Here is a 47,934-nt window from a genome sequence, read left to right as displayed (position 1 = left end):
TAATTGAATTGCCGAGGATTCCCGCTTATTGTCCTAAAAATATTGATACCTCCTTCTCTTCGCCACCAAAAAGATAACTGACACCGTCACGGACATACATTCCGCCACGATAATTGCACCCCAGATTCCGTTCAAGCCCAGGAGCAGCGGCAGAATGATAACCGATGCACTTTCAAACACAAGAGTACGCAAAAATGCTATCAGCGCCGAGGTCAGTCCATCTCCCAGCGCCGTAAAAAAGGCGGAACTGAAAATGGAGAAACCGCAGAATAAGAACGAAACCGCATAAATGGAATACGCATGTACCGTCATGTCCAGAAGCCCGGCATCATATCCTACGAAAATAGCTGCCAACGGTGCCGCCATCACCTCGGACAGCAGCAGCATGCTCAGAGACGCCGCCGCGATCAGAAGCACACTGCGCTTTAGCAGGTTATTTAACTCCTTTTTATTTCCTGCGCCGTAGTGATAGCTGATAACCGGAGCTACGCCGGTCGCATAACCGATGAAAATCGCAAGGAAAATAAAATCCACATACATGATGGTTCCGTAAGCTGCGACTCCGTTTTCTCCCGCGTAGCGCATCAGCTGCGCGTTATACAGCATGCCGACAATGGACATGGAAATACTGCTCATCAATTCCGATACACCGTTGGTGCAGGCACGTCTGAGCGCTCCTCCATCCCACTTTGGTCTGCGAAGGCGCAGGCTGCTGCTGTTCTTCCGCAGGAAATAAACCAGCGGTATCGTTCCGCCTATGATCTGTCCCATCGCAGTCGCCATCGCCGCTCCGGCAATTCCCCAATGGAACACTCCCATGAACAGAACATCTCCCGTCATATTGAGCACACCCGAAATGATCGTTACAATCAGCCCCAGCTTCGGCTTCTCCGCCGTCACGGAAAGGCTGCCAAACGCATACTGCAACATTAAAAACGGAAGCGCCACCAGAATGATCCGTCCATACCGGATGCAGTCCGCCAGCATCTCTCCCTCCGCGCCAAGAAAGGCAGCGATCTGCGGTAAAAACAGAATACTGATAACCGCAATTACCAGACCAGAAACAAAGGTCGCAGCGATCAGAAGGGAAAAAATCTCCTGCGCCTTCTCACGCCTGCCCTCGCCCATAATCCGGGCGATCAGGGCACTTCCACCCGTGCCGAACATAAATCCCATGGCACCTACGACCATCAGAAACGGCATAATGAAATTGACCGCCGCAAACGGCGTTTTTCCTACAAAATTCGATACAAAATATCCATCTACCACTCCGTAAATGGAGGTAAAAATCATCATTAAAATAGATGGAATTGTAAACCGGATCAATCTCCCAAAACCGAAATGATCCGATAACTGAATCCTCTGTTCCATAACATTCTCCTGTCAAATTTTTAAGTAATTCTGCCATTATATCACGATTCGCATCTTCGATGCTTACCGCTGCTGACGCAGCTATCGTGATCGCCATTCGCCGTTCGCCATAAATCTGCAAGCAGCTTTCTGGCTCACTTGCGCTCATTATATCATAATTCTTCACATCACGGAACATCACCTGCACCTCTTCTCCCTTGAGCCAAATAAATATTATTCCTACGGTTGATTTTTTCGGAATTATTCTGTATAATGAAAATAAATTTACAATTTAACGCGTTAAACCTCAACGCATTAAATTCAAAAAAGCACGATTTTCACATTAGGGAGGAACTATGTTATGAGCGAAGACAAAAAATTAAACATGCCTCAATCGCTTCTGCTTCTGCTCCTGATCATCGGAGCGGTTGCAGTCTGCATCCGGCTGAAAACGGGCGGACCGATGATTGGACTATTTATGAGCTGGATCATCATCTATCTGTTTTGTAAGGTATTACGCATAAATTATGAGCATGTTGTAAACGGCGCTTACGACGCGATCCGGGTTGTCGTTCCTACCTTGTGCCTGCTCATGGCAATCGGCGTCATGATCGGTACCTGGCTGCAAAGCGGCACGATTGCAACCATCATTGTCGGCGGTTTAAAACTGATCAACCCGACCTGGCTGCTGCCTCTGACCCTGATTTTCTGTGCCGTATTAAGCCTTGTGACCGGAACCTCCTACGGTTCCGTCGGCAGTGCCGGTGTTGCCATGATGGCAATCGGCAACGCGATGGGCATCCATCCTGGCATGGTGGCAGGTGCTGTCATCTGCGGCGCGATGTTCGGTGACAAATTAAGCCCGCTTTCCGACACAACCAACCTGGCTCCAGCGGTTGCTGGCTCTAAATTAAACGACCACGTGCGTTCCATGCTCTGGACCACGCTTCCGACCTTTGTCATCAGCCTGGTTCTCTTTGTAATTCTTGGCATCAGCCAGACTTCAGGGAACTATGAAACTGGAAATCTTCTGACATACATCGATGCCCTGCAAGATGAGTTTAAACTTGGCTTCATCACTCTGCTGCCAGCCATCGCAATCATTATTCTGCTTTTATGCAAAGTAAACGCGGTTGTCTCCCTTGGTCTTTCCGCCATCTGCGCCGGAGCTGTCTCTTTCTTCTATCAGGGCGCAACTCTGCAGAGTATCATCCGTGTTGCTTACAACGGATACAGTACCAGCATTGAGGAAGGTATTTTACAGACCATCTTAAACCGCGGCGGTATGAGCAGCATGCTTCAGTATGTGGCAATCATCTGCTTTGCAGTTGGTATGGGCGGTATGCTGGATCGCCTCGGCGTTCTCGGCAATCTCTTAAACGCCATCGTAAATCACATCAACAGCGATGGCAGCCTGATTGCAGCAAGCCTTTTAGTCGGCTATGTAACCAGCTTAATCAGCTGTTCCCAGCCGATGTCCCACGTCCTGACTGGAAATATGATGAAACCGCTGTTCAAATCCAGAAAAATCACACCAGAAATCCTTTCTCGTACCCTTGAGGACGCAGGTACTTTATCCGGTCCGATGATTCCGTGGCACGGTTACTGTGTATACATGTCTGGAACCCTCGGCGTTGCCTGGTCCGTATTCTTCCCGTACCTGTTCTTACTGTACTTAACACCTTTGTTCAGTATTTTCTATGGATTTACGGGAATCTCCATCCGGCATACAGACGACGCTCAAAATTAAACCTTTCACTTGATGAAAACAAAAGGATCGAAACATATATTCAGCCTTTGACACGGTGTTTACCTGTGCAAAGGCTGAACACATCTAATTTGCCCGAACTTTTTTCATGATTTCGAGCAAAATATATTACATATGAAATCAGGAGATGAATATTTATGATGGAAACAAAGCTTGTACTTCTCGGAACCGGCACCCCGAACGCCTGCCCGAATGCCAGCGGTCCTTCTTCCGCAGTTGTCGTAGGCGACCGCGCTTATCTTGTAGATTTTGGTCCTGGCGTTGTTCGTCAGGCGGCGAAAGCATACCAACAGGGAATTGATGCCCTGCGCCCGGACCGGCTGATGATCGCATTCTGCACACATCTGCACACCGATCACACGGCTGGCTATCCGGATCTCATTTTTACCCCCTGGGTGCTGGAACGCCCGGAACCTCTGAAAGTATTCGGTCCAAAAGGCATCCAGAACATGACCGAACATATTTTAAAAGCATATGAGACGGACATCAACTTCCGTATCCACGGCTTTGAAAAAGCCAACGAAAATGGCTACAAAGTCGAAACTACTGATATCCAGCCTGGTATCATTTATCAGGATGACCGTGTGACGGTTGAAGCATTTCCAGTCAGCCACGGTACGCTTGAAAGCTACGGATTTAAGTTTACAACACCGGATAAAGTGATCGTGATCAGCGGTGACACGGCTCCGCTTGAGATTGTGGCGCAGAAAGCGGAAGGCTGCGATATCCTCCTCCATGAGGTCGAGTACACCGCCGGTCTTTCCGCCAGAGAGCCAAAATGGCAGAAATACCACCAGGAAGTTCACACTCTCAGCGTTGATCTGGCAAAGATTGCCGCCAAAGCACACCCGCAGCTTCTGGTTACCTACCACCGTATCTATCACATGGAAATCCAGGACAACACCCGCGATGTCGAGGTTGAGATGGCGCGCAGAAACACCGCCATTTTGCAGGAAATCCGTGATGCTGGATATGAAGGCGCCGTTGTAAATGGACAGGATTTGGATGTATTCTAAGAAAAATTTAAGGGGATGCGAATTAAGTCAGTCGCTGCCACCCCTGTTCTCAGACCTTCAAGCCTTATATATAAAAAGCAGATATTCTCACACAATGGAGAATATCTGCCATCCAGTCTGACTCATTCTACGGTACGGAAAACATAGACCTGAAGTTTCAAACGTGCCACTTTGGGAGAATATATTAGAACAATACTTCTCCGATAATCTCCACCGCATCGCTGATGCAGTCCGGACAGGCACGCAGCACATTTCCCGTCTCCACACCCTTCAAATCCCTACAGACCACGCTCTGGTTCTTCTCAAGGAAACGCGCGATGCACTCTTTGGCATCCTTATAAGAAACCGCCTTCGAATTCGCCAGCTCCAGATCCCCGGTACTATCCTTCAGCCCTGCCAGCACAGCCGCCGCCGAAATGGCCCCGCAGGTACCATTCATGCCGCCCATGCCAAGACCAAGCCCCTCCGTCACCTTAAACAGCGCCACCTTGTCCAAATCCACCTTATCCGCAAACGCACACGCCACCGACTGGGCACAATTATACCCCATTGCATGAAACTGAGCCGCCTGCTGCTGACGCGCTGAAATCTCTTCTTTCGTCATACTGATACCTCCTAAAATTTTCTTAATCTGCTAATTTTTTTATATTGTACTATTTATGCCAATTATAACATACATTCCCACTTTTTAAACACCCCAAAAAGCATACAACATACAGCGCCAGAAGCCAAATGCCCTCCGTTGCATTTGCAGGAGTCTTGGTAACTCTTGGCTCGCAGAGATTTGTGTTAGAGTTCAAAATACACCTGTCTGAGCGAAGCGAGTTTGTATTTTGGACTCTGCTTTTAACAAATCTATGCAAGCCTAGTGTTACCGGCTCCGAAACCGCAACGGAGGGCATTTGGCTTCTGGCGCGTCACCTTGCCATTTTTATGCATTTCTATATATTTCTATTTCATCAGCGTAACCATAACCGCCTTCTGGGCATGCAACCGGTTTTCCGCCTCTTCAAAGATCTCTGACGCATGTTCTTCAAAGATCTTCTCGGTAATTTCCTGTCCACGGTAAGCCGGCAGACAGTGCATTACCATCGCCCCCGGTTTTGCCGCAGCCATCAGTTCATCATTGATCTGATATCCCTGGAATGCCTGCTGGCGGATCTTCTTCTCTTCTTCCTGACCCATGGAAGTCCATGTATCTGTGATGACAACGTCTGCATTTTCCACTGCCTTGATCGGATCATTTACCAGTGTAAATGCGTCATTGCCAGCTGCGAAATCCAGCACTTCTTTCGCCGGACGGTAATTATCCGGAGTTGCGATAGATACCTGCATATCCGATTTCAGACCGCCTACGATCAGGGAGTTCGCCATGTTGTTGCCGTCGCCGATGTAACACATCTTGAGCCCTTTCAGTACGCCGTATTTCTCACGGATCGTCATCAGGTCAGCCAGTACCTGGCACGGATGGCAGAAATCAGTCAGACCGTTGATGATCGGGATAGAACCGTATTTTGCCAGATCCTCCACTTCTTTCTGCTCGTAGGTACGGATCATGATGCCGTCCAGATAACGGGAGAGTACGCGTGCGGTATCCTGTACCGGCTCACCGCGTCCGATCTGTAAGTCGCGGGAGGAAAGGAACAGTGCCTGTCCGCCGAGCTGGAACATACCTGTCTCAAAGGAAACTCTGGTACGGGTGGATGACTTCTGGAAAATCAGACCGATAGATTTGCCCTCCAGAAGACGATGTGAAATGTGATGTTTTCGTTCATATTTTAACTGATCTGCCAGATCCAGGATCGAGGTAATCTCCTCCGGTGTGCAGTCTAACAGCTTTAATAAATGCTTCATGTCTAAAATACCTCCCTCATAGCAGCGATTGCCTCGTCCATCTCCTCTTTCGTGATGACAAGGGGCGGAAGCAGACGGATCGCCTCTGTACCGGCTGTCAGGACCAGGACGCCTTTTTCCATCAACTGACTGACCATCGCAGCTCTCTCATCTTTGTCCACTACGATGCCTAACATCAATCCCATGCCGCGAACAGTCTTTACCTTTGGAGAACCGATCGCTAAAATCTCCTTTTTCAGGTACTCGCCCTTTTCCTGAACCGATTTCAGGAATTCCGGCTTATTTACGATATCTAATACGGTATTGGCAGCCGCACAGCAGAGCGGATTGCCGCCGAAGGTTGTACCGTGCGTACCGGCGCCCAGTACATCCTGGCATTTCTTATCCGCCATGACAGCACCGATCGGAACACCGCCGCCGAGTCCTTTGGCCATACTGATGATGTTCGGCTGAACGCCGTACTGCTCATAGCAGAACAGGCTTCCGGTACGTCCGATGCCCGTCTGAACCTCGTCAATCAGAAGCAGGATGTCCTTCTCCTTGCAGAACTCGGCAGTTGCCTGTACAAATTCCTTATCAAGCGGAAGGACGCCGCCCTCGCCCTGAATCATCTCCATCATGACAGCGCAGGTCGTACCATCGATCTTGCGCTTCATGTCTTCGATATCATTGGCTGCTGCATAATCAAATCCTTCCGTAAATGGGAAGAAATACTGATGAAACTTGTCCTGTCCGGTTGCCTTTAATGTCGTCACGGTACGTCCGTGGAAGGACTGTTTCAGCGTGATAATCTTATTTCTTCCCTCGCCGTATTTGTCAAAGGAATACTTTCTTGCCAGCTTGATCATACCCTCGTTGGCTTCCGCACCGGAGTTTGCAAAAAAGATTTTTCCCATTCCGGCTGCATCGACCAACTTCTTTGCTGCCTGCACCATAGGCTCGGTGTAATACAGGTTGCAGGCGTGCATCAGCTTATGTGCCTGCTCCGATATCGCAGTCGTCAGCGCATCGTTGTCATGACCAAGACTGTTGACACCGATGCCGGAGGTCAGATCAATGTATTTCTTTCCCTCCGTATCCCACAGCGTCGCGCCTTTTCCGTGATCCAGCGCAATCGGAAAGCGGCCGTATGTATGCATGATATATGTTTCTTCGCCCTGCTTGATTTCTTCAAATGTCATAAAAATCCTCCATGCATCTTTCAAACTTTGTTTACGAGAACATGGTTCCTACACCGTCATTGCTCAAAAGCTCGACCAGAATCGAGTGCGGCACACGACCATCCTGGATATTGGCACGTTCTACGCCCTGGCGCACTGCCTCAACGCAGCAATCTACCTTCGGAATCATGCCGCCGGAGATCACGCCCTCTTTGATGAGTGCCGGAACCTCGGAAACTTTCAGTCTCGGAATCAATGTCGAATCGTCTTTCGGATCGCGCATCAGACCGCATACATCCGTCAGAAGAATCAGTTTTTTCGCTTTCAGTGCCACCGCCAGCTTCTCCGCTGCCGTATCTGCATTGATGTTATAGTTTGTCTCCTCGTCCATGCCTGCTGCCACGGAGGAAACAACCGGGATAAAGCCCTCATTTAAAACATCGAGAACGACTTTCTCATTGACTTCTTTAATATCTCCCACATAGCCGTATTCCGTTCCATCCGGATCGACTAACTGGATCGCCTTAAAGAGTCCGCCGTCCATGCCGCCCAGACCAACGGCATGTCCGCCTGCTTTCTCAAACAGGGAAACAAGGTTTTTGTTAACCTTGCCGCAGAGAATCATCTGGACAATATCCATCGTCTCGCGGTCTGTGTAGCGCAGACCTTTGACAAATTTAGACTCTTTTCCGATTTTTTTGAGCATCTCCGAAATTTCCGGACCACCGCCGTGTACCAGCACGACCTTGATGCCTACCAGATTTAAAAGGACGATATCCTCGATCACCGCCTGCTTTAAATCTTCATTAATCATGGCGTTTCCGCCGTATTTTACAACGATAATTTTACCAGCATATTCCTGAATATATGGCAGCGCCTCTACCAGGACTTCTGCGCTCATTTTTGATCCTGTTTTCATCACGTCCGATAATCTCCATTAATCTTCACATAATCATAGGTCAAATCGCATCCCCAGCAGGTAGCGCTTCCGCTGCCTTCCTGAAGTGTTACATTGATCTCCACTTCATCCTGGCTTAAGATTTTCTTTGCCAGATCTTCATCAAAATCGAGTCCCCTGCCGTCCTCACAGACTGCAATGCTGCCCTCTTTGGAGGCAAACTCGACTAACACTTTCTCCGTGTTAAACGCAGCTCCGGAATAGCCCATCGCGCAGAGAACGCGTCCCCAGTTCGCATCGGAACCGAACATTGCTGCTTTGGTCAGGGAAGAACCGGCGATGGATTTTGCCAGTACCTCGGCTGTCTCCTCATCCTTCGCTCCCTTCACGGTACAGGTCATCAGCTTGCTTGCGCCCTCGCCGTCTGCCGCAATCTTACGAGCCAGATCCTGCATGACTGCCTGCAATGCCTCGCAGAATGCCTCGTATGCCGGACCTTCTGCAGTAATCTCCGCATTGCCAGCCATACCATTTGCCAGAACGGTACACATATCGTTGGTGGAGGTATCGCCGTCAACGGTCACACGGTTGAAGGTACGTTTTACATTGAATAACAGCGCCTTGCGGATCATCTCGCTGCTGACTGCACAATCGGTTGTGATGAAGCACAGCATCGTTCCCATATTCGGGTGAATCATGCCGGAACCCTTACAGATACCGCCGATGTGGCAGGTTGTTCCATCTACATCAAATTCAACAGCGATCGTCTTCACTTTTGTATCGGTCGTCATGATCGCTTCTGCAGCTACCAGGGAGTTGTCATATTTCATCTCCATCTCGCCTGCATGAGCCTCGATCGCCTCAACCGGAAGCGTCTGACCGATGACGCCGGTCGATGCTACGATTACATTTTCCTCCGAAACGCCCAGCGCTCGCGCGCCTGCCTTTGCCTGTCTTCTTGCATTCTCCATGCCAAACGGAGCGCACGCGTTCGCATTTCCGGAATTGACAATAACCGCCTGTGCCTTTCCGTCGGCCAGATGTTCCTTTGTCAGTAAAATCGGTGATGCCTTGACGCGGTTGGTCGTATAAACCGCCGATGCGTTGCAGACACAGTCCGAAAGGATCATCGCCAGATCCTTTTTTGTATGAGATTTGCGGATTCCACAGCGCATCGCGCCCGCTTTAAATCCTTTTGCAGCACAAACACCGCCTTCGATTATCTTCATATGACATTCCTCCTGTCATTTTTAATGTACTCTCGGAATCTTTCTGTGCTTGATTTTGTGAGATGTTTTTTTGTCAGTTGTGCCCAAATTTCTGAGGCGTACGCGGTGCGTACGTTGATGAAATTCGGGTGCGGCTGGCGGAAAATCAGCCACAAAAGCAAGTGCAGAAAGACTCCGAGAGTACATTTTTATATAACTTCGTCTCTATAGTCCCCCGCAGCTATTTTATGGTTTTATCTCTCAACCCCAAAATATCTAAAAAAACCATCTGCCGTTCTTTTATTATAGCACTTTTCTATAGTGCCAGTCCAGTTGTCTCCTCAAATCCGAGCATCAGGTTCATGTTCTGAACGGCTGCGCCTGAAGCACCCTTTCCAAGATTATCAAAGAGCGCCGTCACCATGGTCTGTTCCCCGTGACCATTGACAATCAGCTCCAGACTGTCTCGGCCTGCCATATCTGCCGCCGCGATCATACCGTCATATCCAAACGGATGTACCTTAATGAGCTTCTGTCCGTCATACCAGCCAGCCAGCTTCTCATAGATATCTTCCGCGGTCGGCCCGCCGTTTAAGAGGCGGTTCTGAAGCTGGATCGTGACCGCCATTCCTTTATAGTAGTCATCCACGATCGGACTAAAGACCGGCGGATAATCAAGTCCGCAGACCTTCTGCATCTCCGGTAGATGCTTATGTTTCAGCGTCAGACCATAAATACGGGGTGCGAAATAGCTCTGCGGCTTCTCCGGCGATTCATACTCGGCAATCATCTTTTTACCGCCGCCGGAATAGCCGGTCAGGGAAAAGACTGTCATCGGATAATCCTTCGGGATGATCCCCTGCGCCACCAGCGGATAAACGGAAGTGATAAATCCAGTTGCATGGCAGCCTGGATTCGCCACCCGGCTGGACGTTTTGAGCGCCTCGCGGTGCTCCTTTGAAAGTTCCGCCATGCCGTACGCCCATCCTTTGGCTGTCCGGTGCGCGGTAGATGCATCAATGATGCGCGCCCCAGAACCTTCCGCCAGTGCAACTGCCTCAATCGCTGCCGCATCCGGCAGGCACAGGAATACGATATCCGCCGCATGAATCAGCTTTCTTCGCTCTTCCGTGTCCTTGCGCTTTGCCTCATCGATCAGAAGCAGCTCGATGTCCTCTCTTTTTGCCAGACGATCGTAAATCTGCAGCCCGGTTGTTCCTTCTTTTCCGTCTATATAAATCTTCGGTTTCGCCATTGTTCGTCCCCCGTTTCCTGTCCTACTCCTGAACCTTGTGTTCTCTTACAAATTTCTCAATCACAGAAATCTGGCGGGTTACTTCTTCCGGAGCCGGTCCGCCGATTACCTTACGTCCACGTACACAGGTTTTCAAATCAATCGCTTCATATACGTCATTTTCAAAGACATCGGAATGTGTCTTGTACTCTTCCAGTGTCAGATCGGCTAAGGACTTGTCCTCACGTACACACTGGGCTACCAGCTGTCCGACGGTCTTGTATGCATCACGGAACGGCATTCCCTTCTTGGTCAGGTAATCTGCACAGTCCGTTGCATTGATGAAGCCCTTCAGAGCGGCTTTCTTCATATTGTCTTTCAGAATCTGCATCGTGGAGAACATCGGTGTCAGCACACGCAGACACTGTTTTACGGTGTCAATCGCATCAAAGACAGCCTCTTTATCTTCCTGCATATCTTTGTTGTATGCCAGCGGAATGCCCTTTAACATTGTAAGAAGAGTAAATAAATCGCCGTAGACACGTCCTGTCTTGCCGCGGACCAGCTCGCATACATCCGGGTTTTTCTTCTGCGGCATAATGGAAGAACCGGTGGAGAATGCATCATCCAGCTCTACAAACTTGAACTCCCAGGAGCACCAGGAAATAATTTCCTCAGAGAAACGGGACAAATGCATCATCAGGATGGATAAAGCGGCTGTCAGCTCTACGCAGTAATCACGGTCGGAAACACCGTCTAAGGAGTTGTTGGTCACTCTGGCAAATCCAAGCTGCTGGCGTACAAAATCACGGTCGATCGGATAAGTCGTGGAAGCCAGCGCGCCGGATCCGAGCGGCATATCATCCATGCCCTCTAAGCAGTTTTCCAGACGGATTACATCACGGCGCATCATATTGGCATATGCCATCATATAATGTCCAAATGTAACCGGCTGTGCACGCTGCAGATGTGTATACCCCGGCATAACAGTTTCCAGATTGTTCTTTGCGCTCTCGCAGAGTGCTTCCATGAAATCGAGAATTTCCTTTTTGATCGCCACGATCTCTTTCTTCACGTAAAGACGCATATCCAGTGCAACCTGATCATTTCTGGATCTCGCCGTGTGAAGACGTTTTCCGGCATCGCCGATGCGCTCGGTCAGAATCTGCTCTACATTCATATGAATATCCTCATAATCCTGTGAGAAATGAATCTTACCTGCCTCAATATCCGCTAAGATACCTTTCAGTCCTTCGATAATCTTGTCTGATTCTTCCTTCGCAATGATGCCCTGCTTGCCCAGCATAGCCGCATGGGCCATGGAGCCTGTGATATCTTCCTTATAAAGACGACAGTCAAAGGAAATCGATGAGTTAAAATCATTTACCTCCAGATCTGTCTCTTTTCCGAATCGTCCTGCCCATAACTTTGCCATAAGTGTAAACTCCTTTTTATTCTCTGATTTAGAACCAATGCGACCATTGGAACCGGCAGATACCGGAAAACCAATGGTCACCATCGGCTGCGGGCTTGTCGCCTGCAGATTATTTACTATTTTCCTAAATTATTCTACGCTCGGAAAATGCTCGCCGGTCTTTGCTGCCAGAACTTCGTCGTTCAGGGCGCGAACCTTGATCGGAAGTCCAAACAGGTTGATGAATCCAGCGGAATCTGCCTGATCGTAGCAGTCATCCTCATCGAAGGTAGCCATACCTGCGGAATACAGGCTGTACGGGGATGTAACAGATGCCGGAATGATGTTGCCCTTGTAGAGTTTCAGTTTTACATCACCGGTTACGGTCTCCTGTGTGGAATCGACAAATGCGCTCATCGCCTTGCGAAGCGGTGTGTACCACTGACCGTTGTATACTAACTCAGCGAACTTGAGAGCCAGCTGCTGTTTGTAGTGCTGTGTCTCTTTGTCCAGAGTGATTTCTTCCAGTTTCTCATGAGCCTTGTAAAGGATAGCTCCACCAGGAGTCTCATATACGCCACGGCTCTTCATGCCAACCAGACGGTTCTCTACAATATCCAGAAGTCCGCAGCCGTTCTCACCGCCTACCTTGTTCAGAACCTCGATTACCTTCTCTGCATCCATCTCCTCGCCGTTTACACTGGTCGGAACACCTTTCTCGAAGTGGATGGTTACATAAGTAGCTTTATCCGGTGCATTCTCCGGAGATACGCCTAACTCAAGGAATCCAGGTTTGTTGATCGGAGCCTCGTTTGCCGGATCCTCCAGATCCAGACCCTCATGGGACAGATGCCACAGGTTCTTATCCTTGGAGTAGTTGGTCTCTTTCGTAATCTTTAACGGAATGTTGTGAGCCTCTGCGTACTCGATCTCTTTTTCACGGGAATTCAGTTCCCAGAAACGCCACGGAGCGATAACATCCATCTGCGGAGCAAATGCCTTGATAGCCAGTTCGAAACGAACCTGATCGTTTCCTTTACCGGTACAGCCGTGGCAGATAGCGTCTGCGCCCTCTTTCTTCGCAATTTCAACGATTCTCTTAGCGATAATCGGACGAGCGAAGGAAGTACCTAACAGGTAATGCTCATAAGTAGCGCCAGCCTTCATGGTCGGGATGATGTACTCATCTACGAACTCTTTCTTCAGATCCTCGATGTACAGCTTGGAAGCACCTGTCTTTAATGCCTTCTCTTCCAGACCATCCAGCTCCGCACCCTGACCTACGTCAGCGGAAACTGCGATAACCTCACAGCCATAGTTTTCTTTCAGCCACGGGATTAAAACCGATGTGTCCAGACCGCCTGAATATGCAAGAACAATTTTATTATATTTCTTAGCCATTTTTCATTTCCTCCAATCATTTGCCTGCGTGACGCTTTTTTCTTTGTCTGCCCGGTCAAACAAGACCGGCAGATTTATATGCCTCACGTGAAATTACCCAGATTATACCTCCTTGATCCTAATTATGCAATACTTTTTTTGCATTTTTATGAATAATTTTTGTATAAAAACGTGTTTTATGCATTTTTCGTGTGTTTTATGCATAAAAATGACATTTACGCACTTCATTTATATGCTATGCTATATGATAGGTATAAGTATTATAAATAAGTGCTACTGTGTGTGTACAGTAACATGGTACTGCCCTTCCTGCATTCTAAAATATGCATCTTGATTTAAAATGTCAAAATTGCTATTATAATGTAAGAATAAAATGAAAGCATTCGAAAGGATAAAAACCATGACGATCAATGAAAAAGCACTCGAACTTCATGAAAAATGGAACGGCAAGCTCGATACCGTCTCCAAAGTACAGGTAAAAACCAGAGAGGATCTGGCTCTGGCATACACACCGGGCGTTGCAGAACCATGTAAGGTAATTGCAGAAGATCCGGAAGCTGCATACCGCTACACCATCAAGTCCAACACTGTAGCCGTTGTCTCCGACGGAAGCGCCGTTCTGGGACTTGGCAATATCGGACCGTTAGCAGCTATGCCGGTTATGGAAGGAAAAGCCGTTCTGTTTAAAGAGTTCGGCGGCATCAATGCATTCCCGATCTGCCTCGACACACAGGACACCGAGGAGATCATCGAGACAGTTGTCCGCATTGCCCCGGCATTCGGCGGTATCAACCTGGAGGACATCTCCGCACCGCGCTGCTTTGAGATCGAGGAACGTTTAAAGAAACTGTTAAACATTCCGGTTTTCCACGATGATCAGCACGGAACCGCCATCGTCGTACTGGCAGGCATCATCAACGCCCTGAAAGTAACCGGCAAGAAGAAGGAAGACTGCCGCGTCGTTGTCAACGGCGCCGGAAGCGCAGGCGTTGCCATCACCAAACTGCTCTTAAACTACGGATTCCCGCATATCACCATGTGTGATAAGACCGGTATGCTCTGCAAGGGCATGGAAGGGCTTAACTGGATGCAGGAAAAGATGGTCGAAGTTACCAACTTAGAGCACAAGACGGGCACACTTGCCGATGCATTAAAAGGCGCTGACATCTTCGTAGGGGTGTCTGCTCCGGGCATCGTTTCCCAGGAGATGGTTGCTTCCATGAATAAAGATTCCATTCTCTTCGCAATGGCAAACCCGGTTCCGGAAATCATGCCGGATCTGGCAAAAGCTGCTGGTGCAAAAGTCGTAGGAACCGGACGTTCCGATTTCCCGAACCAGGTCAACAACGTTCTCATCTTCCCAGGCATCTTCCGCGGTGCTCTGGAAGGACGCGCAACCGCTATCACCGAAGAAATGAAACTGGCTGCTGCCAACGCAATTGCTGCTCTGGTTGATGACAGCGAATTGAGCGACGAGAACATTCTTCCGGCAGCATTTGATCCGCGTGTAGCTGACGCTGTTTCCAAGGCTGTGAAGGAACACATTAAGAAATAAACGTAACAATTCAAGCGATTCTCGCATTTACCGTAAGAACCGCACAAAATTTACACAGTTACGAAATAATAATAAAGGAGTTTTTCCATGCTGGCTGAACCGATGACACTTTACAAACTGATGAATCTCTATATGCTGCACCAGGTCAATTTTCCGCTGACCAACGCGCAGCTCTCCAATTTTTTCCTGGATCGTGAGTACACCACGTATTTCACACTCCAGCAGGCCTTGAACGAGCTTCTGGATGCAGGTCTGGTAAAAAAGGAGACGATGCGGAACAGCTCCCGCTATGAGATCACTAAGGAGGGCGAGGAAACGCTGGAATTTTTCGGCAAAAACATCTCTCCTGCCATCGTCAGCGACATGGATGAATACCTGAAACAGAACCGCTTCCGCATGCGAAACGAGGTAGGGCTGATCTCCGATTTCTATAAATCGACCAATCAGGACTACATCGTTCACTGCGAGGTGCGGGAAGGAAAAGCCGTTCTTGTCAACCTTGACATCTCCGTGCCGGATAAAGAGCAGGCGGAAATCATGTGCAATCACTGGAAGGATCGAAGCCAAGAGATTTATGCTTATGTGATGAAATCTTTGATGAGTGAGCATGGGGTGGAAAAGAAATAGCAATATTAGCGATAGAGACGAAAAAAGAAGCCCCATCAAGATGCGTACAACTGATTCAGGGAAAACCTGTTCTGCATCTTGATGGGGGCTTCTTTTTTCTGTATTAATTCCAGTTTTTTTCTTGCTATGCTATAAATAATTAAAAAACCATCTTACTCTACCGTAACACTCTTCGCCAGGTTTCTAGGCTTATCTACATCCAGTCCCTTCGAAACACTTACATAATATCCCAGCAGCTGCAGCGGCACAACCGCTAAGCTCGGTGTAAAGTGCTCGTCAGTCTTCGGTACATAGACTGCGAAATCGACGGTGTCTTCAATATTGTAGTTGCCTGCAGTTGTGAGTCCCATGAGGTAAGCGCCGCGGCATTTTACTTCTACCATGTTGCTGATCATCTTCTCATACAGGGCTTCCTGGGTCAGGATGCTGACTACGAGGATACCATCCTCAATCAGGCTGATGGTTCCGTGTTTTAATTCTCCAGCTGCATATGCTTCGGAATGGATGTAGCTGATCTCTTTTAATTTCAGGCTGCCTTCCATGCTGACTGCGTAGTCGATGCCGCGGCCGATGAAGAACACGTCTTTTGCATTGGCATATTTCGCTGCGAACCACTGGATGCGTTCTTTGTCATCTTCGAGCAGCTTCGCGATCTGATCCGGCAGTTCCTGCAGGGCTGCAAGGAGTTCTTCATATTTTTCTTCTGTGATCGTACCGCGCACATGGGCGAACTGTACGCCCAGAAGATATCCGGCAACCAGCTGTGTGCTATATGCCTTGGTGGTCGCCACCGCGATCTCCGGTCCTGCCAGTGTGTAGAAAATATGATCTGCCTCACGTGCAATCGTGGAACCTACCACATTGACAATCGCCATCGTAGGAACGCCCTGGCTCTTTGCCAGACGCAGGGCTGCCAGGCTGTCGGCTGTCTCGCCCGACTGGCTGATGATGATAACCAGACTGTTCTCTTCCAGAATCGGGTTCCGGTAACGGAACTCGGAAGCCAGCTCGACGCGGACCGGAATACGCGCCAGATCTTCGATCACATACTGCGCTGCCACGCCTGCATGGTAAGCAGAACCACACGCTACGATATAAATACGCTTTAACGAACGAATGACGTCATCGGAAAGTCCCGCCTCGGTCAGGTCAATATGACCATCGCGGATGACTGAATTTAATGTATCCCGAACCGCACGCGGCTGTTCATGGATCTCCTTAATCATGAAATGCTCATAACCTCCCTTTTCAGCAGCTTCTGCATCCCACTCAATCGTCACAAGCTCTTTCTGAATCTCTTCCTGATCAATATTATAGAAAGTAACCTCTCCCTTATGTAAGCGTCCCAATTCCTGGTTGCCGATATAGTATACCTTGCGGGTATATGGAAGCAGGGGCGGAACATCCGACGCGATAAAGGATTCACCCTCGCCTACTCCGATGATCATCGGGTTATCCTGACGGGCTACAAAGATCTCCTCCGGATAATCCTTAAACATAACCGCCAGTGCATACGTGCCACGGATACGCATCATCGCACGCGCCATCGCATCGAGCGGTCCCTCGTTGTATTTCTTATAATAATGATCGATCAGCTTTACAGCCACCTCTGTATCAGTATCTGAATAAAACGTATATCCATTTTTAATCAGTTTTTCGCGAATTTCCTGATAGTTTTCGATAATACCATTGTGAACCGCTACCACGCTGCGGTCATCCGTGCAGTGCGGATGTGCATTGTTCTCAGACGGCTCCCCGTGTGTCGCCCAGCGGGTATGACCGATACCGCAGTTGCCCCGCATTGCGCGTCCATTGTCTGTCTTCTCTGCCAGCGCGCGCAGACGTCCCTTCGCCTTTACAACCTCTGGTACACCTTCTCCGTCTCTGACTGCCAGACCTGCTGAATCGTATCCACGATATTCAAGCTTCTCCAGACCCGCTAATAAGATCGGAGCCGCCTGCTGGTCTCCTGTATATCCTACGATACCACACATATAATTATTCCTCCTTTTTTCAACCAAGCGAGCCGCTGCCATCATATCGCCTCAGACACTCCCGCCTTCGTATCTCTATCTCAAGAATATGATAAATCTATTGATTCTTCAAAATAGAATCTTCTATAAAATATGTCGTTTATCCCTAAATAGCGCCTGACCGGCACCTTCGATATAGACCTTCTTCTCAGTCATGTACATATTCTGTCTCATTATACCAAAAAAAAATCTTCTTGTCAGCATTTGCTGTAATATTTTCGTCAGTCATCATATAGACACATCTCATTTCAAAACCATCCGCCATAAGCAGTCCCGAGAGTTTGACACTTGTCTAAACATCCCGTTCCGCGCAACCCCTTATAAATAGCCTGTTCCAGGCTAAAATACTTGGAAGCAAGAAAAACCGGCTTTTTAATAGCTTCGGAAACCGTTCTCATGTTATCACTCATTCCTTGAAAAAGATGAAGGCAGAAGATCAGGATATCGCTTTAAATCCTGCACAATATAAGTTGATCGATTCCAAAAAGTTCGTTGATCTGAGTACACTGGATGAATCTGATGAAACTGTATTTAACTCCATTTATTATAAAGAGGTACCAGTGACCACTGGGGAACTTGACGAGACATTGATCGTTACTTATTCTCCAAAATACAAGGCGTACCAGCGAAAAATCCGTAATCGGCAGATTGAACGGGCTGAGAAGATGATCACCCGTTCTGAGAAGAAACGAAAAGGAAAAAGTCCTAATGATCCGGCTCGTTTTATTCGTAAAACTTCCGTTACGTCAGATGGTGAGATTGCCGATGACTGTATTTATAGTCTTGATCAGGATAAGGTTGCCGATGAGGCCAGATATGATGGTTTTTATGCCGTTATAACAAACATGAACTGTGATGTTGACGAGATTATCCGGATCAATCAGCAGCGTTGGGAGATTGAAGAAAGCTTTCGGATTATGAAAACCGAATTCGAGGAACGTCCTGTTTACGTCAGACGTGAGGACAGGATTAAAGCACACTTTCTGACCTGCTATCTCAGTCTTCTTATTTACCGGTTATTAGAAAAAAAGCTGGATGATAAATACACTTGCAACGCTCTTCTCACTACCCTGAGAGCCATGCAGGTAACGTTATTGCCTGGAAATCTTGGATATACTCCATCTTACAAAAGAACGGATTTAACGGACGATCTGCACGATCATTTCGATTTCCGTACAGATCTGGAATTTATTTCGAAATCCAGAATGCGAACCATTATAAAAAACACAAAAAATCTTCAGAAATCTGCCAGATAATAATATAGCACATATCGGCGCGAATCAAAAAAGCCGCTCAAGCCCCATAAATGAAAGGTTTGGAGCGACTTTTTTTATTTACAAGTGTCAAACTCGGGATTATACCAAAAAAGAATCTTCTTGTCAGCATTTGCTGTAATATTTTCGTCAGTCATCATATAGACACATCTCATTTCAAAACCATCCGCCATAAGCAGTCACATATTTCTTCTGCATATCTACCTGTAAAATAACGATTGTCCACGACAACTATTTTTTATACAGGAGGTTTCATCATGAAAAACGAAACAATGTACTTTAACGATCTTCTTTCCATCTGGCTGGAAAAGCAGAAACCGGCGCGAGCCCTGTCTACCTATGTGAAATACCGGCATCTGGCAGACCGTTATATCTCCCCTTATTTTAGATCCATCCAGCTTTCAAAGATCGATCTGCCTATGCTTCAGACATTCCGCAATTCCCTTTTATCCCCGGATTCCCTGCATCCGCTTGGAAACGGAACTATCCGCTGTATTCTTCTGCTCGTCAACTCCATTCTGCGTCTTTCCTATGAAACCGGGCAGACAAACGGCATTCTCTATCTCCCGCCCCGTCTTCCAAAAAAGCGCCCTGAAGTACCTGTTTTTACCCTTCAGGAACAGAAACAGCTCGAACACTATCTAACTGCCCATACAGGAGTCTCCGAAGCCGTCATTTATCTGGGACTCTATACAGGGCTGCGGGTTGGAGAACTCTGCGCCCTGCGTTGGGAAAATATTCATTTTTCCGATCGCTATCTCCATGTCCGACACACGGTACAGCGCCTGACGCGCCTTGACACAACCCATAAATCAGAACTCATTTTATCCGGTCCCAAAAGCATCTCCTCCAACCGTTTGGTTCCCCTGCCCGCTTTCCTTCTGCCGATCCTACAGCCATATTCTCTTCCGGAACACCCGGATTATTTTCTGCTGTCACAATCTGCCAGCTCCCCGATGGATCCGCGAACCTTCCAGAATCACTACCAGCGCATTCTATCACAAGCCGGACTGCGCTATCTGAATTTTCATGCAATCCGGCACACGTTTGCCACCCGCTGTATCACAAATGGCATGGATCCCAAAACGCTCAGCGAAATTCTGGGACACTCCGATTTGAAAGTCACGCTTGAATACTATTTTCATTCCTCTCTGGAATTCAAGAAAGAACAGATCGACCGCCTTACTGCACTTTCTCCGGCCGTCCATACTTCTCTTCCAGATATGCCACATAATATGACGGATTAAAATCTTCCCCCGTCATATCGCGCAGGATCTGACGGCTGTCCTTCAATTTGCCATACTGGTGAATATTTTTCCGCAGATATTCACGGATTTCTCCCAGGTTTCCTGCCTCCAGTAGTTTTTCTACCGGCAATTCCTTCTTCATCTGGTGATAAATCTGCGCGCCAAAGGCATTTCCTAATGCATAGGACGGAAAATAGCCGATCGATCCCTGTGACCAGTGAATATCCTGCAGTACGCCCTCCCGATCCGTGGACGGGCGTACTCCCAGGTATTCTTCATACTTATCATTCCAGATCTGCGGCAGCTTCTCCACCTCCAGATCCTCCTCAATCAGCATTTTCTCAATTTCATAGCGCACCAGCACATGCAGCGGATAAGAAAGCTCATCCGCTTCCGTCCGGATCAGCCCCGGAACGGTTCTATTAACCGCCGCCAGAAAATCCTCCAGACTCGTCTCCGTCAGCGGGCTTCCAAACATCTGCGCCACTTTTCCATAAATCGGTTTCCAGAATGCATGGCTGCGTCCCACGATATTTTCAAAGAAACGGGACTGGCATTCATGCATTCCCATCGAAGTTCCCTGCCCCACCAGCGTCTGTGTCAAGTCATCCCGGATGCCAAATTCATAGATAGCATGTCCCGTCTCATGCAGCACGGAAAAAATCGAAGAATCAATCCGTTTCTGATAATGCGTCGTGATCCGTACATCATGATTGTGCAGATTCGTCGTAAACGGATGGGCGCTGAGTGCCAGTACTCCCCGGTCAAAATCAAAGCCCTCATATTCTGCTAGGAAACGCGCCGCCTCTGCCTGCGCCGCCTCCGGATAATCTGCGGATAAAAAGGCGTCCGGAACCATCTTCGAGCGCTCTGCCGATTCTTTCAAAAGCGGCACGATTTTCCCTTTCATCAGCTCAAAAAATGGATCTAACATCTCCATATTAAAACCTTTTTCGTAGGTATCCAGCATCACATCGTAAAGCTTCTGTCCCGGCTTTGCCCGGTACGCCGCAAATTTCTTCTGATAGGAAATAATCTCCTTCAAAACAGGGGCAAATGAAGCAAAATCATTTTTCTCTCGCGCACGCGTCCAGATTCCCGTCGCACACGCCGTAAGTTCTGCATACGCACGGTATTCCTCCGGCGGAATGCAGGAAAGCCGCTCCTGCTCCTCGGCTGCTTCCCGGAGAATTGCCGACTGCACCTCATCAAATACGCCCGCATTCTCTTTTTCTGCCTTCAGGCAGACATCCAACAGCTCCTTAAAACGCATTGACGCCAGAATCTCCTGATACTGCTCCGAAAGTGAACCTATCACCCGCGCGGTATGCTCTGCTGCACCCTTCGGTGCCAGCGTCTCATCATCCCACTCAAACAAAACCATCGACGTCTGAAGCGCCATCGCCCGCTCCAAAAGAGACTGCAGCTCCTCAAACTGTTTTTTTACATTCTGATTCTTCTGTTCTGTCTGTGCCATTTTCCTGCCTCCTGTCTTTTTTCGTAATTCTATCATCCAAATTCTGTGTATTTTTTAGGTTCCGCTGCACATATGCCTGCATTCTTTTGTAATATGAGCCATTTCCATCTTCATCATACCAGATTTTCTTTCTTCTGTTTCTTATATCTTTCTTATGATTTTTTACAGTTCACACATTGTGCAAACTGTAACAGGATTTTCTCATGATGCCTTATGTGACTTTCCAATCTTGCATAATCATGCAAAACGCGGTATACTAAAACCAGTATAAATCATATGCATAAAGCTGGTTCCCGGCACACGGATATACGCCACGAATCAACTTCCATGCACACACCAGGACAGGAGGGATTGCAGATGATCGAAGCAACGAGCTGCGGCGGTGTGGTTATATTTCGGGGAAAATTACTCGTTCTTTACAAAAACTACCGGAACAAATACGAAGGCTGGGTTCTTCCCAAAGGAACCGTAGAACCGGGCGAAGACTTCAAGCAGACCGCCCTCCGGGAGGTTCATGAGGAGACTGGCGTCGCCGCCTCCATCATCAAGTACATTGGCAAAAGCCAGTACACCTTCAACACCCCTCAGGATACCATCGAAAAGACCGTGCACTGGTATCTGATGATGGCGGACAGCTACTACAGCAAGCCGCAGCGCGAAGAATACTTCGTCGATTCCGGCTACTACAAATTTTACGAAGCCTACCACCTTCTGAAATTTTCCAACGAAAAACAGATCCTGGAAAAAGCCTACAATGAGTATCTGGATCTGAAAAAGGCAAATTTGTGGGGGAATCGGAAATACTTTTAATCACAAGAACAAAGAGGCTGTTGCAAAATCATTATCAAAAATAGATGATTGAGCGGCAGCTTCCATTTCTCTGCAAGCTAATCTGGGTTAAAATTCGCGGTTTTCCTGTTAAAAAAGGCTTTTCAGTAATTTCCTATGAAACAAAAAAACACCCCGTCCGCTGCACAAAGCCAACGAACAGGGTATTAAAAAGGGGAGGATAAGTATTCAAAAATTTCTCTTTTGTGATACTAACAGTATGACCCGTTTCTGTTATTCTATACATCAATCTCCAAATTTTTATACGCCTTTTATCTGCTTCCGAGTATCCGGTTTTCATATTATTTATCATACATACCTTTTTCCCTTGCTTTCTTCCTCTCTTTCCGTTACAATAGATACGTTTTGAGTTGTACTTTTTAATTTATTTTTACCTCTATAAAAAATACAACTCCAGCAAATCATTTTATGTACATTTTTATATTGATTTGAAACTTTTTATATCATAAACCTTGTACTTACCTCACAAAAAGGAGATTTACCTTATGAACAAGAAAAACATCTTAGTCGGACAGTCCGGCGGACCGACCGCGGTTATCAACGGGAGCCTTTACGGCGTTATCTGCGAAGGTGCGCGCCACAGCGATGCGGTTGGCTGCGTCTACGGTATGATCAATGGAATCGAGGGCTTTCTCGCGGATTCTTATATGAACCTTTCAGAAACACTCTCCGATGACGATCTGGAACTTCTTCGCCTGACTCCGGCGGCGTATCTGGGTTCCTGCCGTTTTAAACTCCCTGAGAACCTCTCCGACAGCTTCTACCGCGTCCTCTTTGAAAAACTGGAGCGGCTGGACATCGGCTATTTCTTTTACATCGGCGGCAACGACTCGATGGACACCGTCAGCAAGCTTTCCCGCTATGCGGCGCAGATCAAAAGCCCGATCCGCTTTATCGGCATTCCCAAGACGATCGACAACGATCTCGTCCTGACCGATCACACGCCGGGATACGGCAGCGCTGCCCGCTATGTCGCTGCATCCGTCCGTGAAATTGCGCTGGACGCCTCTGTCTATCAGCAGAAATCGGTCACCATCGTTGAGATCATGGGACGCCATGCCGGATGGCTGACGGCTGCCTCTGCCTTAGCACGCAAGGAAGCCGGTGACAATCCGCTCTTAATCTATCTGCCGGAAGCTCCATTTGAGCTGGCACAATTTAATGACGACTTAAAGAAAGCGTTTGAAAAGACAGCGAATGTCATCGTCTGCGTCTCCGAGGGCATCCGCGACCACGGCGGTCGTTTTATCTGCGAATATTCAACCGAAGCCCAGGTCGACACCTTCGGTCACAAAATGTTAGCCGGATGCGGAAAAATTCTGGAAAATTATGTCCGCAACCAGTTCGGCGTCAAGGTGCGCTCGGTCGAGCTCAACGTCAACCAGCGCTGCTCCGGTCTCACCGTTTCCGCTACTGATCTGAATGAGGCCGAGATGGCAGGTCGTTTCGGCGTCCAGGCAGCCCTGGACGGTCACACTGGGCAGATGGTGGCATTTGAGCGTGAGACTGATACAGCTGCTTCTGAACCTGTTCATGCAGCTGCTGCCGTTTCAAACGCTGCAGACTTAGGCGCAGCATCCGCTTCATGCGTAAAACATCGTAACACTGTATATAAAATTCATCCAGTTCTCAAGGATGTCAATCTGATCTGCAATCAGGAAAAGAAAGTACCTGCTGAGTGGATCACGAAAAACGGTACCGATGTCAGCGATGATTTCCTGGCTTACTCGCAGCCGCTGATCCAAGGGGACGTTTCCCATATTATGGAAAACGGACTTCCAAAATATTTGTACCGCAAATAGTCCGTCACACAGTATAACTGCTTCATCCTTGAAATCCATACAAGCAACAGAAAAAGAGACGCTTCTTTCATTTTACGAATGCGTCTCTTTTCTACTTAATTATACATAATACCTGAATTTTTTCTAATTTACCCCAATCACACACTCTTATCATTTGGGGAGGAATCCTGACCGTGCCCTTTCAGCGCAGCCATCTTCTAAATCTAATCTTCCTCACAATCCCGAATTTCAACCCCATCATAAAAGAACATCAGAATCTCTTCATAATTCTTGCCTTCGCGCGCCATCTCCTGTGCGCCGTTCTGGCTCATGCCGACTCCGTGACCGTAGCCGCCGCCCCAGATGGTAAATGTGCGGATGTCTTTTTCCTCATCCCTGGCAGTTTCATCCACCGAGAAAAAGGCACTCGGAAGCGTACTCCATCCTGTCAGTTCGGTTCCGTCATTTTTCTTATAAACGAGTGATTCCGAGCCGAGGACACTCCGGATCTGACTCTGACCTTTCAGTGTCTTGGTTCCCTCGCTTCCGACGATCTGCACCGTCTGGGCGATACCACCCTTACCGCGGGAAGTCACAAAAATACCCTGAATCTCGCCGATGGTATCTACCTTCTGCTGCAGCTTCTTATTCGTGATCGTTGTTTTCCAGCGGTACATCGGGAACGAGGAATCATAATTCTGCTCACCCTGTCCCTGGATAAACTTGAGAAATGTGTCGTTGTCCGTCAAATCCGGAATCTTCTTCTTTTCCGTCAAACCGATCCCTTTCAGATACGGAACCTCGTCTTTGCTGGCGCCCCAGATCGTTCCATCGGTCGAATATCCGCAGGAAGTTGAAAAATAATACGTTTCCGCCGGAGTATCGTTGTAATATACAATCTTCCCGTCCGTCTCCTTGACTGCCAGATTCGTCCGCTCGCTGCTCTCTGTATTATTGTACACCTGATAGTTCGTGCTGTCATCAACGTGTGCGCCGTAACGGCTGTAGGCATTCGCCTTGATCTGCCGGTAGGCATACGTCCGTGCGCAAACTGCCTGCGCCTTGAGCGCCTCCAGCTCATAATTGGATGGCATCTCGCTCGGCACTACGCGTGTCAGGTAATCTTCGACGTCCAGCTCATTGATCAGAAGCAGCCCATCCGACTCCTCGCTCAACTCGAAGCTGCCGAAATACGACGGCGTTCCCTGCGCCCGCTTGGTGCTCAGGATGCGGATCTCCTTCTGCGGATCTTCCAGCGTGATCGTCATGCGCCCTTCTTTCAGGCGGTCATCGCCAGGACTCACGGACAATTTCGTTCCCGGGCTCAAAGTCTCCTCTGATTCGCCCCAGGTCACATGCATCGTGCTGTCCGACTGGAGTACCACTTTCGTGTGAAACAAGGAGGAATAATCATCATTCATGATCAGCACGCGGATGTTCGTCGCTGAAAAATCATGATTTAAGAGTGCTGCGCAAACCTTTTTGCCAGCCACGACAAATTTTCCCAGATCATAGCCGACCAGCACATCCCGCTTTTTCTGCTCCTTGACGACTCCATATGTTTTATATACTTTAAAATCATCGTCCAGTTTCAGCGTTCCGTACCCGTCAATCTCGATCGTATCATCCTTGACCGAGAGTACCTTTCCTTCGATCATGTCTTCCTTGAGCGACAGCTTGCGGATCTTGCCCTTATCCAGCTCGACATCCGCCAGCACGCCATCGGTACGATCCTTGAGCTTTTCTTCCTCTGGAAATGTCCGGACGATCGTGCCAATATACACATTCATCCCACCCGATTCTCCCGGAACGATCCAGACATTCTTATATGTAACTTTTTCAGACTGTACGCCGCACAGCGTGATGATCGAACCATCACGCTCATAGACCTCGATCTTCCGATCGATGCAGGCATCCAGCGACACGCCCTCAAAATTCATCGTTCCCTGATCCGTATATGCCGTCCATGCCGCTGCTTCCTTCACATTTTTCGGTGTTCCATAAAGCACCAGCTTCTGTTTTTTGACCGCGTTTTCCGAATCTGCCTTTTTTAAGAATGACTCATAAAACAGCCACCATTCTTCCTTCGGCATTGCCTTTTTATATTTATTTTTAGATACATTCAGGGCGCTCGAAAGCCCTTTGGAAACGCGATCCGCCGCATATGCCGCTTCGCCATAGGTCAGTGCGCCCATCGCGTAGCTTTTACTTATCTTCTCGTCTCCCGGCTCCAGATAGCCTTCCTCAATCATATAGTCAATATATTTGGCATACCATTCATCCTGATCCGGCGTTCCAAAATGGCTTCCGTGTTCTCCCTGCGACGCAACGATGTCGTCCCGGTCTGCAAATGATAACGCCATAGCTTTCGATGCCATGGCGCGTGAAATATCATTATCCGAGTGATCCAAAAATACAATTGCAAAGAGCAGGAGTGCCAGAAAAGCCGGAATCGCCACTGCCCAGTAAACCAGCTTTTTAGGTTTCAGAGACTGTACTGCCTTTCGCGATCTGCCTGTTTTCTTTTCCATATTTCTCCAGCCGCCTTTATTTTTTAACTGTCCTTTCTCATTCACAGTCACTTTTTATTTAACTCCATAAACGTTCCTGTTTTCTCATCAATGTGGTCTAACTTCCGGTATTCGTCTGTCTCCATCGGCAATTTCCGAAGCCGCAGCGACCGGTGCACCGCGCGGGAGATCAAGTCATAAATAACCGCAAATGCCGGTACTGCGATAATCATGCCGACGAAACCAAAGAGTCCGCCAAAGAAGAGAATCGAAAACAGTACCCAGAAACTCGAAAGTCCTGTCGAATTGCCCAGGATCTTCGGTCCCAGAATATTGCCGTCAAACTGCTGCAGAAGCAGAATCCAGATGAGGAAATACACACACTGGAGCGGACTGACTAAGAATACCAGGAACGCTGCAGGTATCGCACCGATGAACGGTCCAAAAAAAGGTATCACATTCGTCACACCGATAATGACGCTCAAAAGCATCGGGAACGGCATATTTAAGATCGTCACACCGATGAAACAGATAATACCGATAATGAGGGAATCCACCAGCTTGCCGATGATGAAGCCGCCGAACATCTGATTGATAAACCGGAGCTCCTCGATTACCAGATTCGCCTGTCTTAGATTCAGGCAACCATAAACAATCTTCTTTCCCTGTGCTGCCAGTGTATCTTTGATATTTAGCAGATACACCATGACGATCAGACCGATCAGCCAGTTTTTGATAAATTCCAGGACACCCAGCACGCTGCTGGAAAGGCCTGTCACGATCTGTCCAATCCGGTGCATATCAATGTTGGTAAACGATTTCTCCGCCCAGTTCTGAAAAACTGCCAGATTATTTTCAAAACTGCTCAGAACCATATTTTCGATCTCCGGATTATTTTTCAAAATACGCTGAATCCATTCATACACATTCTGCACATACAGCGGAAATGAATCCTGAATGCCGATCAAACTCTCGATCAGCTGCGGGATCATAAGCTGGAACATCCCTACCACAAGCACAATAACCAGCCCCAGACAGGCTGCCGTCGCAAGCATCCGGGCTGCACCACGAACGTATTTGGAATTCTTAGTGACAGAGCCAAGGGTCTTTTCCACGATCCCTGCTACCCAGTTATATGCCGGGGCGGTCAGATACGTCAGCACCGCACCGCAGAGAATCGGCGCGAGGATTTTCACAACCTTGCGGGTGCCCGCCGACACCACATCCCAGTGTTGGATGCTGAACCAGAGCAGTATGCAGACCGCAATCACCGAAACTGCCGTCATCCCCATATAAATGTATTCTTTGAAATCTCTTTTTTCCATACTTATGTTCTTATCCGTTCCTCTTTTCTGATTTTACAATGTGCTTCTGGAAAATGTTACATTTTCTTTACACACTTTCTTTTACAGAGAAAGCAGCGATTGCTCGCTGCTTTTATCCTTTGTAACCCCAAAATGCCGGCTCTTACCATATTGACGCCTAGCGCTGCTAGGTGGGCAACCTCACTTAGATTTCTGTCTTCCACTCGAGAGGAGGCCTGACATCCATCTAAAAATATCGGAATCCCGTTAGTCAAAATGTAGGTTCAAAAAAAGCAAGAGTTGTCGAGCATCCCAGGAATTACAAATATTCTCTTTTGATACGGCTATTATACCGCAAGTCGGATGTTTTTTCAAGTTCCATTTTCTGATAATGCGGTCAGGTTGTTACTGTTCAGGTTATCCATCTCTCTATCTCTTTTAAGAAGCTCTTTTTTGTCTTTTATACTTCTCCCCACTTCATCAGGAAATCTCCCAGCTCTTCCACCGTCTCAATCTGGTAGTCTGCCCCATTTTCCGTAAATTCTTCCCGAGAACCATATCCATACAGCACTGCCGCACATGGGAGCTGATTTTCATGCGCCCCGATAATATCGTGTTTCCGGTCGCCCACCATGATAACCTTCGATTCCTCCGGTGTTGTTCCCAGACGGTCCAGCGTGTAGGCAATCACATCGCCTTTGCGGACCCGGATCTCCTCCATATCCGCCCCGCCAACCAGGGTAAAGTAGGAAAGCAGATCAAAATGCTCCAGAATCTGAATAGCAAACGGTTCCGGCTTCGAGGTTGCCACCGCCAGCGTAAGATCGGCATCCTTTAAACGTGCCAGCATCTCCCGGATTCCCGGATAGACTTTGTTTTCAAACATTCCCTGTTTCGTAAAATATTCGTGGAAATGGTCAATCGCTTCGCGCGCCTGCGCTTCGCTGAATCCGTAATATTCTTTAAAACTGTCCGACAGCGGCGGTCCGATGAACGAACACAGTTTATCCAGATCCGGCTCATCGATCCCGTATGCCTGCAGCGCATGCTGGACAGACTTTGTGATGCCTTCCTTCGGATCTGTAAGGGTTCCGTCGAGGTCAAATAGTATGATATGGTTCATATGGTTCGTTCTCCTTATTGTAGTCCGCGGTGCATTACTCCGCAGCACACCAGCTTGAAAAAACTACGTTTTCATTGCTTACGACCATTCTAATACATTTTACGCAAAAAAGAAAGACAACTTTTCTCCAGCCATCTTTCTTTTCTGCGTTTCAGTTACTGTTCACGCATACGTGCCCAGCAACGGAATTTGTCGTGGCTTCGCATTTAAATACGGCAAATTTCTGCTGCCACCACGTTTTCTTACGGCACTTTCGGTTCCAAAAGTGCCTACCCGTGAACAGTAACATGTTTCACTCTTTATTTGTAAAATTCATGTCCACCATGCTGCATGACATAGGTCAGCTTGCCATCGAACCAGCGTACATTGGAGGAAGCAGAGATTCCGCGGTTCATGAAGTACAGGGCGCCGCCCGAGTAATCCTCGCCTTCCAGTGCACGGTTGACGCAGTCAATTGTCTGCTGCGTTACCTTACAGCTGTTGATCGTTCCATCCAGTACCGGTGAGAACTGGGATGGTTCGTACACAACGGCTTTAACGCTGTTCGGGAATTTCTTGTTTTTCACCCGGTTGATGATTACATTTGCAACCAGTATCTTTCCCCTGTCGTCACACACACCCGCCTCCGCCTGCACAATTTTCTGCAGAACACTGTAATCTTCATCGCTGTAAGAGATGACTGCGCGTTCCCGGCGCTCCCGTTCTTCTGCTTCCTGCGCCGCCTGCTGGGTCTGCATTCGTACTTCTCGTTCGATTACCTCTACTTCCAGAGCTTCCTTCGCAAGTTCATCCTGAATCCCCTGCTCCATCCTCTGTCCGAGTAGATGCTGACTTTCCTCGTTGGAGGCGAGAATCGTAAATTCTGATAAGCTCTCTGTCTCTGTCGTTTCTTCTGACTGCAGCATTTCTGTCAGTTCCACATCATCCGGATATTCCCGGTGTGCCGAGGCTGCATTTTTGCCAACGCCGCCAAAACTGACCGAATTAAATGCTATCACCGTCACAACCGCTGCCCCCGTCATCAATACGGCTGCGGTCCGGTACATCCTTTTTGTCACACGGACAAATAATGCCTTTATAAACTGATAAGCAGTCTGAAGAAATGTGTCAATGCTTGGCATACACTCTCCTCTTTCTATCAGTGCAGTCCTCCCAAAACCGGTCTGACTGCCATTTAACATCTGCGGCATCTTCTTTGGCTGTCTGATTTTTTCTGACAGCTAAGGACAGATCGTTACTGTTCACACACGTGTGCCCAGCAACGGGATTTTGCCGATGCTACGCATTCCAAATCGGCAAAATCTGCTGCCAGAACTGTATCGTACGGAATTTTCAGTTCAGAAAATTCCTACCTGTGAACAGTTACGACAGATCCTCTCTGCCTGTGCCGCTTCCTTCAAGTGACGGGAGACATTATATGTGGTTTCCGGCTTCAAAGTCAACGTCTTTTTTACATTTTTGTGACAAATCACGTTCTCATTTAACTTTTCCTTAATATTTATGTGAGCATTTTATAAACTTTTTTGCTTTTTCTTCCCAATTTTTATAAACTTTGGCTGGTATAAAATTTTCATTTTTTTACAATTCTGTTAAATTCTGCCCGTCAAAAAAACAGGCGAATCAAGTCGCCTGTTTTTTATGTCAACTGTAATAGAACAATCATGGTATCTGTAAAGGTGTCAGACAGACTCCTTACCACTCTAAATCAGCGCTACAAACTGTGCATCCACATATTTTGCAAGTTCCTCCGGATTCAGAATGACCTGAACACCTCTCTGACCCGCGCTGATGCTGATTTTGTCGAAAATCTGCGCTGTTTCTTCTATATAAGTAGGGAACTTCTTTTTCATGCCGATCGGGGAACAACCACCTCGCATATAGCCGGTCAGCGGAAGAAGTTCCTTCATATGGATCATCTCCACTTTCTTGTCCTTGGAAGCCTTTGCCACCTTTTTCAGGTCCAGCTCCTCATCGACCGGGATACAGCAGACCAGATAGCCGTTCTTATCGCCCTTTAAAACGAGCGTTTTGAACATCGTGTCATGGTCCATCCCCATCATATCCGCCGCATGGCTGCCGGATAAGTCGTCCTCATCTACTTCATACTCGCCTGCTTCATAATCGATTCCAGCCGCGTCTAAAAGACGCATTACGTTTGTTTTTGTCATAAGCTAAATCCTTTCTGGAGACAAATTTAGTGCACTCCTCTTATTTCTGGTTGATATAGTTTACCAGTCCACCGGCTGTGATGATCTTCTGCATGAACTCCGGGAACGCCTGCCCCTGGAAGCTCTGGCCGGTGGTTTTATCGGTAATCACACCGCTGTCAAAATCAACCTCTACCTCATCACCAGCCGCGATTGCTTTTGCAGCCTCCGGGCACTCGATGATCGGCAGACCGATATTAATAGAGTTGCGGTAGAAAATACGTGCAAACGTCTCAGCAATAACACAGCTTACACCTGCACACTTGATTGCCAGTGGCGCATGCTCGCGGGAAGAACCGCAGCCAAAGTTCTTATTTGCTACGATGATATCACCCTTCTGTACTTTATTTACAAACTCTTTATCAATATCTTCCATACAATGTTTTGCCAGCTCGTTGCCATCCGGAGAGTTTAAGTATCTTGCCGGGATGATAACGTCTGTATCTACATTGTCTCCATATTTAAATACATGTCCATTTGCTTTCATTTCTATATCCTCCTGCGATTTATCCTGTTATTTTATTCCAATTCACGAGACGGCACCTGCGATTGCAGGAACCCCTTCCCCGAACCGTAATATCCGTTTGTAACTGTTCAGCACCTTCACAGTCACTCGCAGATCTACTGAACAGTTACATCCGTTTTACTTATTCCTAAACTTTTATGCCTATTACAGTCCCAGTTCCGCCGGTCCGCTCACTTTTCCGGTAATGGCGCTGGCTGCTGCCACTGCCGGGCTTGCCAGATAAATCTCAGAATCCACGTGTCCCATACGTCCAACGAAGTTACGGTTGGTCGTGGATACACATCTCTCGCCTTCTGCCAGGATACCCATATAACCGCCCAGGCACGGACCGCAGGTCGGAGTGCTGACAACGGCACCAGCCTCGATGAAGGTCTCTAAAAGTCCCTCTTTCATGGACTGTAAATAGATCGCCTGTGTCGCCGGAATCACGATGCAGCGCAGACCTTTTTTCACTTTTCTGCCCTTTAAGATCTCAGCTGCGATACGCATATCCTCGATACGTCCGTTCGTACAGGAGCCAATGACAACCTGATCGATCGCAATGTCACCCACCTCATCGATCGTTCTCGTATTCTCCGGAAGGTGTGGGAAGGATACGGTCGGCTTTAACTCAGATAAGTCTATGGTGTACTCTTCGTCATACTCTGCATCCGGATCTGCCTCATATACCTTGAAATCACGTTTAGAATGCTCTTTTAAGTACTCGATGGTCTTCTCATCAACCGGAAAGATACCGTTCTTGCCGCCTGCCTCGATCGCCATGTTGCAGATCGTGAAACGGTCATCCATGGAAAGGTTCTTGATGCCCTCGCCGACAAACTCCATGGAACGGTACAGCGCGCCATCTACGCCGATCATACCGATAATGTGAAGAATGACATCTTTACCACTGACCCATTTTGCCGGTTTGCCGATCAGGTTGAACTTGATCGCGGACGGTACCTTGAACCAAGCCTTACCGGTTACCATGCCAGCTGCCATATCGGTACTGCCGACACCTGTAGAGAATGCGCCAAGTGCGCCGTATGTACAGGTATGGGAATCCGCACCGATGACTGCATCACCTGCTACAACCAGACCTTTTTCCGGAAGGAGTGCATGCTCGATTCCCATCTCTCCTACGTCAAAATAGTTGGTGATATCATGACGACAGGCAAATTCACGACAGCATTTGCAGTTTTCCGCCGACTTGATATCCTTATTCGGGATAAAATGATCCATAACCAGCGCAATTTTGTCATGATTGAATACCGTCTGGTTGTCCATCTTCTTCATCTCATTGACCGCTACCGGCGTTGTGATATCATTTCCAAGAACCAGATCCAGATCTGCTTCGATCAACTGTCCTGCTTTTACCTCTGCAAGACCCGCGTGCGCTGCCAGGATCTTCTGTGTCATTGTCATTCCCATGATTTATTTCCTCCTGCATATACATACTTGGCAACGGCTCCGATGCCCTTACTGTTGTAGGAAAAAACTCTGTTCCAACGGTGCCGCTGACATCTTTTGCTTTTTTATATTTGTATTATAACACCGGTTCTGTTATAATACAAATATATATTGTTGATAGATACTATGAGTCGAAGTTATAGTGTCACTGTTCACGGGTAGGCACTTTTGGAACCGAAAGGGCCGTAAGAAAACGTGCCCAGTAACGTTATAGTGTCACCGATTTTTCCGATTGGAATACGAAGCATCCGCAAAATCCTGTCACATTTTGCACAACGTGTGAACTGTAGCTTTATAGATATAAAGGAGTATTATGGAACAACATTTAACCCAGTACCGTATTTTCTACGCCGTTGCACGCGCCGGCAATATTTCCCGCGCCGCCAAGGAACTTTTTATCAGCCAGCCCGCGATCAGCAAATCAATCAGCAAGCTGGAAGAAAGCCTCGGCATAGCACTTTTTATCCGCAATTCCCGCGGCGTCTCCCTGACCGCAGAGGGACAGGTCTTATTTCAGCATGTAGAAGCCGCCTTTGAAGCACTGGATCGCGGTGAAAATGAGCTGAAACAGATCCAGAACCTCCACATCGGACAGCTCAAGATCGGCGTCAGCAACACTCTGTGCAAATATATTCTTCTTCCTTATTTAAAAGAATTTATTGCACAGTACCCGCATGTCCGCATTTTGATTGAAAGTCAGGACACCGCACGCACAATCTCGATGCTGGAACAGCAGAAGCTCGACATCGGTCTGATCGCCGAGCCCAAAAACCGCCGCTACCTTTCGTTTCTTCCCGTCATGCGAATCGAGGACACCTTTGTCTGTACCCGGTCTTATCTGGAAAATCTGCGGATCCGCGAAGGTGCCGATGTCGATCCGTTCGAATCCGGGACAATCCTGCTGCTCGACCGCAGCAATATGACGCGCACCCACATTGACGCGTACTTTGCAGAGCACGGAATTGAACCGAAGCAGATTTTAGAGGCGACGACGATGGATCTTCTGATTGAATTTGCCAAAACGGGACTTGGAATCGGATGTGTGATCCGCGAGTTTGTGCAGGAAGAATTAAAGGATGGTTCGCTGATCGAACTCCCGCTGGAAGCGCCAATCCGAAACCGGACGATTGGATTTGCTTATCATCCGTCGGCGATGACGCGGACGATGAATGATTTTGTGCAATTTTGTTCGGAATGATGAAATAATTAGCAACACGGAGGGAAAAGATCCGGCGCATGGTGGTCGAACTTCTATACGCCGGACTTTTTCTGTTTAGTTCCTATTTTTCAATTTTATTTTAAAATATTCTTCGCACATTTCCACACACATGGGAATATTTTCCCATCTACCAGCCAGACATACACTTTCGAACAAATTCCTATTAAAATACAGCTCAGAACCAGATTCACCCCGATCGCCAGCTTCTCTCCCGCCTCAGAATAAATGCTGTAAAACCAACAGGAAAAGCTGGCAATCACAAGCCAGTGTGTCAGGAAGATTCCCATGCTATACTCGCCGATCCACAGAATAATTTTTTTGAGGATCTCCGGGAGCCAGGTCTCCAGACCGCCGAGCCAGAAGAGACGGAAGCCTAAAATCATCAGGAATGCAGCAACATGACCATAGAATTCCATGGTTCCGAGTCCGCCTGGAAATCCATGCGCTCCCAATGTGGTTCCGATCCAGAAAGATTTTCGAACGAACCAGATGCTGAAAATCCAGAGGGCAGCACCAAAAATGCCATATTTTTCTTCTCCATCTTTAAGCAGATTCTCTTTTCGCTCTCTTTCTTTCATGGACTTCTCAACTGCCCGCATCAGCAGACAGATCCCATTTCCCAGAAGCAGGCAGATATAAAAGCTGTTCATTCCGATCAGCACTGCCGCGACGCCTGCCAGAATCAGAATTTTCTGGCGGGTTCCTACTTCCCGGAGGGCGGATGAAAGTACAAGAGTCAGAATACTTCCCATGAAAGTGTAGGTCAGCATCCAGGACGGACCATAGTACGTTGAATCAGCCTTGAAGATTGTATCAAACCAGGCATAGCGGAGCGCCTTCAGACCGCCTGGCAGATAGCTGTAAAAGTTGCTCAGCCACTCATTTTCCAGACGCGGCGCAACCCGCACTGTGTAGAAGAGACCGCTCCGGTAAAATAGATATGCCAGCAGAAATGTGACCGTCAACGGGCAGGTCAGTTTCAGATAGCGGCGCAGGATCTCTAAACTCCACGAAGTAAATCGCCCGGAATATACCTTATCGGCTATCAGCATTCCGCTGATCATCAAAAAAAGACTAACCCCGAAGGTTCCATAGCGGAGCAGGGGAAGCGGTCCTATTTCCATCAGCGCATTTACCTTATTGCTGCCCCAGCTCCCGAATGTACCGAACCAGTGACTTCCAAAGACCGCCAGACAGGCGTATGCCTTGATTATATTTACGTCATCATAGCGTTTCATCCGCGTTTCCTTTCCCATTCATATAAAAAGAATGTGCCTTGGCACATTCTCGCGCCGAGCGCGGTCGCCGGCGACATGTTTCTTCTTCGCGCGAGTGTGCATCCACGCGGAGTGATTTTTATTTCATAGGATGCATTTTCCTATGAAACCACAAAAAGCAGGACCGCTGCAAACCTGCAGCAGCCCTGTATAAGATTTCCTATATTCGAAAAACGATTAGTTGTTGATCAGCTTATCGTTCTCGTTGTTCCAGCTGTAAAGCTTACGGATCTCTGCGCCGACTTTCTCAGACGGATGCTCGGAAGCAAGCTTTCTCATAGCCTGGAAGTGTACCTGACGACCTGCCGGGGACATATCCAGTAAGAACTCTTTTGCAAAGGTACCGTCCTGGATATCGGACAGAATTTTCTTCATAGCTTTCTTTGTCTCAGCAGTAACGATCTTCGGTCCGGTTACATAATCGCCGTACTCAGCTGTGTTGGAGATGGAGTATCTCATACCAGCGAAACCAGACTGATAAATCAGGTCTACGATCAGCTTCATCTCGTGGATACACTCGAAGTAAGCATTTCTCGGGTCATAACCAGCCTCACACAGAGTCTCGAAACCAGCCTGCATCAGAGCACAAACACCGCCGCAAAGAACTGCCTGCTCACCGAAGAGGTCTGTCTCAGTCTCGGTACGGAATGTAGTCTCCAGAAGACCTGCTCTAGCGCCGCCAATGCCAAGACCATAAGCCAGTGCACGGTCAAGTGCTTTACCTGTGTAATCCTGCTCTACTGCTACCAGACACGGTGTACCCTTACCAGCCTGATACTCACTTCTTACAGTGTGACCCGGTGCTTTCGGAGCGATCATGGTTACATCGACATTCTTCGGCGGTTTGATGCATCCGAAGTGGATGTTAAAGCCATGAGCGAACATAAGCATATTGCCCTCTTCCAGGTTTGGCTCGATGTCTTTCTTGTACATATCTGCCTGAAGCTCATCGTTGATCAGGACCATGATGATATCAGCCTGTTTTGCAGCCTCTGCTGCGGTGTATACTTTAAATCCCTGTGCCTCTGCTTTTGCCCAAGACTTGCTGCCCTCGTAAAGACCGATGATAACATCGCATCCGGACTCTTTTAAGTTCAAGGCATGTGCATGACCCTGGCTGCCGTAACCGATAATAGCAATCTTCTGTCCTTCTAATAAGGATAAATTACAATCTTCCTGATAGTAAATCTTTGCTGCCATTTTTCATTTCCTCCTTGGATCTAACAAAAATAAAATAAATTTATTATAAAGCATAGACCGGCGCCTCTCTGTGCGTCTTTGGACCAAACTTTGTAAACCTCTTGAATGCCTTGTATCCAGTCTATCAATTGATGTACTACGGCAGATAGCGGATATCATCCGCGCCTCTGGAAAGACCTGTAAGACCCGTTCTGGCTAATTCCAGAATCTCATAATCTTCCAGAAGATTAATCAGCGCGTCCTGTTTGGACTGGTCGCCTGTCAGCATAACAGTGACAGAATCTTTTCCCACATCGACAATCGACGCACGGAAAATCTCGGAAATCGCATTGATCGCCATCCGCTGGTTCGCATTTGCCCTCACCTTGACGAGCATCAGCTCACGATATACGGAATGACCTTCCCGCAGTTCCTTGATGTCGTGTACATCTTCCAGTTTTCCAAGCTGCTTCTGAATCTGCTCCAGAACCTGATGATCGCCCAGCGATACAACCGTCATACGGGAGTATCTCGGATCCGCGGTCACGCCAACTGTAAGACTTTCGATATTATATCCGCGGCGGCTGAAAAGTCCAGCCACACGGCTTAAAACGCCGGCAGTATTATCTACCAGCAGTGATAACACAATTCTGCTCATGCAATCTTCCCACCTTGATCTTCTGTCTTGTTCGTATAGCCTTAATGATAGCAACCAATTCTCAGTTTGTCAACTAATTAAAAGGAATGCTTAGTATTCCTCAGAGATATATCATTACTGTTCACGCATACGTGCTCAGTAACGGAATTTGCCGCATTTAAATACGGCAAATTCCTGCTGCCACCACGTTTTCTTACGGCACTTTCGGTTCCAAAAGTGCCTGCCTGTGTACATTAACGATATATCAACACATCATTTCTGGTGTTCCTGCCACTTTTTCTCCCAGTCCGGACCGTATTTAAAATACATCTTCATCTCGGTTCCGACACTGATGAGGCGTGCATCATCCGGGATCTCCTCGCGCGTATACCAGCCTGCCTCAGAAAGCTCGTCCTCCTGCAGCCGGATCTTATCGTCCCCATCCAGTTCTGCAAAAAATCCGATCATCTCCGTATCAGTAAACGCCCACGGCTGACTCTTGAAATAGCGGATATTTTTAACTTTCAGCCCGACTTCCTCCATCACTTCGCGGCGGACGGTCTCTTCAAATGTCTCCCCGATCTCGACAAATCCAGCGATCAGCGCATATCCACGGTAAGTACTGTGGTTGACGCGGTAGCGCGACATAAGAAGTTTGTCCCCGTTCGTGATCGCCACGATGACTGCCGGGGAGATCTTTGGATATTCCGTCTGGCCGCAGACCGGGCAGACGAGCGCCCGCTCGATCTTGCTGTCCTCCGTCTTTGCCCCGCAGCGTCCGCAGAACTGACGGCTCTGTCTCCAGCGCCACAGCTGCACCGCCGTGATCGCTGCAAATGCCTGGTGCATCGGCTCCATCGCACGGATGTCGGTCGGCGTTTTCCATGCATAGTAAAGCTGTTCCAACTCTTTTTCTGCCCCTTCCAGTGCACCAGAATCCGTCTTCCCAGCTTCCATATTATTTTTGTCCGAAACAGGCATCTGACCAGCCCCTTCTTTTAGCTTTGCCAGAATCTCTTCTGCTTCTTTCTCCGGCACACTGACCAGAAAATATGGCTTCTCATCAACCGAAAAGAGATAGACCGCCCGATCCATCAGTTCCGGAACTGCCGCCTCAATCTCCTCCCGGCGCGGGATAGTAAGCACATGTTCCTCCGCGGTCTCACGCAGAAGAATCCGGCCTCTCTGGATGCAGAAGACATAGTCCTGTGCTCCAGGTTTCTGAATGTGGTATGTATTGTCGTAGCGATGTGGTGCGATGTCCTGTATCATAACTTTATCTCTCTATCCTTTTATTCTCCAAAACTTGTGCAACCGTTATTTCCATACTGTGTAACGGCTGTCCTCGCAGACGTTCTTTGTAATCTTTCTGCAAGTCTCTTCATTTTACTCTTTTTATTAAAAAAATACAATCCCTCGGCTCGCCCCAGACTTACAACCGTCCCACAAAATCCTCATATCCAAACGCCCGCACCACTTCCGCTGTCCCATCTTCATGCCGGTATACGATCGATGGAAGCGGCATTCCATTAAAGGTATTATTTTTGACCATCGTATAGAGCGCCATATCGCCAAACACCAGCCGCCCGCCCTCTTTTAGCGGTGCATCAAACGAATAATCCCCGATGCAGTCCCCCGAAAGACAGGTTGGTCCGCCCAGGCGGAACGTATACGGCTTTTCGCCCGCTTCTCCCGCTCCGATAAGCGGCGGACGGTACGGCATTTCCAACACATCCGGCATATGGCAGGCTGCCGAGGTATCCAGAATCGCAATCTGCATGCCGTTTTCCATCGTCTCCAGCACGGAAGTTACAAGAAATCCCGCGTTTAAGACAACTGCCTCGCCCGGTTCCAGGTATACTTCCACACCATATTTTTCGCGCAGCCCGCGCACCAGGCGGATCAGGCGTTCCCGGTCATAATCTTCTCTCGTAATGTGGTGTCCGCCGCCCAGGTTCAGCCATTTTACCTTTGAAAACCAGGCTCCAAAGTTCTCCTCCGCTGCCCGCAGCGTCGTCTCCAGGTCATCTGAATTCTGCTCGCAGAGCGTATGCATATGAAATCCATTCAGATACGGAAGGATAGTTTCTTCAAAGTTCCCCGCCTCCGAAAGCATCGGAAGAGTCGTCCCCATGCGGGATCCCGGCGCACACGGATCATAGATCGCGTGACCCTCCTGCGTGGAACACTCCGGGTTCAGCCGGAGTCCCGCCTGTTTTCCGGCTTTTTTTACTTTTTCACCATATTTCAGCACCTGCCCCGGCGTATTAAAAACGATGTGGTCGGCATAATTTAAAATCTCATCAAACTCATCCGGGCGGTAGGCGGCAGAAAACACATGGGTCTCCCCGCCAAACTCCGTTTTTCCAAGCCGCGCCTCATAAAGCCCGCTCGCCGCGGTTCCCGACAGATACTGACGAATCAGCGGGTAGACCGAATACATGGAAAATGCTTTCTGTGCCAGCAGAATCCGGCATCCAGCCCGCTCTGCCGTATCTTTCAAAATTTCCAGATTTTTCTTTAAAAGCGTCTCATCCACCACATAAAATGGCGTGCGGATCGCCGCCGTGTCCCGGAGAACCCCAGCCGCCTCCCGTTCCTGCATCTGTTTTCCTTCCTTTCCTTCTCGCTTCCATCTTCCCTGTCCATTCTCTTCCTGCGCCTAAAAAACGCAAAATAAAACCAGTTTCTTACATGGAGGTATTTTTATCTTAATCCACCAGTGCCGGATCCCAGGATTCCTTCCACGGAAGTCCCCATTTATTTAACGCATCCATAAATGGATCCGGATCAAATTCTTCAATATTATAAACGCCCGGTTTCTGCCAGGTTCCATTCATCACCAGCATCGCACCGATCATCGCCGGTACACCGGTTGTGTAGGAGATCGCCTGGGAACCAACCTCTTTGTAGCACTCCTGATGATCACAGATATTATATAAGTAATACTTCTTCTCTTTTCCATCCTTCTTACCCTGGAAAATGCATCCGATATTCGTTTTTCCAACAGTACGAGGACCAAGGGATGCCGGATCCGGAAGCACTGCCTTTAAGAACTGCAGCGGTACGATCTCTTTTCCTTCGTACATAATCGGCTCGATCGAAGTCATGCCGACGTTCTCCAGACACTTTAAATGGGTCAGGTAACTCTGACCGAAGGTCATGAAGAAGCGGATCCGCTTGATTCCCGGCATATTGAGCGCCAACGATTCGATCTCCTCATGGTGAAGCAGGTACATATCCTTCATGCCGACGCCGTCAAAATCATACTCTCTCTTGATCTCCATCGGTTTCGTCTCTACCCAGTGTCCATCTTCCCAGTAAGAACCGTTTGCCGACACCTCCCGGATATTGATCTCCGGGTTAAAATTGGTTGCAAACGGATAGCCGTGGTCGCCGCCGTTACAGTCCAGAATGTCGATGTAGTTGATCTCGTCAAACTCATGTTTCAGCGCATACGCCGAAAATACGCCGGTTACACCCGGATCAAAGCCGCTTCCCAGCAGTGCGGTAATGCCCGCCTCTTTAAATTTCTCACGATATGCCCACTGCCATTTGTACTCAAATTTTGCCGTATCCTCCGGCTCATAGTTCGCAGTATCGATATAATGGGTCTTCGTTGCCAGGCAGGCATCCATGATCGTCAGATCCTGGTACGGAAGCGCCAGGTTCAGCACCACATCCGGGTTAAATTTCTCAATCAGGGCAATCAGCTCGTCCACGTTGTTTGCATCCACCTGTGCAGTCTGGATCTTCGTCTTGGTGGTTCCCTCTAATTTTTCTTTCAGCGCATCGCATTTGGACTTCGTCCGGCTTGCAATGCAGATCTCCTCAAATGCCTCGCTGTTCTGGCAGCACTTGTGAATTGCTACGGAAGCTACGCCTCCACATCCGATAATTAACGCTTTTCCCATCTTTTTTTCCTCCTGTATTCTGAAATGTACTCTGTTTTTGTTCCATTTTATAATCCAAATTTCACATTTGCTTTTGTTCAAACACTTTTCAGTTCATGTCTCAAACACACACTTTTATTTGATGATACCAGGGTCAAAAGGTCAGAAGTTCGACGCAAGCTTGCTTGCAGGAGAATTTTTGACCTTGGGACCCGCCAAAAACATTTCTTACTTAATCTTTGGATTTCCCAACAGCGCCAGCAGCATCTCCCTTACAATCTTGCACGCCACCGCCGTCGATGCACCGGACGCATCCAGCGCCGGGGATAATTCATTCACATCACATCCAACAATCCAAGCTGCACTGCAGATCTGCGTGACTGCCCGTCGAAGTTCCTCAAAACTGATTCCGCCCGGTTCCGGCGTTCCTGTTCCCGGAAACACACTCGGATCCAGCACATCCAAATCCAGGGTAAAATACACCGGTTTTCCTTCCAGTTTCCGAAGAGTTTCCTGAAGGACTTCCATATCCACGATAAATGGATGCGTCGTCACGTGTTCTTTTCCCCAGCGCCATTCCTCCCGGTCGCCAGAGCGGATACCAAACTGCGTGATCCTGCCATCTCCCAGAACCTCCCAGCAGCGGCGCAGCACACAGGCGTGCGAAAGTTTCGCGCCCAGATAATCGTCCCGCAGATCGGCATGTGCATCAAAATGGATGATATGCAGATCCGGATATTTCTCTGCCAGTGCCTGCACCGGTGCCAGCGTCACCAGGTGCTCGCCGCCCAGCATAAATGGGATCTTGCCATCCCCGGCTATCTCCGCCGCCCGCTCCCGCAGATCCTTTAACGCTAACGATGCATCGCCAAAGCAGAGCTCCTGATCGCCCGCGTCAAACACGGCGTAATCGGTCAGATCACGATCCTGGTACGGCGAATACGATTCCAGCCCATAGGATTCCGAGCGGATCGCCCGTGAGCCGAACCGGGTGCCCGGGCGGTACGAAGTGGTCGAGTCAAACGGCGCGCCGTAGAGCACGATCCCCGCCTTCTCATAGCTGGCGTCACACGCCAGAAACGTCTCAATATTTGCCTTCAACATCTTCTAACATCTCCTCCACATATGCCGGCAGGTAAAATGCCCCTTTATGCAGGGTCGTCGTATAATACCGGCAATCCAGTCCCCGCAGGTTCCATCTTGTCTCATCCAAATCCTTTAACGGATGGTATTTCTTCGACGCAAATCCAAACAGCCAGTGCCCGGACGGGTAGGTCGGGATATGCGCCTGATAGACGCGGCTGATGGGAAATGACTCCACGATCCTCTTATGAGCCCGCTTGCACGCCTCCGCGTCTTCGGCATAAAACGGGCTTTCATGCTGATTGACCATGATGCCGTCCTCTTTTAATGCCTTATAGCAGTTCCCGTAAAATTCCCGGGTAAAAAGCCCCTCGCCCGGTCCAAACGGGTCGGTCGAATCCACGATGATCAGATCGTATTCATTTTCCTTAAAGCGGACATATTTCAGCCCATCCTCATAGTGGATCGAGAGTCTCGGATCATCGAGACGGCACGCTGTCTTTGGCAGATATTTCCGGCAGACCTCCAGCACCAGCGGGTCGATCTCCACCATGTCGATGTGCTCGATCTCCGGATAGCGGGTCAGCTCCCGGATCACGCCTCCATCCCCGGCTCCAATTACCAGTACCTTTTTGACCAACGGATGCACTGCCATCGGCACATGCGTGATCATTTCATGATAGATAAATTCATCCTTTTCCGTCAGCATCATATATCCATCCAAAGTCAGAAACCGCCCAAATTCCGGCGAGTCAAAGACATCGATCCGCTGAAACTCGCTCTTTCCGCTGTAAAGCTGGCGATCCACCCGGATGGAAAGTTTTACATTTGGCGTATGATTCTCTGAAAACCAGAAATTCATAATTTTCCCCTTTCTATCTACTGCTTATCTATTTCAGCACATTCAGGCGCTCAATCCCCGGATCCTCCGGTCCGGTCATTGAACATCCTTTTTCCAGCGCATACGCAATGTAGTCAATGATCTCTTCCGTGATCTGCTCGCCCGGCGTCAGAATCGGAATGCCAGGCGGGTAGCACATGACAAACTCACTGCACACACGCCCGGCTGTCTCGCGGATCGGAAGGGATTCTTTTTCCCCATAAAATGCCTCCTGCGGCGACATCGCCACGATCGGTTCAATGTAATCAAAATCCATCAGCGTCGATTTATCCCGGCTGAACCGGCGCTTGATCTCCGCCAGCGCGCTGACCAGGCGCTCTACCTCCCGCTGCCGATCACCGATGGAGAGATATGCCAGAATATTTCCCAAATCACCAAATTCCGCCTGGATATCGTACTCGTCCCGGAGAAGATCATAAACCTCGATCCCCGCCAGCCCGATATCGCGCGTGTGAATTGAAAGTTTGGTCACATCGAAATCATAAATGCTGTCGCCGTTTACCAGCTCCTTCGAATAGGCATAATAACCGCCAATCCGGTTGATTTCTGTTCTCGCATACTCCGCCAGCTCCACCACCTGCTTAAATGCCTCACGCCCGCGAAGCGCCAGGTTCCGTCTGGAGATATCGAGGCTGGAAAGGAGCAGGTAGGAACCGCTCGTCGTCTGCGTCAGATTGATAATCTGGCGGACATACCCGGCGGACATACCCGGACCCGTCAGAAGAATCGAGCTCTGCGTCAGGCTTCCGCCTGATTTGTGCATCGAAACCGCCGCCATATCCGCCCCAGCTGCCATCGCGGAAACCGGCATATTTTCCCCGAAATAAAAATGGGTTCCATGCGCCTCATCAGCTAAACACAACATCCCATGCTCATGTGCCAGCTTTACAATCGAGCGCAGATCCGAACAAATGCCGTAATACGTCGGATTGTTCACAAACACCGCCTTAGCATCTGGATTTTCCTTGATCGCCCGGCGCACATCTTCCACACGCATTCCAAGAGGAATCCCCAGTCTCTTATCGCCAGCCGGATTCACATAGACCGGAACCGCGCCTCCAAGCACCATCGCGCCCATGACGCTGCGGTGGACATTTCGCGGCAATATAATCTTCTCGCCCCGCTTGACTGCCGTCAGCACCATGCTCTGGACCGCCGATGTCGTACCGCCGACCATCAGGAATGCGTGTGCCGCCCCGAATGCCTCAGCCGCCAGCTGCTCTGCATCCGCGATGACAGACACTGGGTGGCAGAGGTTATCGAGCGGCTTCATGGAATTGACGTCCAGCCGCATGCAGGTCTCTCCTAAAAGTTTCGTCAGCTCCGGGTTGCCGCGCCCCCTCTTGTGCCCCGGAACATCAAACGGCACCACGCGCATCTTCTGAAATGCTTCCAGCGCCTCATAGATCGGCGCGCGCTCCTGGGTCAGCGCGTCATCTCTTCGACTGCCTTCCCCTGTTTCCTTCTGTCCTGAAGCTTCCCTTCTGCGCCGTGTACTCCTTCCGACACCCGGCTCCAGATTTCTTCTCTCTTCTTCCATCTGCCGTTCCTCCTGAAACTCACTCATTCGTTTCTTCTATCGTATTTTCCAGTCAAACCATTCTCTTTCCTCTCAAAAAGCATTTCTTTTAAAACACATTTCTTCCGCTGAAAATTTCAATCATCTCCCGCCGCAGGCTGTCCATAATACTGAGCCTGGTGGTCGGCGGAAGTTCATAGACATCTGTCTTAAACAGATAATTCTGCAGGTCGATCTCTTTCAGCATCATCTTGGTATGGAACAGATTTGCCTCGTACACATTGATATCGACCACATCGTAGCGCCGCAGCGTTTCCTTGGAGATATAATCCTGAATCGAGCGGATCTCACGATCCATAAACAGCTTTTTTCCATCCACATCCCGCGTGAACCCACGCACCCGGTAGTCCATCGTGATGATGTCCGAATCAAACGAACCGATCAGGTAATCGAGTGTCGAAAGCGGCGTGATCTCCCCGCAGGTCGCCACATCGATATCCACCCGGAAGGTCGCCAGACAGGTTTCCGGATGGTATTCCGGATAGGTATGGACGGTCACATGGCTCTTGTCCAGATGCGCCACCTGCGTCTCCCCCTGCACCGGCACCATCGAGCCTTCTGCAATCAGAAGCGTGACCGAAGCCCCCTGCGGATCGTAGTCCTGCTGGGAAATACTCAATACCCGCGCCCCGATCATATCCGTCAGCGATGTTAGGATCCGGGTCAGGCGTTCCGAATTGTACTGCTGATCGATGTAGGCAATATAATCCTTCTGCTCCCTCGGTGTCTTGGCATAACAGACATCATAGATATTAAAGCTAAGCGCCTTTGTCAGGTTATTAAAGCCGTATAATTTTAATTTTTCGCTGTGATCCATATCTTCCTTCTCCTGAAATATAAATGGTGTTGATCAAAAAAGCGGATGATGTGTCTCCACATCGTCCGCAAAAACGTTCTTTTCCTGCTTCGCTCTATTTTTACAAATCTGCCGTATATCTGCGAAATCTTCCCTTGTCCCTATTTACCGCATATACTGCACATTGCTTCAAACCTTTTTATCCACAGAAATCTTACATTCAGAGTCTATATAGCAAATATCTACTTTTACCACTCTTATTGACCGTTTTACAAGTTGATGTGCATGAGCACTGGTTGTAAAGTAACCAACTTATAAAATTGAGCTTTTAACTCAATCAATAGGGCAGTTCGCACTGCCAATCGGCATTTGACCCGGCTGTCCGTATGGCCATTCCCTGTTTCACAGGTGGTCAGATATATTTGCATGGATGACTCTTAAAATGTTAAGATTTTCCATATCAGAGGTATCATACAGCAATTTTGGTAAAATGTCAAGAATGATTTTTATTTGGGTTGACATTTGAAAATTTTCACTTTTCTAACGGTACTTCCGTCCGCTTCCCGCAGAACGCAAACATCGCCACGCCCGCCGCAAAGATAAACAACGAGATAAACTGTGAAGTCGAGAGGGATCCGACCGCTCCCCGGTTCAAATCACCGCGGAAAAATTCCAGCACGAAGCGTCCCAGACTGTAGCAGATCAGATACAGTGATACCACCTGCCCCTGTTTTTTGCACTTTTTCGCCGCATAGAGAAGCAGCAGGCAGTGCAGAAAATCCAGACCGCTTGAGATGAGCTGGGTCGGAACCAGGGGAATGTTGTTCGGGGCAAAGTCCGAATCGTGGAACACGATCGCAAAATGGCTGTGGGTCGGCATACCGTAGCAGCAGCCAGCCAGGAAACAGCCGATCCGTCCAAAGCCCTGCGCGAGCGCAACCGACGGCATGACCAGATCCGCATACTGGAAAAAGGAAATATGCTTGATCCGGCTCAACACATAGCCGCCCAGCACGCCGCCGATGATGCCGCCGTACACAACAAATCCATCGCTGATATCTAACAATTTCTTCGGGTTTGCCAGAATTTCGTCAAAGATTGTGACATAGTACAGAAGTTTTGCACCTAAAATTCCACATACAACACCGCAGATCGCGATCGAGAGGATCATATCGACATCCATCCCCCGCTTGTTTGCCCGGTACTCTGCCAGGTAATACGCAGCGATAATGCCGATGCCGATCATCAGACCGTAGCCGTGGATCGTGATGCTGCCGATTGTGAATAAGTCATTTTTCATGAAATACTTGTCCTCCGTTCTCTTCTTTCCTACAATTTCCTACAACGCATGAACGTCCATATAATACTGATAATTCGGGAACTTATTCTGGAAGTGTTCTGCCATATAGTACGCCGCTTCTTTCGGGTTACGGTTCTTGATTGCCTCGAAAATCTTCAGATGGCTCTCATAGAAATACATGCCGTCCGTCTGGCGGATCTGATCCGACACCAGATCCATGATGCTCGAATAAATCAGGCGGATCAGCTGGTTTCCAGAGAGGTTCACCACCCGGAAATGGAACAGGTTATTGTAATACTGGCGCGTCTTCAGATCGGCTCCGCCCGCAATCGCCTCTTTCATCGAATCCATCAGCGCCTGAAACTCCCCGATCTCCTCTTCCGTGATCTTGGCGGCCGCAAGCGACGCCATCTGCACCTCCATGATATAGCGGAATTCCAGAATATCATCCATCTTGCCGTTTTTTAAGTAAAACTGCATTGCCAGCGGATTGATCACCTCGACCGTGTCCGCCGTAATATAATTGCCGTCTCCCTGACGGCTGCGGATAATCCCCAGCACTTCCAGCGCACTGATCGCCTGCTTGAGCGCCGGTCGCCCAACTCCGAGCATCTCGGCTAACTGGCGCTCCGGCGGAAGCCGGTCACCTTTTTTTAATTCGCCGTGCATGATCATTTCCTGGATCTGTGCGACTACCTTCTTATATACTGAAACATTTTCTTCGATTGGCTGAAACATTCTCAGTCTCCCTCCTGCTGATTTACGTTCCCTAACGCCTATCGATTATATCATTATTTATGTGAAA

39 protein-coding genes, 1 other RNA gene and 1 pseudogene (1 of these 41 cut by a window edge) are annotated in these 47,934 nt (G+C 48.5%); 9 read left to right on the top strand and 32 right to left on the bottom strand.

The features are described 5' to 3' along the window. Nucleotides 1–33: 33 nt before the first annotated feature. The gene (locus PG862_RS06155) at nucleotides 34–1,371 is read right to left on the bottom strand and encodes an MATE family efflux transporter (RefSeq protein ID WP_270706858.1); all 1,338 of its coding nucleotides are present in this window, start codon (nucleotides 1,369–1,371) and stop codon (nucleotides 34–36) included. 340 nt (nucleotides 1,372–1,711) lie between these two features. On the opposite strand from PG862_RS06155, the gene nhaC reads away from it, so the two are divergent. Beyond that, nucleotides 1,712–3,100: a Na+/H+ antiporter NhaC gene (gene nhaC, locus PG862_RS06150; protein ID WP_270706857.1), complete on the top strand. Its 1,389-nt coding sequence runs from the start codon at nucleotides 1,712–1,714 to the stop codon at nucleotides 3,098–3,100. 155 nt (nucleotides 3,101–3,255) lie between these two features. Beyond that, nucleotides 3,256–4,134 (top strand): MBL fold metallo-hydrolase, encoded by an 879-nt coding sequence (locus tag PG862_RS06145; protein ID WP_270706856.1) that lies wholly within the window; start codon nucleotides 3,256–3,258, stop codon nucleotides 4,132–4,134. Nucleotides 4,135–4,318: 184 nt separating this feature from the next. On the opposite strand, the gene PG862_RS06140 is transcribed toward PG862_RS06145, so the two are convergent. The 8 genes from PG862_RS06140 to PG862_RS06105 all read right to left on the bottom strand — a co-directional run bounded on the left by PG862_RS06140 (nucleotide 4,319) and on the right by PG862_RS06105 (nucleotide 13,303). Then, on the bottom strand, nucleotides 4,319–4,738 hold the full coding sequence (locus PG862_RS06140; RefSeq protein WP_270706855.1) for a C-GCAxxG-C-C family protein: 420 nt from the start codon (nucleotides 4,736–4,738) through the stop codon (nucleotides 4,319–4,321). A gap of 347 nt (nucleotides 4,739–5,085) precedes the next feature. Further along, nucleotides 5,086–5,988: an ornithine carbamoyltransferase gene (argF, locus tag PG862_RS06135; protein ID WP_022358782.1), complete on the bottom strand. Its 903-nt coding sequence runs from the start codon at nucleotides 5,986–5,988 to the stop codon at nucleotides 5,086–5,088. A gap of 2 nt (nucleotides 5,989–5,990) precedes the next feature. Then, complete coding sequence (locus tag PG862_RS06130; protein ID WP_107000102.1) at nucleotides 5,991–7,169, bottom strand: aspartate aminotransferase family protein; 1,179 nt, start codon at nucleotides 7,167–7,169, stop codon at nucleotides 5,991–5,993. 31 nt (nucleotides 7,170–7,200) lie between these two features. After that, nucleotides 7,201–8,049 carry an acetylglutamate kinase gene (gene argB / locus PG862_RS06125; protein ID WP_408639994.1) on the bottom strand — a complete coding sequence of 283 codons (849 nt, stop codon included), beginning with the start codon at nucleotides 8,047–8,049 and terminating at the stop codon, nucleotides 7,201–7,203. Between the two features lie 17 nt (nucleotides 8,050–8,066). Continuing rightward, entirely contained in the window at nucleotides 8,067–9,275 is a 1,209-nt protein-coding gene (gene argJ / locus PG862_RS06120; protein ID WP_270706853.1) for a bifunctional ornithine acetyltransferase/N-acetylglutamate synthase, read from the bottom strand. A 295-nt stretch (nucleotides 9,276–9,570) separates the two neighbouring features. Continuing rightward, entirely contained in the window at nucleotides 9,571–10,509 is a 939-nt protein-coding gene (argC, locus tag PG862_RS06115; protein ID WP_270706852.1) for an N-acetyl-gamma-glutamyl-phosphate reductase, read from the bottom strand. 22 nt (nucleotides 10,510–10,531) lie between these two features. Then, nucleotides 10,532–11,923: an argininosuccinate lyase gene (gene argH, locus PG862_RS06110; RefSeq protein WP_270706851.1), complete on the bottom strand. Its 1,392-nt coding sequence runs from the start codon at nucleotides 11,921–11,923 to the stop codon at nucleotides 10,532–10,534. A 129-nt stretch (nucleotides 11,924–12,052) separates the two neighbouring features. Then, a complete protein-coding gene (locus tag PG862_RS06105) occupies nucleotides 12,053–13,303 on the bottom strand; it encodes an argininosuccinate synthase (protein ID WP_270706849.1) in 1,251 nt (416 codons plus the stop codon). A gap of 400 nt (nucleotides 13,304–13,703) precedes the next feature. Between PG862_RS06105 and PG862_RS06100 the strand changes: the two genes are divergently transcribed. Next, entirely contained in the window at nucleotides 13,704–14,858 is a 1,155-nt protein-coding gene (locus PG862_RS06100) for an NAD(P)-dependent malic enzyme (protein ID WP_270706847.1), read from the top strand. Between the two features lie 87 nt (nucleotides 14,859–14,945). Next, a complete protein-coding gene (locus PG862_RS06095; protein ID WP_107000108.1) occupies nucleotides 14,946–15,485 on the top strand; it encodes a DUF4364 family protein in 540 nt (179 codons plus the stop codon). Nucleotides 15,486–15,637: 152 nt separating this feature from the next. On the opposite strand, the gene glmS is transcribed toward PG862_RS06095, so the two are convergent. Then, nucleotides 15,638–17,479 (bottom strand): glutamine--fructose-6-phosphate transaminase (isomerizing), encoded by a 1,842-nt coding sequence (gene glmS, locus PG862_RS06090; RefSeq protein WP_118628699.1) that lies wholly within the window; start codon nucleotides 17,477–17,479, stop codon nucleotides 15,638–15,640. Between the two features lie 386 nt (nucleotides 17,480–17,865). Between glmS and PG862_RS06085 the strand changes: the two are divergent. Continuing rightward, nucleotides 17,866–18,774 (top strand): annotated as a pseudogene (locus PG862_RS06085) (IS1634 family transposase); the annotation flags it as partial. Between the two features lie 275 nt (nucleotides 18,775–19,049). After that, on the top strand, nucleotides 19,050–20,039 hold the full coding sequence (locus PG862_RS06080) for a tyrosine-type recombinase/integrase (protein ID WP_270706843.1): 990 nt from the start codon (nucleotides 19,050–19,052) through the stop codon (nucleotides 20,037–20,039). Here the strand turns inward: PG862_RS06080 and PG862_RS06075 are convergent. Next, nucleotides 19,975–21,516: a carboxypeptidase M32 gene (locus tag PG862_RS06075; RefSeq protein ID WP_270706842.1), complete on the bottom strand. Its 1,542-nt coding sequence runs from the start codon at nucleotides 21,514–21,516 to the stop codon at nucleotides 19,975–19,977. The genes PG862_RS06080 and PG862_RS06075 overlap by 65 nt on opposite strands. A 357-nt stretch (nucleotides 21,517–21,873) precedes the next feature. Between PG862_RS06075 and PG862_RS06070 the strand changes: the two genes are divergently transcribed. Together PG862_RS06070 and PG862_RS06065 are read left to right on the top strand one after the other, a co-directional pair. After that, on the top strand, nucleotides 21,874–22,326 hold the full coding sequence (locus PG862_RS06070; protein WP_022358438.1) for an NUDIX hydrolase: 453 nt from the start codon (nucleotides 21,874–21,876) through the stop codon (nucleotides 22,324–22,326). A 524-nt stretch (nucleotides 22,327–22,850) separates the two neighbouring features. Next, nucleotides 22,851–24,167, top strand: a complete 1,317-nt coding sequence (locus tag PG862_RS06065; RefSeq protein WP_117796454.1) for a 6-phosphofructokinase — start codon at nucleotides 22,851–22,853, stop codon at nucleotides 24,165–24,167. A gap of 203 nt (nucleotides 24,168–24,370) precedes the next feature. On the opposite strand, the gene PG862_RS06060 is transcribed toward PG862_RS06065, so the two are convergent. From PG862_RS06060 to leuC, 8 genes are all read right to left on the bottom strand, one after another. Next, complete coding sequence (locus PG862_RS06060) at nucleotides 24,371–26,677, bottom strand: SpoIID/LytB domain-containing protein (protein WP_270706841.1); 2,307 nt, start codon at nucleotides 26,675–26,677, stop codon at nucleotides 24,371–24,373. Nucleotides 26,678–26,724: 47 nt separating this feature from the next. Further along, entirely contained in the window at nucleotides 26,725–27,981 is a 1,257-nt protein-coding gene (locus tag PG862_RS06055) for an AI-2E family transporter (RefSeq protein WP_107000114.1), read from the bottom strand. Between the two features lie 120 nt (nucleotides 27,982–28,101). Beyond that, a non-coding RNA gene (ssrS, locus tag PG862_RS06050) (6S RNA) lies at nucleotides 28,102–28,282 on the bottom strand. Between the two features lie 138 nt (nucleotides 28,283–28,420). Continuing rightward, entirely contained in the window at nucleotides 28,421–29,083 is a 663-nt protein-coding gene (locus PG862_RS06045) for an HAD family hydrolase (protein WP_270706839.1), read from the bottom strand. 299 nt (nucleotides 29,084–29,382) lie between these two features. Then, entirely contained in the window at nucleotides 29,383–30,204 is an 822-nt protein-coding gene (locus PG862_RS06040) for a cell wall hydrolase (RefSeq protein WP_118293250.1), read from the bottom strand. A 579-nt stretch (nucleotides 30,205–30,783) separates the two neighbouring features. Then, complete coding sequence (ybaK, locus tag PG862_RS06035) at nucleotides 30,784–31,251, bottom strand: Cys-tRNA(Pro) deacylase (protein WP_117796452.1); 468 nt, start codon at nucleotides 31,249–31,251, stop codon at nucleotides 30,784–30,786. A 40-nt stretch (nucleotides 31,252–31,291) separates the two neighbouring features. Next, complete coding sequence (gene leuD / locus PG862_RS06030; RefSeq protein WP_022359393.1) at nucleotides 31,292–31,777, bottom strand: 3-isopropylmalate dehydratase small subunit; 486 nt, start codon at nucleotides 31,775–31,777, stop codon at nucleotides 31,292–31,294. 183 nt (nucleotides 31,778–31,960) lie between these two features. After that, the gene (gene leuC, locus PG862_RS06025) at nucleotides 31,961–33,226 is read right to left on the bottom strand and encodes a 3-isopropylmalate dehydratase large subunit (RefSeq protein WP_022359392.1); all 1,266 of its coding nucleotides are present in this window, start codon (nucleotides 33,224–33,226) and stop codon (nucleotides 31,961–31,963) included. Nucleotides 33,227–33,578: 352 nt separating this feature from the next. On the opposite strand from leuC, the gene PG862_RS06020 reads away from it, so the two are divergent. Continuing rightward, nucleotides 33,579–34,463 carry a LysR family transcriptional regulator gene (locus PG862_RS06020; protein WP_118749436.1) on the top strand — a complete coding sequence of 295 codons (885 nt, stop codon included), beginning with the start codon at nucleotides 33,579–33,581 and terminating at the stop codon, nucleotides 34,461–34,463. A gap of 95 nt (nucleotides 34,464–34,558) precedes the next feature. Here PG862_RS06020 and PG862_RS06015 read toward each other — a convergent pair whose 3' ends face one another. The 13 genes from PG862_RS06015 to PG862_RS05955 form a co-directional block, all read right to left on the bottom strand. Then, nucleotides 34,559–35,722, bottom strand: a complete 1,164-nt coding sequence (locus tag PG862_RS06015) for an acyltransferase family protein (protein ID WP_270706836.1) — start codon at nucleotides 35,720–35,722, stop codon at nucleotides 34,559–34,561. A 216-nt stretch (nucleotides 35,723–35,938) separates the two neighbouring features. Next, complete coding sequence (gene ilvC, locus PG862_RS06010; protein ID WP_107000119.1) at nucleotides 35,939–36,961, bottom strand: ketol-acid reductoisomerase; 1,023 nt, start codon at nucleotides 36,959–36,961, stop codon at nucleotides 35,939–35,941. Between the two features lie 136 nt (nucleotides 36,962–37,097). Then, nucleotides 37,098–37,598: an acetolactate synthase small subunit gene (ilvN, locus tag PG862_RS06005; RefSeq protein ID WP_022360536.1), complete on the bottom strand. Its 501-nt coding sequence runs from the start codon at nucleotides 37,596–37,598 to the stop codon at nucleotides 37,098–37,100. A gap of 252 nt (nucleotides 37,599–37,850) precedes the next feature. Continuing rightward, nucleotides 37,851–38,849 carry an NAD(+) diphosphatase gene (gene nudC / locus PG862_RS06000; RefSeq protein WP_118293251.1) on the bottom strand — a complete coding sequence of 333 codons (999 nt, stop codon included), beginning with the start codon at nucleotides 38,847–38,849 and terminating at the stop codon, nucleotides 37,851–37,853. Nucleotides 38,850–39,009: 160 nt separating this feature from the next. Further along, on the bottom strand, nucleotides 39,010–40,182 hold the full coding sequence (gene nspC / locus PG862_RS05995) for a carboxynorspermidine decarboxylase (protein ID WP_270234253.1): 1,173 nt from the start codon (nucleotides 40,180–40,182) through the stop codon (nucleotides 39,010–39,012). 106 nt (nucleotides 40,183–40,288) lie between these two features. Next, nucleotides 40,289–41,491 carry a saccharopine dehydrogenase family protein gene (locus tag PG862_RS05990; protein ID WP_022360539.1) on the bottom strand — a complete coding sequence of 401 codons (1,203 nt, stop codon included), beginning with the start codon at nucleotides 41,489–41,491 and terminating at the stop codon, nucleotides 40,289–40,291. A 207-nt stretch (nucleotides 41,492–41,698) separates the two neighbouring features. Next, nucleotides 41,699–42,574: an agmatinase gene (gene speB / locus PG862_RS05985; protein ID WP_118472028.1), complete on the bottom strand. Its 876-nt coding sequence runs from the start codon at nucleotides 42,572–42,574 to the stop codon at nucleotides 41,699–41,701. Then, on the bottom strand, nucleotides 42,555–43,415 hold the full coding sequence (gene speE, locus PG862_RS05980; RefSeq protein ID WP_118637042.1) for a polyamine aminopropyltransferase: 861 nt from the start codon (nucleotides 43,413–43,415) through the stop codon (nucleotides 42,555–42,557). Before speE ends, speB begins: the two co-directional genes overlap by 20 nt. A gap of 28 nt (nucleotides 43,416–43,443) precedes the next feature. Beyond that, nucleotides 43,444–45,021, bottom strand: a complete 1,578-nt coding sequence (locus tag PG862_RS05975; protein ID WP_270234256.1) for an aminotransferase class I/II-fold pyridoxal phosphate-dependent enzyme — start codon at nucleotides 45,019–45,021, stop codon at nucleotides 43,444–43,446. A gap of 61 nt (nucleotides 45,022–45,082) precedes the next feature. Beyond that, a complete protein-coding gene (gene speD, locus PG862_RS05970; RefSeq protein ID WP_118482030.1) occupies nucleotides 45,083–45,850 on the bottom strand; it encodes an adenosylmethionine decarboxylase in 768 nt (255 codons plus the stop codon). 511 nt (nucleotides 45,851–46,361) lie between these two features. Continuing rightward, entirely contained in the window at nucleotides 46,362–47,129 is a 768-nt protein-coding gene (locus PG862_RS05965; protein WP_118637040.1) for a prolipoprotein diacylglyceryl transferase, read from the bottom strand. A gap of 39 nt (nucleotides 47,130–47,168) precedes the next feature. Further along, complete coding sequence (locus PG862_RS05960; protein ID WP_118468051.1) at nucleotides 47,169–47,867, bottom strand: FadR/GntR family transcriptional regulator; 699 nt, start codon at nucleotides 47,865–47,867, stop codon at nucleotides 47,169–47,171. A gap of 53 nt (nucleotides 47,868–47,920) precedes the next feature. Further along, a protein-coding gene (locus tag PG862_RS05955; protein ID WP_270706834.1) for a Na+/H+ antiporter NhaC family protein crosses the window boundary here: on the bottom strand, nucleotides 47,921–47,934 show its end. The gene runs 1,324 nt beyond the window's last position; the window shows 14 of its 1,338 coding nt (coding positions 1,325–1,338); its start codon lies beyond the right edge, outside the window — the gene reads right to left on this strand; the stop codon is at nucleotides 47,921–47,923.

Source organism: Clostridium fessum (assembly GCF_027698965.1).
GTDB lineage: Bacteria > Bacillota > Clostridia > Lachnospirales > Lachnospiraceae > Otoolea > Otoolea fessa.
The sequence above is the reverse complement of the archived record's forward strand: the minus strand, read 5'-3'. Positions and strand labels throughout refer to the sequence as shown.

Excerpts from the sequence above, each read along its gene's own strand:
- PG862_RS05990 (WP_022360539.1), bottom strand. The coding sequence starts at position 41,491 with ATGGGAAAAGCGTTAATTATCGGATGTGGAGGCGTAGCTTCCGTAGCA.
- PG862_RS06015 (WP_270706836.1), bottom strand. The coding sequence starts at position 35,722 with ATGAAACGCTATGATGACGTAAATATAATCAAGGCATACGCCTGTCTG.
- PG862_RS05975 (WP_270234256.1), bottom strand. The coding sequence starts at position 45,021 with ATGAGTGAGTTTCAGGAGGAACGGCAGATGGAAGAAGAGAGAAGAAAT.
- PG862_RS05965 (WP_118637040.1), bottom strand. The coding sequence starts at position 47,129 with ATGAAAAATGACTTATTCACAATCGGCAGCATCACGATCCACGGCTAC.
- argB (WP_408639994.1), bottom strand. The coding sequence starts at position 8,049 with ATGAGCGCAGAAGTCCTGGTAGAGGCGCTGCCATATATTCAGGAATAT.
- argJ (WP_270706853.1), bottom strand. The coding sequence starts at position 9,275 with ATGAAGATAATCGAAGGCGGTGTTTGTGCTGCAAAAGGATTTAAAGCG.
- PG862_RS06155 (WP_270706858.1), bottom strand. The coding sequence starts at position 1,371 with ATGGAACAGAGGATTCAGTTATCGGATCATTTCGGTTTTGGGAGATTG.
- leuC (WP_022359392.1), bottom strand. The coding sequence starts at position 33,226 with ATGGGAATGACAATGACACAGAAGATCCTGGCAGCGCACGCGGGTCTT.
- glmS (WP_118628699.1), bottom strand. The coding sequence starts at position 17,479 with ATGTGTGGTATCGTAGGATATACAGGAGACCAGCAGGCGGCTCCGATC.
- speB (WP_118472028.1), bottom strand. The coding sequence starts at position 42,574 with ATGTTGAAGGCAAATATTGAGACGTTTCTGGCGTGTGACGCCAGCTAT.
- PG862_RS06080 (WP_270706843.1), top strand. The coding sequence starts at position 19,050 with ATGAAAAACGAAACAATGTACTTTAACGATCTTCTTTCCATCTGGCTG.
- PG862_RS06070 (WP_022358438.1), top strand. The coding sequence starts at position 21,874 with ATGATCGAAGCAACGAGCTGCGGCGGTGTGGTTATATTTCGGGGAAAA.
- PG862_RS06065 (WP_117796454.1), top strand. The coding sequence starts at position 22,851 with ATGAACAAGAAAAACATCTTAGTCGGACAGTCCGGCGGACCGACCGCG.
- nudC (WP_118293251.1), bottom strand. The coding sequence starts at position 38,849 with ATGATACAGGACATCGCACCACATCGCTACGACAATACATACCACATT.
- PG862_RS06145 (WP_270706856.1), top strand. The coding sequence starts at position 3,256 with ATGATGGAAACAAAGCTTGTACTTCTCGGAACCGGCACCCCGAACGCC.
- PG862_RS06075 (WP_270706842.1), bottom strand. The coding sequence starts at position 21,516 with ATGGCACAGACAGAACAGAAGAATCAGAATGTAAAAAAACAGTTTGAG.
- PG862_RS06095 (WP_107000108.1), top strand. The coding sequence starts at position 14,946 with ATGCTGGCTGAACCGATGACACTTTACAAACTGATGAATCTCTATATG.
- leuD (WP_022359393.1), bottom strand. The coding sequence starts at position 31,777 with ATGAAAGCAAATGGACATGTATTTAAATATGGAGACAATGTAGATACA.
- argF (WP_022358782.1), bottom strand. The coding sequence starts at position 5,988 with ATGAAGCATTTATTAAAGCTGTTAGACTGCACACCGGAGGAGATTACC.
- PG862_RS06040 (WP_118293250.1), bottom strand. The coding sequence starts at position 30,204 with ATGCCAAGCATTGACACATTTCTTCAGACTGCTTATCAGTTTATAAAG.
- nhaC (WP_270706857.1), top strand. The coding sequence starts at position 1,712 with ATGAGCGAAGACAAAAAATTAAACATGCCTCAATCGCTTCTGCTTCTG.
- PG862_RS05960 (WP_118468051.1), bottom strand. The coding sequence starts at position 47,867 with ATGTTTCAGCCAATCGAAGAAAATGTTTCAGTATATAAGAAGGTAGTC.
- PG862_RS06100 (WP_270706847.1), top strand. The coding sequence starts at position 13,704 with ATGACGATCAATGAAAAAGCACTCGAACTTCATGAAAAATGGAACGGC.
- speD (WP_118482030.1), bottom strand. The coding sequence starts at position 45,850 with ATGGATCACAGCGAAAAATTAAAATTATACGGCTTTAATAACCTGACA.
- ilvN (WP_022360536.1), bottom strand. The coding sequence starts at position 37,598 with ATGAGCAGAATTGTGTTATCACTGCTGGTAGATAATACTGCCGGCGTT.
- argH (WP_270706851.1), bottom strand. The coding sequence starts at position 11,923 with ATGGCAAAGTTATGGGCAGGACGATTCGGAAAAGAGACAGATCTGGAG.
- PG862_RS06045 (WP_270706839.1), bottom strand. The coding sequence starts at position 29,083 with ATGAACCATATCATACTATTTGACCTCGACGGAACCCTTACAGATCCG.
- nspC (WP_270234253.1), bottom strand. The coding sequence starts at position 40,182 with ATGCAGGAACGGGAGGCGGCTGGGGTTCTCCGGGACACGGCGGCGATC.
- argC (WP_270706852.1), bottom strand. The coding sequence starts at position 10,509 with ATGGCGAAACCGAAGATTTATATAGACGGAAAAGAAGGAACAACCGGG.
- PG862_RS06020 (WP_118749436.1), top strand. The coding sequence starts at position 33,579 with ATGGAACAACATTTAACCCAGTACCGTATTTTCTACGCCGTTGCACGC.
- PG862_RS06060 (WP_270706841.1), bottom strand. The coding sequence starts at position 26,677 with ATGGAAAAGAAAACAGGCAGATCGCGAAAGGCAGTACAGTCTCTGAAA.
- PG862_RS06130 (WP_107000102.1), bottom strand. The coding sequence starts at position 7,169 with ATGACATTTGAAGAAATCAAGCAGGGCGAAGAAACATATATCATGCAT.
- PG862_RS06105 (WP_270706849.1), bottom strand. The coding sequence starts at position 13,303 with ATGGCTAAGAAATATAATAAAATTGTTCTTGCATATTCAGGCGGTCTG.
- ilvC (WP_107000119.1), bottom strand. The coding sequence starts at position 36,961 with ATGGCAGCAAAGATTTACTATCAGGAAGATTGTAATTTATCCTTATTA.
- ybaK (WP_117796452.1), bottom strand. The coding sequence starts at position 31,251 with ATGACAAAAACAAACGTAATGCGTCTTTTAGACGCGGCTGGAATCGAT.
- speE (WP_118637042.1), bottom strand. The coding sequence starts at position 43,415 with ATGAATTTCTGGTTTTCAGAGAATCATACGCCAAATGTAAAACTTTCC.
- PG862_RS06140 (WP_270706855.1), bottom strand. The coding sequence starts at position 4,738 with ATGACGAAAGAAGAGATTTCAGCGCGTCAGCAGCAGGCGGCTCAGTTT.
- PG862_RS06055 (WP_107000114.1), bottom strand. The coding sequence starts at position 27,981 with ATGGAAAAAAGAGATTTCAAAGAATACATTTATATGGGGATGACGGCA.